This window comes from Ruegeria atlantica (genome assembly GCF_013032005.1).
Classification (GTDB): Bacteria; Pseudomonadota; Alphaproteobacteria; order Rhodobacterales; family Rhodobacteraceae; genus Ruegeria; species Ruegeria atlantica_A.
Window position 1 is genome coordinate 226,399 of sequence record NZ_WQBE01000004.1, and the last position, 55,316, is coordinate 281,714.

At 57.5% G+C, this 55,316-nt stretch carries 60 protein-coding genes and 1 pseudogene (2 of these 61 only partly in view); 29 read left to right on the forward strand and 32 right to left on the reverse strand.

Annotated elements, in window-relative coordinates; genetic code table 11:
* The 3 genes in view from GOX21_RS10285 to GOX21_RS10295 are tightly spaced (at most 10 nt apart) and all read right to left on the reverse strand, a layout consistent with a single transcriptional unit that may run on beyond the window.
* On the reverse strand, positions 1–511 hold the start of the coding sequence (locus tag GOX21_RS10285; RefSeq protein ID WP_170374285.1) for an efflux RND transporter permease subunit. The gene continues 2,531 nt to the left of window position 1, outside the view; the window shows 511 of its 3,042 coding nt (coding positions 1–511); it begins with the start codon at positions 509–511; the stop codon falls past the left edge of the window.
* A 10-nt stretch (positions 512–521) separates the two neighbouring features.
* On the reverse strand, positions 522–1,559 hold the full coding sequence (locus GOX21_RS10290) for an efflux RND transporter periplasmic adaptor subunit (RefSeq protein ID WP_170347867.1): 1,038 nt from the start codon (positions 1,557–1,559) through the stop codon (positions 522–524).
* On the reverse strand, positions 1,556–2,023 hold the full coding sequence (locus tag GOX21_RS10295) for a MarR family winged helix-turn-helix transcriptional regulator (RefSeq protein ID WP_170347866.1): 468 nt from the start codon (positions 2,021–2,023) through the stop codon (positions 1,556–1,558). The genes GOX21_RS10290 and GOX21_RS10295 overlap by 4 nt, the downstream gene beginning before the upstream one ends.
* Positions 2,024–2,188: 165 nt before the next feature.
* Between GOX21_RS10295 and GOX21_RS10300 the strand changes: the two genes are divergently transcribed.
* On the forward strand, positions 2,189–3,313 hold the full coding sequence (locus GOX21_RS10300) for a beta-ketoacyl-ACP synthase III (protein ID WP_170374283.1): 1,125 nt from the start codon (positions 2,189–2,191) through the stop codon (positions 3,311–3,313).
* Positions 3,314–3,405: 92 nt separating this feature from the next.
* On the opposite strand, the gene GOX21_RS10305 is transcribed toward GOX21_RS10300, so the two are convergent.
* Positions 3,406–4,527 carry an aminotransferase class V-fold PLP-dependent enzyme gene (locus GOX21_RS10305; protein WP_170374281.1) on the reverse strand — a complete coding sequence of 374 codons (1,122 nt, stop codon included), beginning with the start codon at positions 4,525–4,527 and terminating at the stop codon, positions 3,406–3,408.
* Between the two features lie 142 nt (positions 4,528–4,669).
* Positions 4,670–5,131: a hypothetical protein gene (locus GOX21_RS10310; protein ID WP_170347863.1), complete on the reverse strand. Its 462-nt coding sequence runs from the start codon at positions 5,129–5,131 to the stop codon at positions 4,670–4,672.
* A gap of 356 nt (positions 5,132–5,487) precedes the next feature.
* Here GOX21_RS10310 and GOX21_RS10315 point away from each other — a divergent pair, with 356 nt between their 5' ends.
* Positions 5,488–6,066 (forward strand): thymidine kinase, encoded by a 579-nt coding sequence (locus GOX21_RS10315; protein WP_170374279.1) that lies wholly within the window; start codon positions 5,488–5,490, stop codon positions 6,064–6,066.
* On the opposite strand, the gene GOX21_RS10320 is transcribed toward GOX21_RS10315, so the two are convergent.
* From GOX21_RS10320 to GOX21_RS10340, 5 genes are all read right to left on the reverse strand, one after another.
* Positions 6,063–7,013, reverse strand: coding sequence for a 2-hydroxyacid dehydrogenase (locus tag GOX21_RS10320; protein ID WP_170374277.1), 951 nt, complete (start codon positions 7,011–7,013; stop codon positions 6,063–6,065). The two genes, GOX21_RS10315 and GOX21_RS10320, sit on opposite strands and share 4 nt — an antisense overlap.
* Positions 7,013–7,351: a tRNA-binding protein gene (locus GOX21_RS10325; RefSeq protein WP_170374275.1), complete on the reverse strand. Its 339-nt coding sequence runs from the start codon at positions 7,349–7,351 to the stop codon at positions 7,013–7,015. The genes GOX21_RS10320 and GOX21_RS10325 overlap by 1 nt, the downstream gene beginning before the upstream one ends.
* On the reverse strand, positions 7,344–8,159 hold the full coding sequence (proC, locus tag GOX21_RS10330; protein WP_170374273.1) for a pyrroline-5-carboxylate reductase: 816 nt from the start codon (positions 8,157–8,159) through the stop codon (positions 7,344–7,346). Before proC ends, GOX21_RS10325 begins: the two co-directional genes overlap by 8 nt.
* Positions 8,160–8,195: 36 nt before the next feature.
* Entirely contained in the window at positions 8,196–8,696 is a 501-nt protein-coding gene (locus GOX21_RS10335) for a YbjN domain-containing protein (protein WP_170347858.1), read from the reverse strand.
* Between the two features lie 314 nt (positions 8,697–9,010).
* Complete coding sequence (locus tag GOX21_RS10340) at positions 9,011–9,259, reverse strand: accessory factor UbiK family protein (RefSeq protein ID WP_037308471.1); 249 nt, start codon at positions 9,257–9,259, stop codon at positions 9,011–9,013.
* 97 nt (positions 9,260–9,356) lie between these two features.
* Between GOX21_RS10340 and lgt the strand changes: the two genes are divergently transcribed.
* From lgt to GOX21_RS10360, 5 genes are all read left to right on the forward strand, one after another.
* On the forward strand, positions 9,357–10,244 hold the full coding sequence (gene lgt / locus GOX21_RS10345; RefSeq protein WP_170374271.1) for a prolipoprotein diacylglyceryl transferase: 888 nt from the start codon (positions 9,357–9,359) through the stop codon (positions 10,242–10,244).
* Positions 10,241–11,308 carry a class I SAM-dependent methyltransferase gene (locus GOX21_RS10350; RefSeq protein WP_170374269.1) on the forward strand — a complete coding sequence of 356 codons (1,068 nt, stop codon included), beginning with the start codon at positions 10,241–10,243 and terminating at the stop codon, positions 11,306–11,308. The genes lgt and GOX21_RS10350 overlap by 4 nt, the downstream gene beginning before the upstream one ends.
* The gene (gene pgeF, locus GOX21_RS10355) at positions 11,305–12,063 is read left to right on the forward strand and encodes a peptidoglycan editing factor PgeF (protein WP_170374267.1); all 759 of its coding nucleotides are present in this window, start codon (positions 11,305–11,307) and stop codon (positions 12,061–12,063) included. The genes GOX21_RS10350 and pgeF overlap by 4 nt, the downstream gene beginning before the upstream one ends.
* Before the next feature lie 270 nt (positions 12,064–12,333).
* Positions 12,334–12,462 carry a hypothetical protein gene (locus tag GOX21_RS21655; RefSeq protein WP_302476795.1) on the forward strand — a complete coding sequence of 43 codons (129 nt, stop codon included), beginning with the start codon at positions 12,334–12,336 and terminating at the stop codon, positions 12,460–12,462.
* 332 nt (positions 12,463–12,794) lie between these two features.
* A complete protein-coding gene (locus GOX21_RS10360; protein WP_170374265.1) occupies positions 12,795–13,577 on the forward strand; it encodes a Hint domain-containing protein in 783 nt (260 codons plus the stop codon).
* Positions 13,578–13,693: 116 nt separating this feature from the next.
* Here GOX21_RS10360 and GOX21_RS10365 read toward each other — a convergent pair whose 3' ends face one another.
* Positions 13,694–14,194 (reverse strand): Lrp/AsnC family transcriptional regulator, encoded by a 501-nt coding sequence (locus GOX21_RS10365; protein ID WP_170374263.1) that lies wholly within the window; start codon positions 14,192–14,194, stop codon positions 13,694–13,696.
* Between the two features lie 226 nt (positions 14,195–14,420).
* Between GOX21_RS10365 and trxB the strand changes: the two genes are divergently transcribed.
* The 5 genes from trxB to GOX21_RS10390 all read left to right on the forward strand — a co-directional run bounded on the left by trxB (position 14,421) and on the right by GOX21_RS10390 (position 20,469).
* Positions 14,421–15,362 carry a thioredoxin-disulfide reductase gene (trxB, locus tag GOX21_RS10370; RefSeq protein WP_170374261.1) on the forward strand — a complete coding sequence of 314 codons (942 nt, stop codon included), beginning with the start codon at positions 14,421–14,423 and terminating at the stop codon, positions 15,360–15,362.
* 4 nt (positions 15,363–15,366) lie between these two features.
* A complete protein-coding gene (locus GOX21_RS10375; RefSeq protein WP_170374259.1) occupies positions 15,367–15,825 on the forward strand; it encodes an RES family NAD+ phosphorylase in 459 nt (152 codons plus the stop codon).
* A gap of 69 nt (positions 15,826–15,894) precedes the next feature.
* Positions 15,895–17,565 carry an adenylate/guanylate cyclase domain-containing protein gene (locus tag GOX21_RS10380; protein ID WP_170374258.1) on the forward strand — a complete coding sequence of 557 codons (1,671 nt, stop codon included), beginning with the start codon at positions 15,895–15,897 and terminating at the stop codon, positions 17,563–17,565.
* Positions 17,566–17,781: 216 nt separating this feature from the next.
* Entirely contained in the window at positions 17,782–19,500 is a 1,719-nt protein-coding gene (locus tag GOX21_RS10385) for a bifunctional sulfate adenylyltransferase/adenylylsulfate kinase (protein WP_170347849.1), read from the forward strand.
* 120 nt (positions 19,501–19,620) lie between these two features.
* Positions 19,621–20,469, forward strand: a complete 849-nt coding sequence (locus tag GOX21_RS10390) for a hypothetical protein (RefSeq protein ID WP_170374256.1) — start codon at positions 19,621–19,623, stop codon at positions 20,467–20,469.
* Here the strand turns inward: GOX21_RS10390 and GOX21_RS10395 are convergent.
* The 4 genes from GOX21_RS10395 to GOX21_RS10410 form a co-directional block, all read right to left on the reverse strand.
* Positions 20,466–21,341 (reverse strand): hypothetical protein, encoded by an 876-nt coding sequence (locus GOX21_RS10395; RefSeq protein ID WP_170374254.1) that lies wholly within the window; start codon positions 21,339–21,341, stop codon positions 20,466–20,468. The genes GOX21_RS10390 and GOX21_RS10395 overlap by 4 nt on opposite strands.
* Entirely contained in the window at positions 21,338–22,225 is an 888-nt protein-coding gene (locus tag GOX21_RS10400; protein ID WP_170374252.1) for a PhzF family phenazine biosynthesis protein, read from the reverse strand. The genes GOX21_RS10395 and GOX21_RS10400 overlap by 4 nt, the downstream gene beginning before the upstream one ends.
* A 109-nt stretch (positions 22,226–22,334) precedes the next feature.
* Positions 22,335–22,559, reverse strand: coding sequence for a DUF1150 family protein (locus tag GOX21_RS10405; RefSeq protein ID WP_170347845.1), 225 nt, complete (start codon positions 22,557–22,559; stop codon positions 22,335–22,337).
* A gap of 5 nt (positions 22,560–22,564) precedes the next feature.
* Positions 22,565–22,978, reverse strand: a complete 414-nt coding sequence (locus GOX21_RS10410; RefSeq protein ID WP_170347844.1) for an Hsp20 family protein — start codon at positions 22,976–22,978, stop codon at positions 22,565–22,567.
* 164 nt (positions 22,979–23,142) lie between these two features.
* Between GOX21_RS10410 and GOX21_RS10415 the strand changes: the two genes are divergently transcribed.
* On the forward strand, positions 23,143–23,367 hold the full coding sequence (locus GOX21_RS10415; RefSeq protein ID WP_058280035.1) for a YdcH family protein: 225 nt from the start codon (positions 23,143–23,145) through the stop codon (positions 23,365–23,367).
* 91 nt (positions 23,368–23,458) lie between these two features.
* On the opposite strand, the gene GOX21_RS10420 is transcribed toward GOX21_RS10415, so the two are convergent.
* Complete coding sequence (locus GOX21_RS10420; protein WP_170374250.1) at positions 23,459–24,844, reverse strand: FAD-binding oxidoreductase; 1,386 nt, start codon at positions 24,842–24,844, stop codon at positions 23,459–23,461.
* A 161-nt stretch (positions 24,845–25,005) separates the two neighbouring features.
* On the opposite strand from GOX21_RS10420, the gene purE reads away from it, so the two are divergent.
* Together purE and GOX21_RS10430 are read left to right on the forward strand one after the other, a co-directional pair.
* Positions 25,006–25,494 carry a 5-(carboxyamino)imidazole ribonucleotide mutase gene (gene purE, locus GOX21_RS10425; RefSeq protein ID WP_170347842.1) on the forward strand — a complete coding sequence of 163 codons (489 nt, stop codon included), beginning with the start codon at positions 25,006–25,008 and terminating at the stop codon, positions 25,492–25,494.
* On the forward strand, positions 25,487–26,554 hold the full coding sequence (locus tag GOX21_RS10430; protein ID WP_170374248.1) for a 5-(carboxyamino)imidazole ribonucleotide synthase: 1,068 nt from the start codon (positions 25,487–25,489) through the stop codon (positions 26,552–26,554). Before purE ends, GOX21_RS10430 begins: the two co-directional genes overlap by 8 nt.
* A 1-nt stretch (position 26,555) precedes the next feature.
* Here the strand turns inward: GOX21_RS10430 and GOX21_RS10435 are convergent, their stop codons facing one another.
* The 6 genes from GOX21_RS10435 to GOX21_RS10460 form a co-directional block, all read right to left on the reverse strand.
* Positions 26,556–27,707, reverse strand: a complete 1,152-nt coding sequence (locus GOX21_RS10435) for an alpha-D-ribose 1-methylphosphonate 5-triphosphate diphosphatase (RefSeq protein ID WP_170374247.1) — start codon at positions 27,705–27,707, stop codon at positions 26,556–26,558.
* Positions 27,704–28,477 carry an alpha/beta fold hydrolase gene (locus GOX21_RS10440; protein ID WP_170374245.1) on the reverse strand — a complete coding sequence of 258 codons (774 nt, stop codon included), beginning with the start codon at positions 28,475–28,477 and terminating at the stop codon, positions 27,704–27,706. The genes GOX21_RS10435 and GOX21_RS10440 overlap by 4 nt, the downstream gene beginning before the upstream one ends.
* Before the next feature lie 38 nt (positions 28,478–28,515).
* Positions 28,516–29,358: a DMT family transporter gene (locus tag GOX21_RS10445; RefSeq protein WP_170374243.1), complete on the reverse strand. Its 843-nt coding sequence runs from the start codon at positions 29,356–29,358 to the stop codon at positions 28,516–28,518.
* Between the two features lie 189 nt (positions 29,359–29,547).
* Positions 29,548–31,191 (reverse strand): chaperonin GroEL, encoded by a 1,644-nt coding sequence (gene groL / locus GOX21_RS10450; protein ID WP_170347837.1) that lies wholly within the window; start codon positions 31,189–31,191, stop codon positions 29,548–29,550.
* A gap of 53 nt (positions 31,192–31,244) precedes the next feature.
* Complete coding sequence (groES, locus tag GOX21_RS10455; RefSeq protein ID WP_170347836.1) at positions 31,245–31,532, reverse strand: co-chaperone GroES; 288 nt, start codon at positions 31,530–31,532, stop codon at positions 31,245–31,247.
* Positions 31,533–31,683: 151 nt separating this feature from the next.
* Complete coding sequence (locus GOX21_RS10460) at positions 31,684–32,358, reverse strand: DUF2161 domain-containing phosphodiesterase (protein WP_170374242.1); 675 nt, start codon at positions 32,356–32,358, stop codon at positions 31,684–31,686.
* Positions 32,359–32,482: 124 nt separating this feature from the next.
* Here GOX21_RS10460 and GOX21_RS10465 point away from each other — a divergent pair, with 124 nt between their 5' ends.
* From GOX21_RS10465 to GOX21_RS10510, 9 genes and pseudogenes are all read left to right on the forward strand, one after another.
* A complete protein-coding gene (locus GOX21_RS10465; RefSeq protein ID WP_170374240.1) occupies positions 32,483–33,463 on the forward strand; it encodes a TraB/GumN family protein in 981 nt (326 codons plus the stop codon).
* Between the two features lie 109 nt (positions 33,464–33,572).
* Positions 33,573–34,493: a manganese-dependent inorganic pyrophosphatase gene (locus GOX21_RS10470; RefSeq protein ID WP_170374238.1), complete on the forward strand. Its 921-nt coding sequence runs from the start codon at positions 33,573–33,575 to the stop codon at positions 34,491–34,493.
* Between the two features lie 127 nt (positions 34,494–34,620).
* Positions 34,621–35,697 (forward strand): DUF389 domain-containing protein, encoded by a 1,077-nt coding sequence (locus GOX21_RS10475; RefSeq protein WP_170347832.1) that lies wholly within the window; start codon positions 34,621–34,623, stop codon positions 35,695–35,697.
* A 106-nt stretch (positions 35,698–35,803) separates the two neighbouring features.
* Positions 35,804–36,679, forward strand: a complete 876-nt coding sequence (locus GOX21_RS10480; protein WP_170374236.1) for an HAD family hydrolase — start codon at positions 35,804–35,806, stop codon at positions 36,677–36,679.
* A gap of 100 nt (positions 36,680–36,779) precedes the next feature.
* Complete coding sequence (locus GOX21_RS10485) at positions 36,780–37,223, forward strand: MaoC family dehydratase (RefSeq protein ID WP_058275996.1); 444 nt, start codon at positions 36,780–36,782, stop codon at positions 37,221–37,223.
* Between the two features lie 128 nt (positions 37,224–37,351).
* Positions 37,352–38,043: pseudogene (locus GOX21_RS21510) on the forward strand (Stf0 family sulfotransferase).
* Positions 38,044–38,094: 51 nt separating this feature from the next.
* Positions 38,095–39,027, forward strand: coding sequence for a bifunctional riboflavin kinase/FAD synthetase (locus tag GOX21_RS10500; protein ID WP_170347829.1), 933 nt, complete (start codon positions 38,095–38,097; stop codon positions 39,025–39,027).
* The gene (locus tag GOX21_RS10505) at positions 39,024–39,497 is read left to right on the forward strand and encodes a YcgN family cysteine cluster protein (protein WP_170374234.1); all 474 of its coding nucleotides are present in this window, start codon (positions 39,024–39,026) and stop codon (positions 39,495–39,497) included. Before GOX21_RS10500 ends, GOX21_RS10505 begins: the two co-directional genes overlap by 4 nt.
* Positions 39,497–40,531 (forward strand): threonine aldolase family protein, encoded by a 1,035-nt coding sequence (locus tag GOX21_RS10510; RefSeq protein WP_170374233.1) that lies wholly within the window; start codon positions 39,497–39,499, stop codon positions 40,529–40,531. The genes GOX21_RS10505 and GOX21_RS10510 overlap by 1 nt, the downstream gene beginning before the upstream one ends.
* Positions 40,532–40,543: 12 nt before the next feature.
* On the opposite strand, the gene GOX21_RS10515 is transcribed toward GOX21_RS10510, so the two are convergent.
* Positions 40,544–41,146 (reverse strand): 2-hydroxychromene-2-carboxylate isomerase, encoded by a 603-nt coding sequence (locus GOX21_RS10515; protein WP_170374231.1) that lies wholly within the window; start codon positions 41,144–41,146, stop codon positions 40,544–40,546.
* 108 nt (positions 41,147–41,254) lie between these two features.
* Between GOX21_RS10515 and GOX21_RS10520 the strand changes: the two genes are divergently transcribed.
* The 3 genes from GOX21_RS10520 to GOX21_RS10530 all read left to right on the forward strand — a co-directional run bounded on the left by GOX21_RS10520 (position 41,255) and on the right by GOX21_RS10530 (position 43,812).
* Positions 41,255–42,274, forward strand: coding sequence for a ribose-phosphate pyrophosphokinase (locus tag GOX21_RS10520; protein ID WP_170347825.1), 1,020 nt, complete (start codon positions 41,255–41,257; stop codon positions 42,272–42,274).
* Between the two features lie 103 nt (positions 42,275–42,377).
* Complete coding sequence (rpiB, locus tag GOX21_RS10525) at positions 42,378–42,827, forward strand: ribose 5-phosphate isomerase B (protein ID WP_170374229.1); 450 nt, start codon at positions 42,378–42,380, stop codon at positions 42,825–42,827.
* Between the two features lie 301 nt (positions 42,828–43,128).
* Positions 43,129–43,812, forward strand: coding sequence for a hypothetical protein (locus GOX21_RS10530; protein WP_170347823.1), 684 nt, complete (start codon positions 43,129–43,131; stop codon positions 43,810–43,812).
* 61 nt (positions 43,813–43,873) lie between these two features.
* Here GOX21_RS10530 and GOX21_RS10535 read toward each other — a convergent pair whose 3' ends face one another.
* The 7 genes from GOX21_RS10535 to GOX21_RS10565 all read right to left on the reverse strand — a co-directional run bounded on the left by GOX21_RS10535 (position 43,874) and on the right by GOX21_RS10565 (position 50,244).
* Positions 43,874–44,224 (reverse strand): H-type lectin domain-containing protein, encoded by a 351-nt coding sequence (locus GOX21_RS10535; RefSeq protein ID WP_170374227.1) that lies wholly within the window; start codon positions 44,222–44,224, stop codon positions 43,874–43,876.
* Positions 44,225–44,340: 116 nt separating this feature from the next.
* Positions 44,341–44,751, reverse strand: a complete 411-nt coding sequence (locus tag GOX21_RS10540; protein WP_170374225.1) for a F0F1 ATP synthase subunit epsilon — start codon at positions 44,749–44,751, stop codon at positions 44,341–44,343.
* A gap of 12 nt (positions 44,752–44,763) precedes the next feature.
* On the reverse strand, positions 44,764–46,188 hold the full coding sequence (gene atpD, locus GOX21_RS10545) for a F0F1 ATP synthase subunit beta (protein ID WP_170347820.1): 1,425 nt from the start codon (positions 46,186–46,188) through the stop codon (positions 44,764–44,766).
* 19 nt (positions 46,189–46,207) lie between these two features.
* The gene (locus GOX21_RS10550) at positions 46,208–47,083 is read right to left on the reverse strand and encodes a F0F1 ATP synthase subunit gamma (protein ID WP_058280013.1); all 876 of its coding nucleotides are present in this window, start codon (positions 47,081–47,083) and stop codon (positions 46,208–46,210) included.
* 15 nt (positions 47,084–47,098) lie between these two features.
* A complete protein-coding gene (gene atpA / locus GOX21_RS10555; protein ID WP_170347819.1) occupies positions 47,099–48,637 on the reverse strand; it encodes a F0F1 ATP synthase subunit alpha in 1,539 nt (512 codons plus the stop codon).
* Positions 48,638–49,198: a F0F1 ATP synthase subunit delta gene (locus GOX21_RS10560; protein ID WP_170347818.1), complete on the reverse strand. Its 561-nt coding sequence runs from the start codon at positions 49,196–49,198 to the stop codon at positions 48,638–48,640.
* A 311-nt stretch (positions 49,199–49,509) separates the two neighbouring features.
* Positions 49,510–50,244, reverse strand: coding sequence for a class I SAM-dependent methyltransferase (locus tag GOX21_RS10565; RefSeq protein ID WP_170347817.1), 735 nt, complete (start codon positions 50,242–50,244; stop codon positions 49,510–49,512).
* Between the two features lie 61 nt (positions 50,245–50,305).
* On the opposite strand from GOX21_RS10565, the gene gloB reads away from it, so the two are divergent.
* The gene (gene gloB, locus GOX21_RS10570; protein WP_170374223.1) at positions 50,306–51,073 is read left to right on the forward strand and encodes a hydroxyacylglutathione hydrolase; all 768 of its coding nucleotides are present in this window, start codon (positions 50,306–50,308) and stop codon (positions 51,071–51,073) included.
* Positions 51,074–51,239: 166 nt separating this feature from the next.
* Positions 51,240–53,564, forward strand: a complete 2,325-nt coding sequence (gene clpA, locus GOX21_RS10575) for an ATP-dependent Clp protease ATP-binding subunit ClpA (RefSeq protein WP_170347815.1) — start codon at positions 51,240–51,242, stop codon at positions 53,562–53,564.
* A gap of 52 nt (positions 53,565–53,616) precedes the next feature.
* Here the strand turns inward: clpA and GOX21_RS10580 are convergent, their stop codons facing one another.
* A complete protein-coding gene (locus GOX21_RS10580; RefSeq protein ID WP_170374221.1) occupies positions 53,617–54,258 on the reverse strand; it encodes a phosphotransferase in 642 nt (213 codons plus the stop codon).
* A gap of 119 nt (positions 54,259–54,377) precedes the next feature.
* Positions 54,378–55,316 carry the 3' portion of a peptidoglycan -binding protein gene (locus tag GOX21_RS10585; RefSeq protein ID WP_170374219.1) on the reverse strand. Its footprint extends 699 nt past the window's final position, so 939 of the gene's 1,638 nt are visible here — the last part of the coding sequence; its start codon lies beyond the right edge, outside the window — the gene reads right to left on this strand; it ends in the stop codon at positions 54,378–54,380.

Genomic DNA, 55,316 nt, shown 5'->3' on the forward strand with positions numbered 1-55,316 from the left:
CGGGAACGGTCAGCAATTCGCGCCGCAAAAAAGTGGATAACTCATGCTTTTCAGCGTCCGAAAACCCTTCGGCCGTGACAGCGTAAAACAGGCCGAACACATCACCGAACCCGTCATTCACCATTGGTTGACTTACGCCCGATGGCAATGCACGCGATGCGTCGCGCACCTTGGCGCGCAGCTTGGTCCAAATTTCAGGCAGTTCTGTACCGTCATAAGTCGATTTGATCTCGACCTCGATCAGCGAAAATCCCGGTTGGTTGACCGAGGTGATCGTATCAACCTCGCCCATCTGTTGGATGGCAGATTCCAATGGTTCCGAGACCTCGAGCGCCACTTCTTCGGCTGTGGCGCCTGGGTATTGCGTTGCTATGACGGCATTCTTGATGGTGAAGGCCGGGTCTTCCAGACGACCCAGCGACAGGAAGCCCCAAATGCCCCCAAACAGGGCAATCAGGATGATCAGCCACGTATAAATCGGCCGGTCGATCGAGGCGCGCGCGATGTTCATCTGTTTGCCCTCAGTTCGCAAAGCCAGCAAAGCGGCGTACGGCCTGACCGTCGGTCAGCGCACTGCCGCCAGCGACAACGATTTCGTCACCGTCCGACAGACCGGTCAGCACTCGGACCTCGCCGGTCTGGGTGGGTTCGATGGTGACAGGTACGTATTGAACGGCGCCTTCGTCGGCGCCAACTGGCGAAAACACCATGACGCCCAGCGCTCCATCAGCGCCTGCAACGATGGCCGCGGCCGGAATGACGATACCGGTCCGGCCATCCTCTACCTGAACAGTCACGGTCACGGACGAGCCCGGCAGGATTTGCAAACCCTCCGGCGGGGTCAGGCCGAACTGAATGCGGAAGGTCTGCCCCACGGTTGAGCTTTCGGCATCAAACTCACGAATCTGAAGGGGGAATACCTCGTCACTGGTCGGGAATTTCGCAGTGATCGTATAGCTTTCTTCCTGACCCGAACGCTGAAACAGAATCTCGGGCACATCGACTTCGATCCGCAATTCCGACATGTCGTGAATGCGCACGATGGGGGCGCCAGCTGACACGGTGGTAAAGGCTTCAACCGCCCGGCTGGACACTAGCGCGTCGAATGGCGCGGTCAGAGTCGCATGTTCAAGATCGTATTCCGCATCCCGCACGGCGATATCAGCCAGTTGCGCCTCTGTCTCCGCATCGTCCACGGCCACTTGGCTGGCGGTGGTACCCCGCAATCGAGACAAGCGAGCCACGGTTCGGTCCGCCTGATCCTTTTGCAGGACCGCGCGGTCGTACCGGCGCTGGAAAGGTGCTTGATCCAGCTGCGCGATCAACTCACCCTTGGGGATCACAAATCCTTCGGTCACCGGCATCTCAACAATCTGACCCGAGACCTGAAAGGCCAGATCAACGGTTTGTCGGGCGGCCACGCGCCCAAAGAACTGGCGTGAAAAGCCCGGTGCGGTTTCGCGCACCTGCATCAGCTTGACCGGCTTGGCGGTTTCTTGAGCCAGAACCGGTGTCGTCAGCGCGATCAGGGTCGCACTCAGAACAGAGAGGAGTTTCATTTCGTCAATCCCTCGGGAATTCCTGTTTTCAGGATGTTGTCTCGGATTTTGCGCGCCAATCGCGCGAATTCGGCAGTTTCTTTTGCATCCAATCCGGATGCGCGGTGGAAAAGGTCACCGGCTTCGGACACCAGCATATTCCGGGCCTCTTCGCCCTGCTCAGTCAGAACCAGCAACCAGGCACGGCGGTCTTCGGGGTCACGTTCACGCGTCAGATAGCCAGCTTTTTCCAAACCGTCCGCCGTGGCGGTTATGGTCGAAGGGACACTCAGCATGTCGGCCGCCAGAACGCCCATACGCTTGGGTTGATCCAGTTTGATCAACATGTGGCATTCCGGATGGCTAAGTTCCGTTTCAATGCAATCGAACGCCTCTTCCAGCTTCCAGTACAGGGCATACACACCCATGATTGACTGGATTTCAGGGCTTAGGCGGCCAAGCCTGTCGCTTATGTTGTCTGGCATTGGGAGCTCCGTAAGTCCGTGGCGTCATATACTTCAGATTATGAACCATTCAAGTTGTGAAGCAGTAATTTGACTGGTTTCGCTGCATTCCCTTGGGTCACCTTCTCTTGATCAAAACCCGCAGCGACTGCATTTTAAGCGGATTCGAAACATTCAGGACCCGCCATGTATACGCCCGCAATCACAGGCACCGGTGTTTTCACGCCCGAGAACGTCATCACCAACGCCGAGCTTGTCGCCGCCTTCAACGCCTATGCCGACACGCAAAACGCCAAGAATGCCGACGCGATTGCAGCGGGTGAGATTGAACCGATACAGCATTCGTCCGTAGAATTCATCCTCAAGGCATCGGGTATCGAGAACCGATATGTGATGGATAAATCCGGTGTGCTGGACCCAAACGTGATGCATCCCCTGCTTCGCCAACGCGGCGATGACGAACCCGGCATCATGACCGAGATGGCCGTGGATGCCTGCAATAAAGCGCTGGCTCAGGCGGGTCGCAGTGCCGAAGATGTCGATCTGGTGATCTGCGCCGCGTCAAACCATGAACGCGCCTATCCTGCGATCGCGATCGAGATTCAGCAGGCGTTGGGCATTGACGGCTTTGGCTTCGACATGAACGTCGCCTGCTCCTCGGCCACGTTCGGTATTCAGGCAGCGGCGGATATGATCCGTTCGGGTTCGGTCCGGTCAGCGCTGGTGGTCAACCCCGAGATCTGTTCGGGTCACCTGGAATGGCGTGATCGCGATTGCCACTTTATCTTCGGCGATGTGGCCACGGCCACCTTGGTCGAGCGGATCGAAAACGCGACGGGCCCGCATTTCGAAATCCTCTCGACCCGCTGCGCCACATCCTTCTCGAACAACATCCGCAATAATAATGGCTTCCTGCGCCGCTCGCGCCCTGATGGGGTGATCGACCGGCGAGACATGCAATTCATGCAAAACGGCCGGAAAGTGTTCAAGGAAGTGCTGCCGATGGTCAGCAAACACATCTCGGATCACATGGAATCCGAAGGGGTTGGCAGCAGCGACCTGAAACGCCTGTGGCTGCATCAGGCCAACAAGACGATGAATGATTTCATTGGCAAAAAGGTACTGGGACGCGAACCCGAAGCGGGTGAACAGCCCAATATTCTGCAGGACTATGCCAACACATCCTCAGCCGGGTCGATCATCGCGTTTTCCAAGTATTCCGATGATCTGTCGGATGGAGATGTTGGTCTTATTTGTTCGTTCGGCGCTGGGTATTCGGTGGGATCGGTGATCGTGAAGCGGCACGGTTAACGGCCTGTATACAGAAGTCACATAAAAAAGAGTTCGCCTGTCCGCTTTGAACCCAATTTGACCAATGCCGCAGGTTGCGTAAATGTCAGCTTTTAGGATTTTTGATATTGGGACACTACTTCTCTTATTCGATCCAGAACTGTGTCGATTTCTTCTTGCGTAAGTTGGACTAGCTCCAACACTATCTCCGACTGGTGGGTTAAATGGTCCATGATCCAGATCGAAGGTTCACCGGCTTTCAAAGCTGCTGCCATTTGTGCCGCATCAGGAAATTCTGACGATTTGGCAATGCAGAGATGCACTCGATCAAATGGCAGATTTGTAGGATCAGGATTCGCTTTGGCCGTGATACCTTCAATCGTGTTCGCTACTGAGACAAATCGGGCAACCTTTTCCTTTTGATCTGACGACCAAGCCTCTTTGTTAAGCTGTTGGCGAAGCTTTAAAGCAGTAAGGACACCGAGGAGAACTTCCTTTGATGCCTTCATGCCGCGCCCTATTCCTTTTTCCTGTGCTCTGACCGCTGAAACCAGATCGGGCTTTCCAAGAACCAAACCTGATGTTGGGCCAGCTAAGTATTTTTGGCCGCTAATGAGAACCACGTCAGCTCCGGTATCCAGCAAGTCTTCAATTCGAAAATCCTGGGCCGCGCCATCAATCACCACTGGCAGATCATGTTCATGGGCCGCAGAGACTGCTTTTCGAAAATCCAGCATTTCGCCTCCAGTAAGTCTGGAGGAAACAAGCACTAAACAACACGCATCCAGTTTTGAACAAGCGTGAGCAAGGTCCTCAATGCCGCAAGCCGAATTGTCGCCCACAAGCTCCGGTTTCGCACCTGCAAGTCGGATAGCTTGCTCAATGGGATGACCGTAATTTACTGCGTGGTTTGCAGGCAAAATGACTCGGCTCTTGAGACCGCTTGCATCGGGAAGCTGTTTAATCGCGCCTGGGGAACTACCGGTCATAGAGGCCGCTACAGCCAATGTAATCGCAGCCGCACTGCAATGTACGACAGTGGCCGCGCTCGCATTGGTCATTTCGGCAATTTCTCGACCCACTGCATCATGTAGATCATCCATAATGAAGTGACGCCCTAAAGCATCGGAAACAGCTTCACAGACTTCTTTGGAGGATCGAGAAACACCAAGAGGTGTAAAAACACCTCTAGCATTGATCACTTCTGAGAGCGTGTTTTGCGTTCCAATCAGCATATGGCAATTCTAGACTAAGTATCTGCCAATGCATAGGAAGCTGACCTTCAAATCGCCGGCAGTAAAGTCCAGATTGTCCGCAAAGCCGACCTTTGAAGCCCGACTCTGCAGGTATTATTCGCGGGAAGGTTAACGACAAGCCCTAGCTCACGCTTTCCTCTTCCAGATGCAGCTTCATCTCGATCAGCACCTGTTGCAGCAGGCTTGTTTCCTTCAGCAGGCGTTTGGCCTCGTTCACGGTGATGATGCCGTCTTCGATAGCGGCCTGATATTCAGTCATCAGCATGGCGAACCGCTGGCTCAACGCGATCACGTCCGAATTCACCCCACCGGTGCGCGGGCTTTCGGTGTTGCGACCGTCATACGACAGCGTGATGTTTTTCAGATCAGCCAGCGCCGAGGTCACATGCGGGTAGTTTGACACAGCCTCAAGCCGGGCCACGGCGTCCACGGGCATGAACCGGTCGGCGTGTTCGGCATTGTCTGAATAATACCGCCCCAGAGTCGCCTTGGATTTTCCGGTGATCTCACACGCGGATTCAATGCCGACGTCTTTGACCAACGCCTCTGTGTGCTTTTTCAGGTAGGCCCCGATATCTGCCATGTTTGTACCTTTGCTGCCTGTGCCCTCCACAACATCTGCCACTGTGGGGGAAAGGGACAGGAAATTTCCCATATTCGATTCATAGTTGAAATGTCATAAATTGGCTATCCCTCAGATATGCAGGGGTTTTGTGAGTGAGTGGCGGCCGTTCCGGCCGGTAAAGAGTGATTACGGGGCGCAATTTAAGCCTCGTTTGGTATAGGCCGCATGTTGGCCGACGGCGTCGCTGTTGTAGGCGCGGGGGATCCATCCCCTTTGAGCGTACGCTCTGTCCCTGCAATGACAACGGCGACGTCGCTTCCTTAACGGGTTTTGATGCCTTGCCCAGGCAGGTCTTGCCAATTAGACCCGGGTGCATGGCAAAGCTCTACTTCAATTATTCCACCATGAACGCGGGTAAATCGACCGTGTTGCTGCAAGCCTCGCATAACTATCGTGAGCGGGGCATGGACACCTATTTGATGACCGCTGCCCTGGATGGGCGCGCTGGTGTCGGGAGAATTGCGTCGCGGATCGGGATTTCCGCAGACGCCGATACGTTCACAACCGAAGATGATGTCTTTGGCATGATCCGAGCGCGGCTGGTTCAGGGTAATATCGCCTGCGTTTTTATAGATGAGGCGCAATTCCTGACGGAAGATCAGGTCTGGCAACTGGCCCGTGCGGTAGATGACCTAAACGTGCCGGTATTGGCTTATGGGTTGCGAGTGGATTTTCAGGGGCGTCTATTTCCGGGCTCAGCAGCGCTGTTAGCTCTGGCTGATGAAATGCGTGAGGTGCGCACCATCTGCAAATGCGGGCGCAAGGCGACAATGGTGATTCGTCAGGATGAGAACGGCAACACCATCACCGAAGGCGCACAGGTGCAGATCGGCGGGAACGAGACCTATGTCTCGCTTTGCCGCAAACACTGGCGCGAGGCGGTCGGATCTTAGACCGGATTTGGCAGCGGCCGTCCCTCGACAAAGGCCGCCACGTTGTCCAGTGCCATATGGCCCATGTCGCTGCGCACTTCCTCGGTGGCTGTGCCAAGATGTGGTAACAGGGTCACGTTATCCATATCACGCAGCGCCTGCGGAACGGCGGGTTCGAATTCGTACACGTCCAGCCCGGCGCCCGCGATCTGGCCGGACTGTAGGGCGGCGATCAGGGCGGTCTCGTCAATGACCTCACCGCGGGCGATGTTAATCAGAATGCCTGATGGGTTCATTGCCTCTAACACCTGAGCGTTGATCAGGTGACGGGTTTCAGCCCCGCCAGATACGGCAGTCACGAGGAAATCGACCGACGCCGCCAAAGACGACAGGTCCGGGATATATTCAGCAGGAAACTCTACCTCCTTCGGGCTGCGTGACTGATAGGCCACCTGCATCGCGAACCCGAAATAACAGCGCCGGGCAATGGCCTGACCGATCCGGCCCATACCAACGATTCCGACGCGCTTGCCGGTAACGTGGTGGCCCAGCATCTGCGTTGGATGCCATCCTTGCCAGTTGCCCGCGCGGACCAGCCGTTCGCCCTCGCCCGCGCGACGGGCCGTAGACAGCAAGAGGGTCATGGCGATATCGGCCGTCGCATCGGTGACAGCACCGGGCGTGTTGGTGACCGCGACACCAACGGTGCGCGCGGCGTCGACGTCGATATGGTTGTAACCGACACCAAAATTGGCCAGGAGTTTGCACCGAGGGTTGGGGGCATCCGCGAAAATCTGGGCCGAAAACTGGTCACCCAATGTGGGCACGACCACATCGAAGTCCCTTAGTGCGCGTAGCATTTCCTCGGACGTCATGGGCAAGGTGTTGCTACGAATTTCCACATCGAACGCGCGGCGAGCGCGGGCCTCGACGGCGGCGGTCATTGGGCGGGTGATCAGCAATTTCATCAGTGCATCCGCCCGCCGATAGGAACTTCGCCATCCGGGCCGATCAAGACCACTTCACCGTTTTCATCGGGCAAGCCTAGTACCAGAACTTCAGACATGAACCGACCGATCTGGCGCGGGGGGAAGTTCACTACGGCCATCACCTGCTTGCCCACCAGCGTCGAAGGATCGTAATGCGCGGTGACCTGGGCCGAGGTTTTCCGCTTACCAATCTCATCCCCAAAATCGATCCACATCTTGATCGCGGGCTTACGGGCCTCTGGGTAAGGTTCGGCCCGGATCACCTCGCCCACGCGGATGTCGACCTTGAGAAAATCGTCGAATGTAATCTCACTCACGGGACAGCTCCTTGGATCGATCTGTCGCAGCTTTGACTGCACGGTGCAGCAGGTCGGGGAAACCTTCTTCCTCGTGCATCAGCACCTCAAGCGCGGCTTGGGTTGTGCCGTTAGGCGATGTGACATTGACGCGCAGTTGCGAGGGGTCTTCTTCGGCCGCCATGGCCAATGCCCCTGCCCCGGCCACAGTGGATTTGGCCAGCTTCATCGCCAGCTCATGTGGCAAGCCCTGTGCCTGACCAGCGGCGGCGAGCGTTTCAATCAGGTGAAAGACATAGGCCGGGCCTGACCCGCTGAGCCCGGTGACGGCGTCCATCTGCGCCTCATCTTCCAGCCGAACGGTCTCGCCGATGGCAGACAGCAGGTTTTCAGCCAATGCCACATCGGCGTCCGAAGCCTTCGCATTGCCGATAAGCGCCGTGATTCCCTGCCGGATTGCGGCTGGCGTGTTCGGCATGGCGCGCACGATCGGGGTGTCTTTGCCCAGAACGGCCTCGAACGTGGCAATCGATGTCCCCGCTGCGATCGAGACAAACAGGCTGTTACCTCCGCCCAACGCTTTGATCGCAGGCAGCGCCTCGCCCATCATCTGCGGCTTGACGGCCACTAGTACCACGGCGGGGGCCTCGGGCAGCGGGGTGTTGATGTTGACGCCCTGCGCCTTAAGCCAGTCCGAGGGGTTAGGATCAATTACCCAGACCGCTGACGCAGGAAGGCCATGCTCTAACCATCCGGCGAGCATGGCCGATCCCATCTTGCCGCACCCCAGAAGAACCAGCCCCTGTTCGGCAACGCGTGACATGTCCATGATTGCCCCTCTCCTCATTCGGTTCGGGGCAAAGCTTTACGCGCGGCCGTAGGCCTCTGCAATGGCGACTTGTATCGCTTCTTCGGGGGTCCGATTGCCCCATGTGACCAACTGGATCGCCGGATAGTAGCGCTCGGCGCTCAGCACCGCGGCGCTGATCATCGTGTCGATCTGATCCGGGCTGGCCATCTGACCACCGGCCAGAACCAGACCATAGCGATAAACCATCAGCTTTTGATTGGCCCAGTACGTAAACGCCCCGGCCCAGCACTGATCATTCATCTTGTTCAGCAGTTCATACAGCTTGGCTTCGCGATCCGTTGGTGGCTCCATCTCGAACGAGCACACCATGCGCAGGGTTTCGTCATAGTTCGACCAGGCCAACGTGATCGAGTATGTGCGCCACTGCCCTTCGACGGCCATGGCAATCTGATCATCCCCGATCCGGTCAAAGTCCCAGTCGTGATGTTCAGCAATATGTTCAACAATATCGATCGGATGAAGGTCTTCTTCGAGAAACTGCTCGGAAAGGGCCATAATGCCACCTCACTAATCTCTAGCCTTTTAGGGGCTGGCAGCGCCCCAATGCTAGTTGCTTACTCTACAAGCCGGGGCCAACCCCGTCTGCCTGTACTAAATATGGTGCGATGCGAGATGGTTTCTGGCAACCCTATTTATTGGGGATAACAGCAATAAGTTGTGGACAGTCGGCAACGGCGATCAAAATATTGGCACGAATTGTAGCTTTGTCTTGATTAATCTCAGCAGGGCGGCATGATGCACAACACCGCACAACCCAAGTTCGGATTGCGCGGCGGATAGCTTTAGCCAAAAATCAGATTGTTGGGGTGTTACTTGTCCAGCTTTGCCTCAAGCGCGGCTATGCGGGACTCCAACGCTGCGTTTTCTTCACGCGCTTTTTGGGCCATCGCGCGAACGGCGTCGAATTCTTCGCGTGTGACGAAATCGCGGTCGGCCAGCCAGCGGTCGATCATCGACTTCATCGCATTCTCAGCCTCTTCCCGTGCGCCCTGGGCCACGCCCATGGCGTTGGTCATCAGTTGGGAAACGTCATCAAGGATCTTGTTGCGGGTTTGCATGGCTCTACTCCGAAATCGCGGTTGGTCTCTATATGGGGAATGATTACTCCGGGCTCAAGGTTGACTTGCCCTGCAAACCCCGGGCAATGAGACGCACATGCAGGCTGTTCTGAATTTCCCCGATCTGTCGCCCGAGTTGTTCTCGATCTCATTGTTTGGGATGGAGTTCGCCCTGCGGTGGTACGCGCTGGCTTATATCGTTGGCATTCTTATTGCTTGGCGGATGGGCATTGCGGCGCTGCGGCGCCCGGCTCTGTGGCCCGACAAGACGCCCCCGATGAAGCCCGAACAGCTTGAAGATCTGATTACCTGGATCATCCTCGGTGTGATTCTAGGCGGGCGCCTGGGATTCGTGCTGTTCTACCAGCCCTCCTATTACCTTTCGAACCCGCTGGAGATTCTCAAGGTCTGGCAGGGTGGCATGGCGTTCCATGGCGGGCTGTTGGGGGTAGTAATCGCCTCTTATCTTTATGCGCGACGCCACCAAATTCCGGTTCTGTCCATGGCCGACCTAATCGCCCATACAGTGCCGCCAGGGCTATTGCTCGGGCGGTTGGCGAATTTCACCAACGCCGAGTTGTGGGGACGCCCCAGCGAATTGCCTTGGGCGGTGATCTTCCCCGGAGCGGCGGCGCAGGATTGCACCGATGTTGTGGCCGGGATGTGTGCGCGACACCCATCACAGCTGTATGAAGCCGTGTTAGAGGGTCTGTTTCTCGGGCTTGCACTGCTGTGGCTCGCTTATCGACGCGGCGCGTTTCACAAGCCGGGCCTGATCATGGGCGTCTTTCTGGCAGGCTACGGTGCTTCGCGTTTCATTGTCGAATTCTTCCGGCAGCCCGACGCGCAGTTTATTTCGGCCGGGAATCCGCTGGGTCTGGCTTGGCACGTGGGCGGCTATGGTCTGACGATGGGCCAATTGCTGTCACTACCAATGATTGCCCTTGGCTTGTGGTTCGCCCTGCGTGCAAGATCGAAGGCATGAGCCTGCAAGATCATCTGCTGGCGCGTATTGCGCAGGACGGCCCGATGAGTGTGGCCGACTACATGACCGAATGCCTCCTGCACCCGACGCATGGCTATTACACCATCCGTGACCCTCTTGGCACGCAGGGCGATTTCATCACTGCCCCCGAGATCAGCCAGATGTTCGGAGAATTGATTGGCCTGTCCCTGGCTCAAAGCTGGATGGATCAGGGCCACCCCGAGCATTTTGTGCTGGCCGAGCTTGGACCAGGGCGTGGCACGTTGATGGCCGACATGCTGCGCGCCACGTCACGCGTGCCCGGCTTCAATGAGGCCGCCAAGGTCGTTCTGCTTGAAGCCTCGCCTGCTCTACGTAACGTACAAGCGCAGACTTTGAAGGATCATAACCCGCGCTGGATCGACTCGGTCGCCGACCTGCCCGAAGCGCCGTTGTTTCTGGTCGCGAACGAGTTCTTCGACGCCCTGCCAATACGACAGTTCCTGCGCGACCGCGATGGCTGGCGCGAGCGGTTGATTGGCCGCGATGGCACCGCGTTAGCTTGGGGATTGGGTCCACATGCAGATCAGATCGCCCTTAAGGATCGACTGAACGACACTGCTGATGGTGACCTGGTCGAACTGTGCGCCGCTGCCATTCCCATCATTACCGTTATTGCTGGGCGGATTGGCACCCATGGCGGCGCAGGGTTGATTGTGGATTATGGCGACTGGCATTCGCTTGGCGACACCTTTCAGGCACTGCAGGCACATGAACGCGCTGATCCTTTGGCCCAACCCGGTCAGGCTGATCTTACGGCACATGTGGATTTCGAACCACTGGCACTGGCGACCCGCGCCGCTGGATGCGCCCATTCGCGCCTGACACCACAGGGTGTATTTCTGGAGCGCTTGGGAATTGCCACCCGCGCACAAGCCCTTGCCGCGCCCCTCGGCGGGTCTGAGCTTGAAGCGTTAATTGCCGCACATCGCCGGTTGACGCACCCCGATGAAATGGGAAACCTGTTCAAAGTGCTGGGCCTCTACCCCACCCCTTCCGCACCACCTCCGGGATTGGAGCCATGACCTTGGAAATTCTGACCTCTGATTTATTGGCCCCTGTGCGCCACGGTTTTTTCAGCCGACGCGGCGGTGCATCATCGGGTATTTTTTCGGGCCTCAACTGCGGCTATGGCTCCTCCGATCAGACCGAAGCGGTCACGGTAAATCGCAAGCGCGTGGCGCAGGCGATGGACGTCACACCCGAAGCCCTGGTGGGCATTCATCAGGTCCACTCTCCCACCGTTCTGACTGTCGACGCCCCGATCAACGGTGACAAACCAAAAGCCGACGCGGTGGTCACGGCAACCCCTGATCTGGCCCTGACGATTCTCACCGCCGACTGCCAGCCGGTCCTATTTGCCGATTCTGACGCGAACGTGATCGGAGCTGCGCATGCCGGATGGCGCGGCGCTTTGGATGGGGTGCTTGAGGCAACGTTGGACGCAATGGAGGCGCTTGGCGCCAAGCGGGAAAACATCGTGGCGGTAATCGGCCCCTCGATCTCACAGGCGGCATATGAGGTCGGGCCGGAATTTCTGGATGAATTCGTCGCGGATTCTCCGAAAAACCTGCGGTTTTTTGCGAATGGAACCGGCGACCGACTGCAGTTCGACTTGCCTGCTTTTGGCCTGCACAGGCTGCGTCAGGCGGGGGTCGGACAGGCCGAATGGACACGCCATTGCACCTATTCTGACCCCGACAGATTCTACTCGTACCGCCGGTCAACCCACGCGAAAGAGGCAGATTACGGTCGCCTCATTTCCGCCATAAAACTTTAAGACTGGGCCCGAATTGCGGCGAAATCGCCGCTTTTTCGCCACAATTTTCCTATCTATTCGTGTCTCGACAATTTGATAATTATTGTCCGCTCTCAAGTGTTTATCTGCCGATTCTCCAGTGGAGCGCGACGCGATCAGAAAAGAGGAAATGCAAAACTTCATTTGTCCTGAATTCAATCCGGATCAGCCTTATCGCCGCCGTAATAAGCGGGCAGACTTAGGTGTCAGAGGAAAACGGGGCGTCAGTTCCCAAGCGAGCAGGACACAAAAATGAAGACGAGATCACGCTTTCTAAGCGCCGTACTTGTGGCCACCAGAGAGCAAAAACTGGAGATGCCGTGGAAACGGGTTTCCAGCAATTCGGTCAGAGTTGCGCGCCGCCTGGCGGCCCGACGCTGATGATGACTTACCCGCGAACCAAGCTGCCGGTTCCGGGGAATAAGACGCACAACGGAGGGGTGCTCCGATCCGGTGTGCGGCCTGCCGCCAATATTTGCGCGGCTCAATACCGGGGCGTGTGTGCGCTGGCAATTTCGCCTGCGTTTGTATGAGTTTGTCTGGGGGGTCATTGTGCTGACCAAAAATGTAGGAATCTCCTTCGCAAAAAGCGATCTGCGTTTCTGTCGCCTTGCGTGTCGCCGCTTTCTTCCAAGACATGGAAATAACCGATCAGGCTGGCCTGTACGGGGGTCTTGCCTGCCTGCGCGGTTTTCAGAGGGGACGGAATTGTAATGGCTATTCCAAATTCTTTATCACGCGCCGCCAGAAATGCTGTTGAAACCTCAGCATTGCTGCGCGAGGCGCCAAGACCGACCACACAACACAAGGCGCAGCTGCGGCGCTATGAGGTCAGTACGCTGATGAAAAACGGCGATGTGGTCCAGACCCGCCATATCGCACCTGCCCTGCCGATGTTCGAGGACGCGTTCTGCGCTTTTACCCGTGGGGCATTGGTTGAAACAGAACTTGGCCCGATGGCGATCGAAGACTTGCTGCCTGGCGATACGGTCCTGACACAAGATGGAGTGTCGGAAACGGTGCTGTGGAAAGGGTCGGTCACCCTTATTCCTGGCCGCGTGGATTCGCGGGGCCGGACGCGCCCGTTAACGCGGATCATGGCCGACACATTCGGAATGCAAAAACCGATGTCCGGTGTAATCGCTGGCCCTGCTGCGCGAATCGTGGGCACGCCCGCGCATTTGCGTCATCTGCACGGAGACGAACAGGTGCTAACGCCGGTCCACGAATTTCAGGATGGAATGGGTGTCATTGAAACCATGCCACCAACGCCGGTCGAACTGTTTCACATTTGCCTGAAACGGCACTCGGTCATTCGGGTCGATGGTCTGCAATTCGAATCTTATCACCCTGGCACCAATGCAATTCGCCGGGTCAGCCGGTCGCTAAGATCGGTCTATCTGAACCTGTTCTCGCATGTCGAATCACTCAATGATTTCGGCCCGCTGGTCATGCCGCGCGCGGGGGATGGCGAGGTGGACGCAATTTCCGCCTAGTTTAAAACGAGTTCTGCAATGTGGGGGCATTATGCAGTTATTAGTCAGTTGGATGGTCTCTATGTCGGTGGCAGCCTTCCTGCCACAGATGAAACCGCATCCGAAACATCGGGAGTTCAGGCCGTTCGGTTCATGCGTTCCTCGAGAACGTCGAATGGAACGCCTGGTTCGTCTTTTGCGCCGCGAATAACAAGCGATGTCTTGACGCTGGCCACATTCGGCGTGGTCAGCAGCTTGCCGGTCAGGAACTGCTGAAAACTACTTAGGTCAGGCGCCACGCATTTCAGAATGAAATCCACTTCGCCGTTCAGCATGTGGCATTCCCGAACCAAAGGCCATTCGCGGCAGCGTTCCTCGAATGCGGTCAACTCGGCTTCGGCCTGACTTTCCAGACCGACCATGGCAAAGACTTGAACCTCGAACCCCAGCTCGCGTGAATTTACATCGGCATGGTAGCCGCGGATCAGACCTGATTCTTCAAGGGTGCGTACGCGCCGCAGGCAAGGCGGGGCAGAAATTCCCACACGTTTTGCCAATTCGACATTGGTCATGCGACCGTCTGCCTGCAATTCCGCCAGAATCTTGCGGTCAATCTCGTCCAGCCGTATCGCGACCATCAAATACTCCTGAATTTTTCGGTTGTTATATCAGCACCCGGCAGATGCGCAATAATCTTTCGTGAATGCGCAATATTGTTTATTTTCAATGTTCTTATTCAACCGTCATTTACCTAGCGTCTGACAGGCGTAAATCAGGAAGGGGCTTTAAGCGCGGCACAGGGGTCGCTATATCCATCCGCCAGGGGCCACGCGCCCAAATCAGGCAGATCGAGTTGGGGGTACCATGAGCGAGACACGTCACACCAAGGTTCTGATCATCGGATCGGGACCGGCCGGTTACACTGCGGGCGTATACGCAAGCCGCGCGATGCTTGAACCGATTCTGGTTCAGGGAATCGAGCCCGGCGGTCAGTTGACAACAACCACCGACGTCGAAAATTACCCCGGTTTCACCGAAGTTCAGGGGCCTGACTTGATGATCAAGATGCAAGAACATGCCCAAGCGATGGGTTGTGAGGTCATCGGCGATATCATCAGTGATCTGGACATCAGCAACCGTCCCTTCACAGCAAAAGGCGATAGCGGAACTATCTACACAGCAGACGCGGTCATTCTGGCCACCGGTGCGCGCGCCAAATGGCTGGGCCTGCCGTCGGAAGACAAGTTCAAGGGTTTTGGTGTTTCGGCCTGTGCGACTTGCGACGGCTTTTTCTATCGTGGACAGGAAATCGTGGTCATCGGTGGCGGCAACACCGCCGTGGAAGAAGCGCTGTTCCTGACCAATTTCGCCAGCAAGGTTACTCTGATTCACCGACGCGACGAACTGCGGGCCGAGAAAATTCTGCAGGATCGTTTGCTGAAACACGAAAAGATCGAACCGATGTGGTTCCACGAGTTGGAAGAAGTGATCGGCACCGATTCCCCACTGGGCGTCGAAGGTGTGCGCGTCAAGAACGTCAAAACCGGTGAGATCACCGAGGTTCCCTGTAAAGGCGTCTTTGTCGCCATTGGTCACGCGCCAGCGAACGAATTGGTCAAGGGCTCGCTGGAAACCCATATGGGTGGGTATGTGGTGACCAAGCCGGGCTCGACCGAAACCTCGGTGCCGGGTGTGTTCGCGGCAGGCGATCTGACCGACCACATCTATCGTCAGGCCGTCACGAGCGCCGGTATGGGCTGTATGGCCGCGCTGGATGCCGAGCGGTTCCTGGCGGAACAGGACTAGGCTAATGCTGGAGTTCTCCGGCCCGGTCTGGAGAATTCTGTTTCTCTCCCAAAGTGACGCCCCTTTGGCCCCTGCCCGGGCGCCCGAAGGGCGTTTTCATCATTCAGGGCAGATTGCTCTCTATGCCTCTCTCAGCGCCGAAGGCGCAGGGGTCGCCATTCAGCGGTATGTCTCGCCTGACGATCCGCCGCGGATATTGCAAAGAGGCCAAGTTACTGGTGCAAGACTGGTCGATCTTCGGGGCCAGTCCGATGCGTCGATTATCTGGCAGGATATCCACGAAGAACGGGGCGTTTCGCCGACATGGCGCTTCTCTGATCACGCCCGCGATATGGGTGCTGACGGGTTAATCTACAGCTCTCGGTCCCGACCGGAGCTAAGCCATATTGTGCTGTTCACTCTTGCGCCAACAATTATTTTCGCTGAAACCCAAGCAACTCCGTGGACACCGCCATTTACGTAACCATAACTTGACCCACTCGCGTCGCCGTACCAGACTCGGGAACACGCGCGGCGAATACAGGTGGCTTGATTGAAAAGCGTTTTATGGCAAGGCGGGTGGACAACCCGGCTTAGGATCATCAGCGGTCTTACCCTGTTCGCCTTTGCCTTCTTTCATTTCATCAATATCGGGTTGGGGCTGTTCCATACCGATTACCTGCACGGCATGCAGGATGGGCGCCACGCAGTTACCCGGCACAGTCTGGGCAGCGTGATCTTGTATCTGGCACTGTTCGTCCACCTTGGCCTTGCGCTTTATTCCATTAGCCAACGCCGAACGCTACGCATGCCCTTCAGCACAGCCTTGCAGGTCATTCTGGGGCTGTTGATCCCGCTGCAACTGATCTCGCATATCGTGCAGACGCGCTATGCCCACGAAATCTATAACGTCAATGACGAGATGGGGTACATCATCATTCTGATGTGGCCCAACTCGGCGATCTGGATGCAAAGCCTGCTGTTGCTGGTGGTTTGGGTCCACAGTTGCATTGGGCTGCACATGTGGCTGCGACTGACCCGCTGGTGGTCCAGATGGGTGCCTTACCTGATCGGTCTGGCGGTATTTGTGCCCAGCTTTGCGCTGGCTGGGTTGCTTACCGAAGGGCGCCGCATCTGGGCGGATTTTGCCGATCCGTTCCTGCGCGATCAATATATCGAACATTACAACTGGCCCACGCCCGAGGCCTTTCAGGTCATGTTCAGTGTCAAAGACAATGCGTTAATGGCCTTCTGGATCGCCTTGGGGGCCTCGCTGGCGGTATATGCTATCCGCAAACTGTGGCGCCGCAGGCACTCGGTCCGGGTCAAGTATGTCGATGGCCCCGAGGTCGTGGCCGAAAAGGGCATGACCCTGCTTGAGATTTCGCAGGCCAATGGCATTCCACACACGGCCCTTTGCGGGGGCAAGGGGCGTTGCACCACCTGTCGCGTGATCATTGAGGATGGCGCGGATCAACTGCCCACCCCGGATGAGGTTGAAACCCGCAGCCTTGCCGCCGTCAGCGCCCCGATTGGCGCAAGGCTGGCCTGTCAGATACGGCCAACCGCCCCCCTCACTGCGTTTCGGATGTTCCGCTCTGATGGCAAGCGCGGACGAGCCCATGCCAGCCAAGGGCAGGAACGCAAGCTGGCGGTTCTGTTTCTCGATATGCGCGGGTTCACATCGCGGACCACGGGCCAGTTGCCCTATGACATCGTATTCCTGCTGAACCGTTTCTTTGATGCCATCGTCCCGGCAATCACGGCGGATGGCGGGGTGGTCGACAAATACATGGGCGACGGCTTGCTGGCCGTGTTCGAAACCCCGAATGCCAAAGACTCGGCCCGTGCCGGGCTGAAGGCCGCTGCCGATGTCAGCCGCGCGCTTGAGTATTTCAATCAACAGCTTCAAACCGAAGGCAGCCCTCGGATACGCATCGGAATGGGTCTGCATCTGGGCGATCTGGTACTAGGTGAAATCGGCGCTGCAGGCAGTTCTGCGCGCACCATCATCGGCGACGCGGTTAATGTGGCCAGTCGTCTTGAAGGCCAGACCAAGGCGCTTGGGGCGGAACTACTGGTCTCGGCCGAATTACTGCAGGCGGCTGGGTATGACGGCGATCTGTCCGGACTGCAATCGTTTGAGCTGCGCGGCGTGACACAACCGGTTTCCGCGCTGCCGGTGACGCGTGCTGCGGACCTTATGACGGACAAGGCCGCCTAGGAACGGATGTACTGAATTCACACGACAGGCGCGTGTCAGCGGGATACAAGTCGGGAAAAGCTGCGTCAGGCGAAAAATCCTTCCATTCCGGACAAAAACCGCGCATATCGTCCTTAATTTCGTGAATGTATATGGACTTCGCCCAGCAGCCGGGGCACATGCCCCATAAACACCCCTGAATCACCGATAAAACCGCACTGCGACAAGAGTATTCCTATGACGATGTTAAGCAATCTGGCTCCGATCTCTGAACTGTACGTTTCGTACGAGTCGGCGCAGAAATTGAAAGTGGAAGCTGCCGACCTGACCAGCTGGGACCTGAGCCCGCGTCAGATCTGCGATCTGGAACTGCTGATGAACGGCGGGTTCAACCCTCTCAAAGGATTCCTGAGCGAAGCTGACTACGACAACGTCGTCGAAAACATGCGTCTGGCCGACGGCACCCTTTGGCCGATGCCCATCACGCTGGACGTTAGCGAAGATTTTGCTGAGACCATCGAATTGGGTCAGGACATTGCCCTGCGCGATCAGGAAGGTGTCATTCTCGGCACCATGACCGTGACCGACCGCTGGACCCCGAACAAAGCGCGCGAGGCCGAAAAGGTCTTTGGCGCCGATGACGATGCGCACCCGGCGGTGAACTACCTGCACAACGTGGCTGGCAAGGTCTATCTGGGTGGCCCCGTAGTCGGCATTCAACAGCCGGTTCACTATGATTTCCGTGGCCGCCGGGACACGCCGAACGAGTTGCGCGCCTATTTCCGCAAGCTGGGCTGGCGCCGCATCGTTGCGTTCCAAACCCGCAACCCCCTGCACCGCGCGCACCAGGAACTGACCTTCCGCGCTGCGAAAGAGGCGCAGGCCAACCTGTTGATCCACCCTGTCGTTGGCATGACCAAACCGGGCGACGTCGATCACTTCACCCGCGTCCGCTGCTATGAGGCGGTTCTGGACAAGTACCCGGCATCGACCACCTCGATGTCGCTGCTGAACCTGGCGATGCGCATGGCTGGCCCGCGCGAGGCGGTCTGGCACGGCCTGATCCGCGCCAACCATGGCTGCACACATTTCATCGTTGGCCGAGACCACGCCGGTCCGGGCAAGAACTCGGCGGGTGAAGATTTCTACGGCCCCTATGACGCGCAGGACCTGTTCCGCCAGTTCCAGGATGAAATCGGCGTCGAAATGGTTGACTTCAAACACATGGTCTATGTGCAGGAACGCGCCCAGTACGAACCGAATGACGAGATCGCAGACAAGGACAACGTCACGATCCTGAACATCTCGGGCACCGAGCTGCGCCGCCGTTTGCGCGAAGGGCTGGAAATCCCCGAATGGTTCAGCTTCCCTGAGGTTGTCACCGAACTGCGCCGCACGTCACCGCCCCGCTCGGAACAAGGCTTTACCGTGTTCTTCACCGGTTTCTCGGGCTCGGGCAAATCTACCATCGCCAACGCGCTTATGGTCAAACTGATGGAAATGGGTGGCCGTCCGGTCACATTGCTGGATGGTGATATCGTTCGTAAGAATCTGTCGTCTGAACTGGGTTTCTCGAAAGAGCACCGCGACCTGAACATCCGTCGTATTGGTTACGTGGCTAGTGAGATCACCAAGAATGGCGGCATCGCCATTTGTGCGCCAATCGCGCCCTATGCCACCACCCGCCGTGCCGTACGGGAAGACATCGAACAGTTCGGTGCTTTCTGCGAGGTTCACGTTGCGACCAGCATCGAAGAATGCGAACGCCGTGACCGCAAGGGCCTGTACAAGCTGGCACGCGAAGGCAAGATCAAGGAATTCACCGGTATTTCCGACCCTTACGATGTACCGGCCAACCCCGAACTGAGCGTCGAGACCGAAAATGTCGATGTCGACAACTGCGCCCATCAGGTGCTGCTCAAGCTGGAAAGCATGGGTTTGATCGCCGCGTCTTAAGCGCAGGCAATTCCATTCAGGCGGCCTCCGACTTTCGGGGGCCGTTTTTTTGTAGGCACGATTGACAAGGCGCTGGCCAATTGGTGCATTTACCTGACCTGATTTGGACGCAACACGCCTATGCCCTCTGACCTGCCCACCATAGCCAGTTTCTGGTTCGGATCAGATATAAGCTGGCTAGAGGCACTGTGCATCCAATCCTATCTGGACCGAGGGCACCGGTTTATTCTTTTTGCCGGGCACGAGATCGAAGGCGTTCCCGCACGGGCCGAGTTGCGGCCCGCCAGTGACATCCTCTGGCCTGCACCATTTGATATGTTTGCCGCTGACCGGCGACGCGTCGCGGTTTTTTCCGACATTTTTCGTCTTCAGCTGATGCAAAAAACCGATTTTATCTGGGTGGATCTGGACGCCTATTGTGTCAGGCCCTTTGCCTTTCCATCAGCGTATATCTTTGGACAGTCCCATACCGGAAATTTCCTGACCGGAGTGTTGCGCCTGCCAGCAGACTCGCAAACGCTGGCGCACATGCTGGACTTTGTGACTGCAGCCAACCCGACCCAGCCCTGGCGGGGCGGTCCGCTGCACCGGCGCAACCGTCAACGCATCCAGGACGGAGAGACCTGGGGGATCGAGAGCCTGCCCTGGGGCAGTTCCGGCCCCAAAGCCTTTGCACATTTCCTGCGCAAGACCGATGAGGACAGCCATGCCATGCAAGCGGAGGCGTTTTACCCTCTATCCAAGCATGATCTGTGGAAATTGCACAACCCGTTCACCCCGACCGCACAGATTGAAGGCGACATGGTTCATTCCGTCCACGTCTATGGTCATCAGAAACGGCTGATGGCGCAGAACATGGGCGGTTTACCGGTGCGTGGATCGTATCTGCAGCGGCTATGCGATCGGCACGGGATTGACCCCGAGGCCCGTCCAATTCTGCAAGAAGGCTGGTTGGCACCCGCTGGTTAGTTCGGGCCCGCGTCTAGTTCAGCGCGCAGACGGCGCACGGCTCTGCCCTCAAAATCCCCATATTCTGCTGCGTGTTGCTGGATCGCCTGCAGATGCGGCAGGCGCGCGGCGAAATCCTCGATTGATGCGGATTGGATCGCGCGCTGAATATCCTCCATGGTCTCGCACAGGATCATACCAGAGGTATCGAAGAAATCGCCGATATTCGGGCAACCCCAATAGATCGGGACCGAGGAGCACAAGATCGCATCCGTCAGCTTTTCCGAAAAGTAATTCTTCTCACGCACGTTCTCGATCACCACAGAATAGCGATACGGTGCTAACCCGTCGGATTTGAGATCAAACGGAGTGTACCCCCGGCCCATGATATCAACATCTGCACCAGTTTCACGCACCCAGTCGATCACCGAATGGCGCAACTGATGCCCTACAAGATCGCGCTTGGCCGAAGCAATCAGCGAACAGGATTTGGTTTTCTCAACCTTCAGGTCCTGCCAGTCGGGCACCATCGTCACGCCATACGGCAGGAACACTGCATTCGGGATGTTGTGTAGCAGCACGTCATGAAAGGTCAGCACCCGGAAGAACCGCCGCCATGTATGTCGCAGCATCCGGTCGTGTTTGGCGTGAATGGCCGAAGGCTCGCCCATCATCAATGAAATCCGCGCGCGGGTGCCGCGTCGCAAGCGCAGATGCACGGTCGAGTTCGGGTACATGATCAGGTGATCGGTGCGCTCCAGATCACCCACCGTCTTGCCGGTCAGGCGATCCGGGCACCCTTCGGGCCAGATCAGTTCGGTTAGCGGGACCGAGGCCAGTTTTGGCCCCAACCGATGCCCATATGGCAGGATGGCAATGGCCGGACGTGTCATTGTGTTGTCTCGGGCAGATCAACCTGCCCCCGCATCAGCACATGCCCGCGCCCTGCGACTTTGATGCCGGTCATCGCATCGGGTGGGCCAACGCGTGTGACAACAGCCTGACCGGGGCGGCCCATGTCATGGCCTTGTTCTGCGATGAAACTGTCTTTGGGCATTAACCCGTATTTCCACAGATAGGCCGCCATGGAACCGGTGGCCGATCCGGTGAACGGGTCTTCGGGCGGGCTGGGTGGCGCCATCAACAGGCGTGAGAACGTGTCGCCCGCATTTGTCGCGCCCTTCATCGTCACAAGGAACGGTTCCGCCATATCGGTGCCAGAAAATCCGGCCTTCGCGGCCACTTTGCGCAGTGCCTCAAGATCCAACTGTGCGGCGCGCAAGGCCTCGTGATCACGCAGAACCGTAATGCAGAACGGCAACCCGGTGGACACAAATTGCGGCGGTGAGATTATCGCATCCTCGGGCAGGCTAATAGCGGCCGCAACCAGATCGACGGGAACAGGATTGCCGAATTTCGGCGCGACCTGTGTCATTTCGATCTCGTCCCCGTTCAAACGAATCGAAACGATCCCCGCGCCTGTTTCCAACGTCAGTGCATCGCCTTCAACCAAACCACGGGACCGCATCGCCGCTACAGTTGCAATTGTGGGGTGTCCGGCAAAAGGGATTTCCTTGCTGGCCAGAAAATAGCGCACCCGGATTTCGGCCACATCAGATGGTCCCGTGAACGTGCATTCAACCAGAGAGGTTTCGCGCACATAAGCAGTGCACACATCTTCGGGCAATTCAGCCCCGCCGTGAACCACGGCGCAGCCGTTGCCGCCAAAGGCGCGATCACTGAAGGCGTCTACCCAATCGAAATCGAACCAGCTCATCCGCAAAATCCCCTGATGCAGAGTAAATTAGCCGGGCATGTCATGCCGGTTCGTATGTGTCGCGCTTGTTGTTGGGATTGTCACGCCGAAAAATAACCGGCGGGGCCGTTCAGTGAACGGCCACCGGTGACAGATCGTGTTCACGGGCCAGGAAAAAGGCCATCTTACGATCTGTCACAAGCGCAAGCTGCTGGCCATCGGAATCGTGAACCGCGTACAACTGATCCAGATCGCCTGCCTTATCCCGGACATCGCGCGGCAGATCGGCAACATCGACGGTTTTCACATAAACGATGCGGTCGCCCTCGGCGTTATATTCAATCGGTGTATTCATAGCTCTTACCCCTTTTTTATGTTGATCGTTTGCACCACGGTCTCAGGCACGGCGCGGGTCAGGTCTACATGCAGCAGACCGTTCTCCATGATCGCCTCGCCCACCTCGACACCATCGGCCAGCACGAACATGCGCTGGAACTGGCGCGCGGCGATGCCGCGATGCAGAAAAATGCGCCCCTCGCTGTCGTCGCGTTGACGCCCCCGGATCACAAGCTGGCGATCCTCGATTGTGATCGACAAATCTTGTTCCGCGAACCCAGCCACAGCCAGGGTGATGCGGTATGAAAAGTCCGAGGTCTGCTCAATATTATAAGGCGGGTAGCCTTCGTTACCGGCCTTTGCAGACCGTTCCAGAAGACGTTCCAACTGCTCGAACCCCAAAAGATGCGGGTATGAGCCAAGAGTAAGTTTTGACACGTATTTTCGTCCTTTATTGCCAAAGCGACGTGTGATGCGGCCCCGTTCCGGCAACCGCGTATAATAGAATATGGGATTATGCCGTGATGTCCACAAGGTCTGGCCGGATAAACCCTGACACACTATCTTGTGTTACAAGCACCACAAAAGGCACTGAGTCGCTCATGAATGCGCCAACAGATCTTTCGATGAAAACAGATGAGGTTTTGCGGGTTGAACTGGAGGTTTTTCGCCGCCAACACCGTGATCTGGACGAAGCGATCGAGGCGCTACAGTCCACCGGCACAGCCGATCAGTTGACGATTAAGCGACTGAAAAAGCAAAAACTTCGCCTGAAGGACATCATTCGTTTGATCGAGGACCGCTTGACGCCGGACATCATTGCCTGAAAACTCCACCACTCGGCTCACTCGCACATTCAAGGCGCTTATGAACCGAGTTTTGCAGTGTTACGTCATATTCAAATGGATGACATCTGTTTCAAGGTGAAACATTTGCGTTTGCGCTAAAGAAATTGGTCGGATCGTATTTCCGCTTTACCTCTTTCATTTGATCAAGATTTTCACCGAATGCCGTCTCTATCGCACTGTCTTCATCGGCGCCCAGATAGTTCAGATAAGTTCCGCCCGTGGAATAGGGCGCAATTGCATCATGCATGGACCGCGCCCAGGCAATCTGATCCGCGTCATCCGCAGGATCAGTCCACAGCGGTAGTATCGCAATCAGATAGTCATGACCGCGTTGCGCAAAGGCGTTGTCCCCATTTGATTTGGACTTTGCTGCGCCAGCGCAATGTTCGATCAGAATGCCCGAACCGGGTATTGTCATCCCTTCGGATTGTGCAACGATCGTATCAATGGCCTCATCCGTCAGCGCGTTGAGATATGCAGATTTCCAGTAGTTCCGGCTGCCTGGACCATAGGCCCCATCAAGCATGCTTTGTTTGGCGGGGAACGGCATCTCGTGCAGGTCGACGACCAAAGGTTCTCCGATCTCCGTCAGGGGTTGGATTGCCTGACGCCCAGCTTCCTTATCGTCTCCAATCCAACACGGCACCATAGCTGTTAGCGGCGTTCCATCCGGTCCCCACAACAACCCCGCATAGACCGTCAGTTCATCAGGTGCCCGTGAAACGATATCCCGAAAACCTCGCAGCACTTCGGCGGCGTCGGCTCGGGGATATGCAATCATGCCCCCCAACACCGTAGACAGAGGATACGCCCTGTAAAGGAATGACGTCACGATGCCGAAATTTCCGCTGCCGCCGCAGATGCCCCAATAAAGGTCTGGATTCCTGTTCGCATTCGCAGTTCTGATCGAACCGTCCGCCGTTACGACTTCGGCCTCGATAACGTTGTCGCAGGTTGGCCCGTATTTTCGTGCCATCCAGCCGAATCCGCCACCCGTCGTCAATCCGCCAATACCTGTCTGCGATACGACGCCCAATGGCACAGCAAGTCCGTGAAGATGTGTTTCGCAGTCTACATCCCCCAACGTGGCCCCGCCCTGAGCGCGTACGGTTTGGGTTTCTGCATCAACATGGACCGCGCGCATGCAGGACAGGTCAATTACGAGGCCATCATCGCAGACGGCGCGCCCACCCACGTTGTGACCGCCACCTCTTACCGATACCAGTATGTTGTTTTCAAACGCGAACCTGGCGGCCGCCGCGACATCGGCGGTGCCGTGGCACCGCAGTATTGCACCGGGATACTTGTCAACCAACGCGTTCCAGATACTGCGCGCACAGTCATACTCGGGGTCACCGGGCAAAATCAGTGCCCCGCGAATTTGCGATTTGAATGCCTCAATACTGTCCTGCGGCACGGCTTGGCCGTCCCGGGTTTTCAAAACTGTATCTGTCATGGGTACCTCCTCGGGAACCACTGTCCCGCGATCAAGTATACACTAATTCGAATGTATTTTCAGCAGGACGTCAGACGAGCCATACGGTCGCCAAACCACATTGCCTCTGGGACCGATTTAGCTATAGTGCGCGCTCTTTCAGACGGCAGGGAAACAAGCGGATGAGTGATGTGAAAGTGGGGATCATCATGGGCAGCCAGTCGGACTGGCCCACGATGAAGGAAGCCGCGAACATTCTTGATGAGTTAGGCATCGCGTACGAAAAGCGCATTGTCTCGGCGCACCGCACACCGGACCGCTTGTGGGACTATGGCAAGACCGCCGCATCACGCGGGCTGCATGTGATCATTGCCGGGGCCGGTGGGGCCGCGCATCTGCCTGGCATGATGGCGTCGAAAACACGGGTGCCGGTGATTGGCGTTCCGGTACAGACGCGGGCCCTGTCGGGCGTCGACTCTCTGTATTCCATCGTGCAGATGCCCAAAGGGTTCCCTGTTGCCACTATGGCCATCGGCGCCGCCGGTGGTGCCAACGCGGGCCTGATGGCGGCCGGGATTCTGGCCTTGCAGGATGACGCTTTGGCGCAACGACTGGACGCATGGCGCGATGCACTGTCGGCGTCGATCCCCGAGGAGCCCGTCGATGAGTGACGCATTGCAAACGGGTGCCAGGATCGGAGTTCTGGGCGGCGGTCAATTGGGCCGGATGCTGTCCGTGGCAGCGTCTCGTCTGGGGTTTGTGACCCATATCTACGAACCCGGTGCCAACCCTCCTGCCGGCCAAGTGGCCGATCGCGTGACCACCGCCGCCTATGACGATATCGACGCGCTAAAGGCGTTTGCCGGGTCGGTAGATGTCATCACATATGAGTTCGAGAACATCCCGACCGAAGCGCTGGACCTGCTTGAAGCGCACTGCCCGATCCGTCCGGGGCGTGAAGCGCTGCGCGTCAGCCAGGACCGGTTGACCGAGAAGAATTTCCTGCAGGGGCTTGGCCTGCAAACCGCGCCTTTCGCGGATATCACCGATTTGAACAGCCTGAATGCGGCGATCAAGCAGATCGGTACGCCCGCAATCCTGAAAACGCGCCGGTTTGGCTATGACGGTAAGGGGCAGGCCCGTCTGCGCGCACCCGAGGATGCCGAAGCCGCGCTGGCCGATATGGCCGGGGCACCCGCGATCCTTGAGGGGTTTGTGGAGTTTAGCCACGAGGTATCGATCATTGCGGCCCGCGGGTTGGACGGTCAGGTTGCCTGTTTCGATCCCGGTGAAAACATACACCGCGATGGTATCCTGCACACCACAACAGTCCCTGCCCGTCTGCGCCCGGCGCAACGGACAGATGCCGTTCTGTTGGCCGCCAACATCCTAAACGCGCTGGATTATGTCGGCGTCATGGGCGTCGAACTGTTCGTGACGCCCGGCGGTCTGATCGTGAATGAGATCGCGCCACGCGTGCATAACTCGGGCCACTGGACGCAGAATGGCTGCGCCGTGGATCAGTTCGAACAGCATATTCGGGCCGTCGCAGGATGGCCTTTGGGAGATGGTCAGCGGCATTCGGACGTGGTCATGGAAAACCTGATCGGAGCGGACATGGACCGCGTGCCCGAACTAGCGCAGGAACGCGACGTGGCGCTGCATCTCTATGGCAAGGCCGAGGTTAAGGCAGGCCGCAAAATGGGACATTTCAACCGCATTGCACGGTGAATCAGCCAACAAACCGCACCGCAATATCACCTGACATATAGCTAACCCGCCCGCCAGCCAGCGTGGCGGCTACGCGGCGGGTTTCGGCATCCAATATCACCAGATCGGCGCGCTGGCCGGGGGCTAGCTTGCCCCGATCCTGCAAACCAAGGACACGGGCGGGGCCGGATGACACCAGCGCCCAGGCCCCGGCGAAATCCACCAAGCCAGACTTCGCCACCATCAGCGCCGCGCGGCGCGGGCTGGGATAGTGATAATCCGAGGCCAACGCATCGCAATATCCCATCGTGATCAGGTCAAGCGCGCTGACATTACCCTTGTGCGATCCACCACGCACCACGTTGGGCGACCCCAAAATGATGTAATCCCCGGCTGCACGCGCGGCCTCAGCGGCTTCGAGCGTTTCAGGAAATTCCGAGATCTGCGCCCCCCGCGCCCGCCAGTCGGCCCGTATTTGTGCAGTCGCGTCGTCATGGCTGCCCATGCGCACGAACTGTGAGTCCAAAGCCGCACATAGCGTGTCCAGCGCCGCTGGCACTTCGTCACGACGGGCGTGCATAGACAACAGCATTTCAAAATGCGTGTCCGGGTTTCGCCCGGCTTTCAATGCTTGGCCGGTCAAACGCGGCGGCTTGCGCCCCTCGGCCAGACGGTCATGCGGCAGGTGGTCGTTGAACACGACATAGGGCACCTGCCAGTCCGCGATACGGCCGGGCAGGTCCGCATAGTCATCCAGCATGTGTGTCTCGAACCGCAACTGAGGCATCAGGTCGGTCACGACGCGATCCTTGACCGAGGTTATGGCGCGAAACACCTGATCCGCGAATTCCGGGCCACGCACCCCACCCTCCCAACTGTGAAACTGGGCCAGAACGGCGGTAGTGATACCATTCGCAGCCAATTCAGCCTCGACCGAGAGAATGCCTTCGTCCATCTGCTTCATCGCCCCGCGGCGTGGCGCGATATGGCGTTCGAACCCATCCCCGTGCAGGTCGACAATGCCGGGCAGAACAAGATAGCCGGACAGGTCGATCTGTCGCCCGACCCGATCCGTTTGAATAATGCCATCCGCCAGAGACAGATCGGCGGGCACGAGGCCATGCTCCGGCAACAGCACCTCTGCACCGGTCAGGGTCAGGTTCAATGCGGTCATTGCGTGGGCTCCGACTCGGGTTCCGAGCAATCCTGCCCGATACAGATTTCGTTGATGATATCCATGACGCCATCCAGCCAGGTGATCTGCGGATCGAATTGCCCGAATTCGATAAAATGCAGCGCCTGCGCCATGACGCGGGGATTGTTCATCATAAAAGTGTGCGTCACCGGAAGAACGATGTGATCCGTCATGCCGTCCACTTTTGTCGTTTCAATCGAGACCTTGCCGTCATCCTTGCCGTCGATCAGCGAGGAAAACAGCGGGTTCAGCGAGTTCTCACCCGCGATCACGCCCACCTCAAACTCAACGGATGGCAGGTTGCGCGGTATGCCCTCGGGGCCCGTGCCCAAGGCCAGCCCGGCGGGGCCATGCAGCATACCGAAGACCTCATATGCGCCCAGTTCATCCACAAGCTGACTGCCCTGATTGGGCGGACCGAGCATGACCACACGGCCCAGATTTTCCGGGTGATGGTCCTGCAACCAATAGCGCAGCAGGATGCCACCCATTGAATGCGCCACCACGTTCACAGTCTCATCACCACAGGCCGCGAAGGCGTCCGGCAATGTCTGGTTCGCCAGTTCAGGTATCGGCAAATCGGTCGATGGATAGCCGGGTCGGACAACGGTGTACCCATGCGCCTGAAACAGTTGTTCCATCACTGTGAAGGACGCCTCGGTCCGCGCCAGCCCGTGTAAAAGCACCACGCATTTGGCCTGGGCCACGGCGGGAACAAGGAAAAGAAACAGGGCAAGCAGATATCTCATAGCCGCCAGATAAGCGTTATCCGATTGCGTTGAAACCCCTAGCGCGGCTTCAGGCGCAGGACAGCCAGCGCGATGCCGCCCAGAACCAGCGCAGCGCCAAAGATCAGGCGCAAACTGGCGTCTTCTCCCAACAACAAAACGCCAGCGAGGATGGCGATGATTGGTACGCTCAATTGCACTACCGCCGCCGTGCTTGGCGCCAGTTGCGGCAAAACCCGATACCATACGGCATAGCCCATCCCCGAGGTCACACCTCCGGAAAGGGCAGCCAGCAGGTAGCCAGCGCCACTCATCTGCCAATCCCCAACGGTTAGCATTAACGGCAGGGCAGTGACCGGAAGGGCTATAACGAAATTGGCCGCCGTTCCAGCAAGGGCGTCAGGCTCAAACCGCCCAACCAGCGAATAGACTGCCCATCCGACCCCGGCAGCTGTCATCAGAGCTGCGCCAATCGGGTCGACCTGTACTGCTCCGGACGGCCACAGGACATAGGCCAGCCCCATAAGGGCAATTGCCGCGCCCCCCATCTGTCGCGCAGTCGGAGCATTGCCGGTTAACGACGTCACTGCGAACATTGTGATCTGCACAACGCCAAACAGGATCAGCGCCCCAAGGCCCGCATCCAACGTCAGATAGGCGATGGAAAACCCAATCATATAGAGTGACAGCGATCCTGCCCCCGCCAACCTGCGCCGGTTGCACAATGGCAGACGACCTGACTTGAGCCAAACCAGACCGGTCAGCACCATTGCCCCGGACAACACGCGAATTATGGCAAACCCGGCGGGGTCGCTGGCACCGCTGTCTATGGCCAGACGATTCAGGATCGAATTCGCCGCAAAGGCGCACATGGTCAGAGTGGTGAGCAGAAACAAACGCATATCAACCGCATAGCGGTATCGCGAGCGTTTGCACACTCACTTTCCAGCGCGGCGTAGTGGTAAAAAGAAACGGGGCCGCCCAAAGGCGACCCCGTCAGTAAGTTCTATTGCGGTCCCTCTAAGCAATCTGGCCATAGGGCCAAGCGCTTGTCGGGATCGTCGGAATTCGCCGGGGCGAATTCGACGTGCTTACATCATGCCGCCCATGCCGCCCATGTCAGGCATGCCGCCTGCAGGTGCTGCGCCTTCTTTGGCAGGCTTGTCTGCAACCATTGCTTCGGTGGTGACCAGCAGGCCAGCAACCGATGCCGCATCTTCCAGAGCGGTACGGACAACCTTGGCCGGATCGATCACGCCGAACGAGAACATGTCACCATATTCTTCGGTCTGTGCGTTGAAGCCGAATGCTGCGTCAGCAGATTCACGGACTTTGCCCGCAACAACCGCACCGTCAACACCTGCGTTCTCGGCGATCTGGCGCAGCGGCGCTTCGATGGCTTTGCGAACGATGTTGATGCCAGCGTTCTGGTCAGCGTTTGCACCTTCCAGAGTTTCCAGTGCTTTACCGGCCTGAACCAGAGCAACACCACCACCGACAACAACGCCTTCCTGAACAGCAGCGCGTGTTGCGTTCAGAGCATCGTCCACACGGTCCTTACGCTCTTTCACTTCAACTTCGGTCATGCCGCCGACGCGGATAACGGCAACACCGCCTGCCAGTTTGGCAACGCGCTCTTGCAGCTTTTCACGGTCGTAGTCGCTGGTGGTTTCTTCGATCTGAGTGCGGATCTGAGCAACACGTGCTTCGATCTCGGCTTTCTCGCCAGCACCGTCGACGATGGTTGTTTCGTCTTTGGTGATCTCGATTTTCTTGGCGGTGCCCAGCATGTCCATGGTGACGGACTCGAGCTTCATACCCAGATCTTCCGAGATAACCTGACCGCCGGTCAGGATCGCGATGTCCTGCAGCATGGCTTTGCGGCGATCGCCGAAGCCCGGTGCTTTGACAGCAGCAATTTTCAGGCCGCCGCGCAGTTTGTTGACAACCAGAGTTGCCAGCGCTTCGCCTTCAACGTCCTCAGCAATGATCAGCAGCGGCTTTTGCGACTGGATCACCTGCTCGAGCAGCGGAACCATCGGCTGCAGCGAGGACAGTTTCTTTTCGTGCAGCAGGATCATGCAGTCGTCGAGTTCTGCGATCATCTTGTCTGCGTTGGTGACGAAGTAAGGCGACAGGTAGCCACGGTCGAACTGCATACCTTCGACAACATCGGTCTCGGTTTCCAGACCTTTGTTTTCTTCGACGGTGATAACGCCTTCGTTGCCAACTTTCTGCATCGCGTCGGCGATCTGCTGGCCGATTTCGGCTTCGCCGTTGGCCGAGATGGTGCCAACCTGAGCAACTTCGGCCGAGTCTTTGACTTCGCGCGAGGCGTCTTTGATGCCTTCAACAACCTTGGCGGTTGCCAGGTCGATACCGCGCTTCAGGTCCATCGGGTTCAGGCCCGCTGCAACCTGCTTCAGGCCTTCGCGAACGATGGCTTGGGCCAGAACGGTTGCAGTGGTGGTGCCGTCGCCGGCTTCGTCATTGGTGCGGCTGGCGACTTCTTTCACCATCTGCGCGCCCATGTTTTCGAACTTGTCTTCCAGTTCGATTTCCTTGGCAACCGAAACACCGTCTTTGGTGATGCGCGGTGCGCCAAAGGACTTGTCCAGAACCACGTTGCGGCCTTTTGGGCCCAGGGTCACTTTGACAGCATCGGCCAGGATGTTCACACCTGACAGCATGCGGTTGCGGGCATCGGTGTCGAACTTGACGTCCTTAGCAGCCATATTGTCTCTCCTTGAGAAATAAGTTGGAAATGAAGATCAGAGAAGCGCGCGGCTTACTCGATGATCCCCATGATGTCGCTTTCTTTCATCATCAGCAGCTCTTCGCCGTTGACCTGAACCTCGGTGCCCGACCATTTGCCGAACAGGATCTTGTCACCGGATTTTACAGCCATTGCGATCAGTTCGCCGCTGTCCTTGCGTGCGCCTTCGCCGGTTGCAACGACTTCGCCTTCGCTGGGCTTTTCTTTAGCGCTGTCAGGAATGATCAGACCACCAGCGGTTTTTTCTTCGCTTTCGGTACGGCGAACCAACACGCGGTCATGAAGCGGTTTCAATGCCATCTTTGCAGCTCCTTGGGCTCAAAGTTTATTTATCCTCCCCTCGCCGGATGGCGAGGCGTTAGCACTCGGGTGATGAGAGTGATAACGACGCATAGCTAGGGGGTCGCAAACCCCGAGTCAACAAGCTGTGATGGATTTTTTGCAACCGGGCTCAGTCAGGCTGTTCCCAGCTGTAAGCCCAGTGTTTCAGACCGTCCTGCCCGGCGGCGGTCAGGTCGTAGACGCCCTTTTCCACCTTACCGAACCAACCGTAGTGATTGTCGCGCATCAGGCGAGTGGCCTCAGGAACGCCGGTTGCCTTTGCGACTTCGGACCCTTTGGTTGCCCCACATTCCGCCAGATGTGCCGCGCATTTCAGGGCGTCCTGACGATAGGCCGTGACGATCCCGTGTCGCGTAGCGCCGCCTGCATTGGGATCGCCCTCAAGCCGGTCGAACTCACGCAACAAGCGCGAAGTCTTAGCCTTGGACTTGCGCGGTGCGTACGGGCCGGGATCACATTGCACCTCGACCTTGCCATCGGTCCGCACGGTGATCAGCCCCAACCCCAGCCGGCGACACAGCGCCAGATTGTCCTTCAGCGCCCGACGCGCGCTGCGGCCTTTGGGCTTGCACACCCCGATGTAAACCTGATCCGTCACTTTCAGCCGTGTGATCGCTTGATGGAACAATGCCAGCGAAAACCGCAGCTTAAGCTCGACGATGACCGGTTCTTCGCCATCCCGCACGGCCACGATATCAGCCGCGCCAACCTCGCCTTTGACGGAATAGCCCTGACGCTCTAAGAGCGCCTTGATGGGGGGATAGAGATCCTGCTCGCGGTTCATGTTTGCATGCTATGCGATTTGCGGCGGAATGCCAGACGCCAGGCGCAGCTTTCCAATCGGCCTTGCACCTATTCACCTGCCGAGGCAGTGTTTCAGCAACTCTGATTTCAAAGGAAATTTCCACATGCGCATAATTCTGCTGGTGATCTGCCTGTTGCTGCCCGTCACGGTTCACGCAGCTTGCGAGGGGCGCGATCTAACGGGCGAATTGTCACCTGCAGCCCACGCCGAGCTGAAAGAAACCCTGACCAACGTCCCATTTGCAGAAGGCAACCACTGGATCGCAACAAAGGGCACAACGGTGCTGCACCTGATAGGCACGATGCACCTGAACGATCCGCGCATGGATGCGATTGTCGCAAACCTGACGCCAACACTCAGCCAAGCCGATGCATTTTATTTCGAAGTAACCCAAGACAAGATGAAGGCCTGGGAAAAGGAACTGGCTCTGGACCCGAGCCCGATCTTGATTACGTCCGGCCCCACCTTGATTGACCTGCTACCCGAAGAGGCTTGGACAACCCTGTCTTCCGCCCTGGCCGAACGCGGCATACCCAGTTGGATGGGAGCGAAAATGCGCCCCTGGTTTCTGGGCATGACTCTGGCCATGCCTACATGCCTACTTCAGGACCCGAACGCCAATCATGGGCTGGATGCGCGTCTGACCGTTTTAGCCGAAGATCAAGGCATCCCTCAATTTTCGCTGGAGAGCATTGAGGAACTGATGACCATGTTTGAAATCCACTCGATTGAGGAACAGGCGGAATCGCTAGCGCGGTGGGTCAATTCGTACGAAACCAGCGACGATCAGCTGGCCACCATGACAAACTCATATTTCGAGGAAAATCACGCACAATCCATCGAACTAGGCCGTATTTTGGCGCGAGAGCATTCTGGCATGTCGCCCAAAGTGTTTGACGAAGAATGGCAGGCTTTCGAACAGCACTTACTGGTCGGGCGAAACAACAATTGGATGCCGAGGATTCTGGACATTCAAGATCAGACCGCAGTGATCGCAGTGGGTGCTGGACATCTAGGCGGCGCGCATGGATTGCTGAACCAATTGCAGCAGGCTGGATATATCTTGACCCGCGCGCCATTCTGATCGTGCTCGGCGAAAGACAGACCAACCGTCGCAGCAAGGATTCTGCCGGGTGACAACCCCGGCGGACCGCCCTATAAGGCGCGCAAATTATCATCCTCAGGACGCTGACATGACAACCCTTGTATTTGGCCACAAATCTCCCGACACCGACTCCACAGGCTCACCGATCCTGTGGTCGTGGTACCTGAACGAAGTCAAAGGCGAACAGGCCGAACCCGTTCTGCTGGGCGAGCCCAACACCGAAGCCGCGTTCATGCTGCAGCGCTGGGACCTGCCCAAGCCGCGTATCATCCACGACGTCGAAGCCGACGCGCCGGTTGTCATCGTTGACACCAACAACCCGGCCGAACTGCCCGCCAGCATCAACAGTGCCGATATCCAAGCCATCATCGACCACCACAAGCTGGTCGGCGGCCTGGAAACCAAAGGCCCGATCGACATCACCGTGCGCCCGCTGGCCTGCACCGCCACCATCATGGTCGACCTGATGGGCGACGACGCAGCCAAGATGCCCGACGCCATCAAAGGCGCGGCGCTGACTTGCATCCTGTCGGATACGTTGGAGTTCCGCTCGCCCACCACCACTGCGCATGATCGCGAAGTGGCCGAGAAACTGGCTGCTGAACTGGGCCTGGACGTATCGGCTTATGCCGCCGACATGTTCGCAGCAAAATCGGATGTATCGTCCTTCTCGGACGCCGAACTGATCCGCATGGACAGCAAAGAATACGAGGTCGACGGCACCAAGTTCCGCGTCTCGGTTCTGGAAACCACCGCACCGGGCGTCGTGCTGGACCGCAAGGCCAGCCTGGCGAACTCGATGGCCAGTGTGGCCAGCGAGGACGGCGTCGATCAGGTGCTGCTGTTCGTGGTCGACATTCTGAACGAAGAGGCCACTCTGCTGGTGCCGAACGATCTAGTCAAAGGCGTGGCCGAGAAAAGCTTTGGCGCATCGGTCAACGGCGACGCCGTGGTCCTGCCGGGCATCATGAGCCGCAAAAAACAAATCATTCCGAACCTCAAGGTCTGATCTTTAGATCTTTCCAAAGAAAAGGCGCCCAAGTGGGGCGCCTTTTTTTGTTGAGGCATAGGATTTGCGCGATCCGCTTCCATTGCTACTCTGGTCAGGAGAGCAAGTAGCGGATCAGTTCCGACATATGAGTACACGCAAGTTCAGCACCACCCGAGACATCTTGCGGTTTGAAGGCAAGGACAGAGCAGCCTATTGGCGGCGCTTTGCGATGCTGCTGACCCTATCGGTTGTGATCGCTACGATGGGCATGCTTCGCGATTCAGGCGCGGTGGTGATTGCCGCAATGCTGGTGGCGCCGCTGATGGCCCCCATATTGGGCGTGGCGGCGGCTATGGTCATGGGGTGGCTGGGGCGTGCGTTCTATCTGGCTCTGATTGTCTGCGGTGCGGCCATTCTTTGCGTATTGCTCGCGTGGCTCTTGGTCTATGTCGCAGATGTCCCGCGCGGCATCCTGATCCCTGATCAAGTCTTGGCCCGGACCGACCCCGGAACCGAGGACCTGATTGTCGCACTGGCCGCAGGCGTCGCCGGTGCTTACGTACAAATCAACCGTTCCGAAGCCAGCTTGCTGCCCGGCGCGGCCATCGGCGTGTCACTGGTGCCGCCCCTGTCCGCCTCGGGCGTTCTGCTGTATTTCGGCGAACCGGGCGAGGCGTATGAGGCCGGGTTGTTGTTCGCCACCAACCTTGGCGCGATCATCCTGTCCGCCTGCGCGGTTTATATCGTGTACGCAGCCCGCTCGATGGTCTTCAGCAAAGGTCGCCGGAAACTGAACTTTACCGCCAGCGTGACTGTGACATTGGCCTTTCTGGCTCTTGTCGTTTTGCAGTTGGGCAAATCCACCTATAATCGCTATCTCGAAACCCGAACCGAAGCTCAGGTCGCACAAGCCATCCGCGATTGGGCAGACCCGGTGTCGGTCGAGGTCATCCGCATTGACGTAAACGCCAAACGCAAGCAGGCAGATATCTGGCTGATCGTCGACCTGCCGATTGAAGCGGCTTACAAAGTCTCCTCGGTCGCTGGATTGCTGCCGGAAAGCCTGCGCGAGACACCTTTGGTCGAAATCCTTCAAGATCAACTGGGTCCAGGCTATCTGGTGGTGGTGCGGTTCCAAAACAGGATTGGCGCGCAAGTTATACTGGGCACCGACGCCGTCCAGCAGGCGCCGGATGTCGACGAGATCAGCGAAGAAAACTGACCGACACAGCCATTTAACGGCGGCAATTGGCATTGCGGGATGGTCAAAGCCCGTCAGCTTTGCAATAGCTGACGCAACCTTGCATTCAACTCGCCCGAGGTCCTCAATGACTCAGATCGTCCACTCCCTGTCCGACATATCCGACCGCTACAAAGCACTGTTCGTTGACCTTTGGGGCTGTGTTCACAACGGCATCACCGCCTTCCCCGAGGCCGTCGCTGCCCTCAAAGCCTATCGTGCGAAAGGCGGGATTGTCGTGCTGGTGACGAACTCTCCGAAACCCCGCGCGGGCGTTGCCCAACAATTGGTGCAATTCAACGTCCCCGAAGATGCCTATGACACCATCGCCACCAGCGGCGATTCTGCGCGGTCGGCGATGTTCCGGGGCGCCGTCGGAGAAAAGGTCTATTTCATGGGCGAATGGCAGCGCGATGCGGGGTTCTTTGAGCCGCTGAAAATACTGCACCACCCGATCCACATCGAACGGGTCCCGCTGGATGAGGGCGAAGGGATCGTCTGTTGCGGTCCGTTTGATCCGATGGCGGACCCGTCCGTCAACCGCGCGGATTTCCTCTATGCCAAGCAAAAGGGCATGAAGCTGCTGTGCGCCAATCCCGATATTGTGGTCGACCGGGGCGAGGTGCGCGAATGGTGTGCCGGAGCGCTGGCCAAACTGTATACCGAGATGGGCGGCGAAAGCCTGTACTTCGGCAAACCCCACCCGCCGATCTATGATCTGGCCCGCCGTAGGCTGCAAGAACTGAGCCACGACATCCCCGATGGCGACATTTTGGTGATCGGTGATGGCCCCCATACCGACATTCTGGGCGGCATGGGTGAGGGGATTGATTCTCTGTTTATCTCGGGTGGATTGGCTGCTGCAGAAACAAAAACTGAGCATCATCCGCACTACGAATCGCTAACTGACTACATTGCAAGGGAAAATATAAATCCCACCTATACAATCGGTCGCCTGAGATAAGCAGAAAAGGCTTGATTTTCTGCGCTTGCGAAGTAATAAAGTTGCCGAACACGGGCAACATTGATCCTTTTGTTGCTCAACGGATTCTAGTGAGGGCGACATGTTGGATAATCTTCCGCGCGGCACGATCTGTATTGAAGACATCGAAATGGGCATGACCCGTCACCTGCGCAAAGTGGTGACTGACGAAGATATCGAGATGTTTGCGCAGGTTTCGACCGACCGGAATCCGGTGCATCTGGATGATGACTATGCCCGCGACACGATCTTTGAGGGGCGCATCGCCCATGGGATGCTGACGGCGGGCCTGATCTCGGCCGTCATCGGCGAACAACTGCCCGGCCACGGCACCGTGTATATGGGTCAGTCGCTTAAATTCCTGGCCCCCGTGCGCCCCGGTGACATGGTCTATGCCGAGGTCAAAGTGATCGACATCGACTTTGCCAAGCGTCGGGTGAAACTGGATTGCCACTGCGCCGTAGATGGCAAAAAGGTTCTGGTCGGCGAAGCAATGGTTCTGGCCCCGTCGCGCAAGTTCGACTGATCCAAAGCACAGCTTTACCAGCCTTGTTTCGTTCACCGGCCCGGTCTAGACCCGGTTCGGTAAACAATTTTGACAGCTACTTAATTTGCACGACCCCGCGCAGCTGCAGCACTTTGCTGTGCTAGCTACTGGCCGCCACGGGTTGCGCAGAAAAGCCGGATTCGTACTTTCATGCCCCGACCCTAGAAGAATGGATGGCGTATTACGATCTGGATCGCACCGCTTTTCCGGGTACAAAAAGCACCCTGCGCGCAATCTTTGCCGAGGCCATTCACCAGGGGAAAGCCGGTACAGACATCTTCGGATTGCGCCTGCAAGGCAAAAGTCGGGCATTCTTTCTTCAGCAATTGCGCACTCTATACCCGACCGCCGGGGATAACCTAGCCCGGCTGAAGCCACCTTTGGTGAGGTCTGCTTCATTTACCTTAATCGCCGCAACAAGCTGGAACAGGCTATTTCGATTGTGAAAGCCGAACAGACCGGATTGTGGCACCGCAACGCAGATGGGACCGAGTTGGAGCATCTCACCCCACCTGCCGACCCGGTTTACGATCCGATCGCCATCGCCCGATACATGGCTGAGCTTGAAGAAGGGGATACGGCCTGGCGTGACTGTTTCGCCGCGCAGCAGATCACGCCACATATCATCCATAACGAACAACTTGAAAACGATCCAATTGGCGTTTTGACCGATGTACTATACCTGCTGGGGATCGATCCCGCGCGGGGTGCCGAGATCGCGCCCGCCACAGACAAGCTGGCAGACTCGACAAACCGGGAATGGGCCAGACGTTCTTGGGCCGATCATCCCACACACTGACAATGCAATCAGATGCTTGAACCCGACCCACAGTCCCGTTAGGCAGATGCTATGCGCATCATCCGTGATTTTCAGTTCATCGAGCCTCAGGACCGCGGCGCCAGCGTGGCGATCGGGAATTTTGACGGCGTCCACATCGGCCACCAGTCTGTGATCGAACTGGCCCGCAATGCCGCGCCGGATGCGCCCTTGGGGGTGATGACCTTTGAGCCGCACCCACGCGAGTATTTCGCACCCGCAGCCCCGCCTTTTCGCCTGATGCGCTGCAATGCCCGTGCGCACCGGCTGGAAAAGTTGGGTGTCAAGAAATTGTATGAACTGCCCTTCAATTCCGCCCTTGCCGGGCTGACTCCGGAAGAATTCGCGTCGAACGTGATTTGCGATGGGTTGGGCCTGTCGCATGTGGTTGTCGGTGCCGATTTCTGTTTCGGCAAGGGGCGCAGCGGTACGGCGGATGATCTGGTTCGGTTCGGTCAACAAATGGGCTTTGGCGTCACCATCGCACCTTTGATGGAGCGGTCCGAGAATATCGTGTCGTCCACCGCGATCCGTACAGCGCTGACCGAAGGCCGCCCTCGCGATGCGGCAACCATGCTGGGCCATTGGCATCGGATCGAGGGTCCGGTGATCGGCGGCGAACAACGTGGCCGCGAGTTGGGCTTCCCGACCGCCAACATGTCCATCGAAGGTTTGCACCCGCCAAAATTCGGCGTCTACGCGGTGCTGGTCGATGTGTTGGACGGCCCGCATCGAGGCAGCTATCAAGGCGCGGCCTCGGTCGGGACGCGGCCAATGTTTAAGGGCGAAGTGCCGAATATCGAAACCTTCCTGCTCGACTTTTCAGGCGACCTTTATGGTGCGACCCTATCGATTGGTCTGGTTGAATATCTACGACCTGAATTGACCTTCGACGGGCTGGACGGGTTGATTGCACAAATGAACTCTGATTGTGACAAGGCCCGAACACTGCTGGCGAAGCTATGACCGCCGATCCTATTGATCGCACTGGCCTGAGCCCCCGGTTCTGGGAACGCAAACCCCTAACCAAGATGAACGAGCAAGAGTGGGAAGCGCTTTGCGACGGCTGCGGTAAGTGTTGTCTGAACAAGCTTGAAGACGAAGACACAGGCGAGGTGGCCCTGACCTGCGTCGCCTGCCGTCTGCTGGATGATGAGACCTGCCGCTGCACCCAATACGATATCCGCCACCAGTTCGTGCCGGAATGTATCGTGATGAAGCCCGACAATATCGACGATCACGCCTATTGGCTGCCGCAAACGTGCGCTTACAGGCTGTTGTGGGAAGGGAAACCTCTTTACGACTGGCACCCATTAATATCAGGTACGCCGGACAGTGTTCACGCTGCCGGAATCTCGGTTCAGGGGCGCACGGTGTCCGAGTTCGAAACACCCATCGAAGAATGGGAAGACTATATCATCGAGGAGTCCAGCTGATGTATTTTGCCTCTGACAATTCCGGGCCGGTTCATCCGCAGGTCATGACCGCTTTGAACGAAGCAAATCAGGGCTATCAGATGGCCTATGGGGCAGACACACTGATGAATGAGGTGCGCGATCGAATTCGCGGCATCTTTGAAGCGCCCGGTGCTGCGGTGTATCTGGTAGCCACCGGAACGGCGGCAAACTCGCTGGCTCTGGCTACGTTGGCACAGCCATGGGAGACGGTGTTCTGTTCGCCCGTCGCCCATATCCACGAGGATGAATGCAACGCGCCGGAATTCTACAGCGGCACCAAGCTGACGTTGGTACCCGGCGGCGATAAGATGGATCCCGAAGCGCTGCGCCGTTCCATTCTGGCCGAAGAAACCCGCGGTGTGCATGGTCCGCAACGCGGACCGGTTTCGATCACCCAGGTGACCGAGCGCGGCTCGGTCTATTCGCTGGAGGAGTTGCAGGCATTGTGCGGCGTAGTAAAGGAGTTTGACCTGCCCGTCCATCTGGATGGAGCTCGGTTCACAAACGCTTTGGTCGCGCTGAACTGTTCTCCGGCTGAAATGACGTGGAAAGCGGGCGTCGATGCGGTCAGCTTTGGCGGCACCAAGAACGGTTTGATGGGGGTCGAGGCAGTTGTCTTCTTTGACGAATCCAAAGCCTGGGAGTTTGAACTGCGGCGCAAGCGCGGTGCGCATCTGTTTTCAAAACATCGCTATCTGTCCGCACAGATGGCAGCCTATTTGCAGGATGACCTGTGGTTGACTATGGCACGTAAGGCCAACGCCAATTGTGCCCACCTGGCCGACGGCCTGCGCGCCAAGGGCGCGACTTTCCTGCACGAGCCGCAGGCCAACATGGTGTTCGCCCAGTTTTCCCGCGCCCGGCACAAGCAACTGCATGAGGCCGGGGCGATCTACCACCTTTGGGGGGCCGAACTTGACGGGGCAAGTGACGAAGAGACGCTCGCCTGCCGTCTGGTCTGTGACTGGTCGATCAGCAGCGACGATATCGACCGTTTCCTCGACCTGCTTTGACTGGCATGCCGGTCAACCCTTGGCCTCGGTCAGGTGCCGGTCCAGATCATCCAAACGGTCCTGCCCCCAGAACCGCTGGCCATCCTCAGTAATGTAGAACGGCGCGCCAAAGACGCCGCGTTCAACGGCCTCTTCCAGATTGGCGGCATAGGTTTCGGCACCGACCAGCAGGCCACTGTCTGCCAGATTTGGGTCAAAGCCCGCCTGCGTCAGGCAATCGCGGATCACATCATCCTGTGCGATGTCTTTTTCCTCGGCCCAACAGGCCCGCAGCAAGGACTGGACCAACTTACCTACATCCCCTGCCCCATCCTTCATCGCTGCAATCACCGCATAGGACGACGGCGCCATATTGGTCGGCCAATGCGCCGGTTGCAGATTGAATTCTATTCCCAGGTTCTTAGATTGGCGCAGCAGTTCCTGCGCCCTGTATTCATTGCGCGACGGGTGGCGATCTTTTGGCGGCGTTCCCCCCGTACGACCAAACAGCGCCATGATATCCAGCGGTTTGTAATTGATCGTCGCGCCATGCTTGGCCGCGACCTCCTCCAGCCGCTCACCTGCCAAATAGGTGAATGGCGAAATTGTCGCAAAATAGTAGTCAATCCGGGCCATGTGCACTTTCTCCGCTGCGTTACCTTTGCTGGACGGTAAGGCCATGCTAAGCGGTGTCAACATCACGAATCTGTCACATTTGCCATTGCTGCCCGGGGACCTCAGCCGATGCCGACACTCAACGAACCCAAGCTTATCGCTGGGAACGCAAATCTTCCGCTTGCCGAATCCATAGCTCGCCGCATGAGCCTGTATCGCGGCGTCGATCAGGGTCTGGTCGATGCGAGAGTTGAACGGTTCAATGACGGCGAGATTTTCGTCGAAGTGTTCGAAAACGTGCGTGGCGAGGACATGTTCATCGTCCAGCCAACCTCGAACCCCGCCAATGACAATCTGATGGAGCTGCTGATCATTGCCGACGCGTTGCGCCGGTCATCGGCCCAACGGATCACCGCTGTTATCCCCTACTTCGGTTATGCTCGACAGGACCGCCGCACTAAGGCCCGCACGCCGATCAGCGCCAAGCTGGTGGCCAACATGCTGACCGGTGCAGGAATCGAGCGGATCCTTACCATGGACCTGCACGCAGCGCAGATTCAGGGGTTCTTCGATATGCCGGTCGACAACCTCTATGCCTCGCCAATCTTTGCACTGGATGTAAAACACCAGTTCAAGAACAACCTGGATGAACTTATGGTTGTCTCGCCCGACGTGGGCGGTGTGGCCCGTGCACGTGAACTTGCCAAACGCATCAGCGCTCCCTTGTCGATCGTTGACAAACGACGCGAAAAGGCTGGTGAAGTGGCAGAAATGACCGTGATCGGCGATGTCAAAGACAAGATTTGCCTGATCGTGGACGACATGTGCGACACTGCCGGCACGTTGTGCAAAGCGGCTCAGGTACTGATGGATAATGGTGCGAAAGAGGTGCACTCTTACATCACACACGGCGTCATGAGCGGCCCGGCAGTCGAACGCGTAACCAATTCGGTAATGAAGTCGTTGGTGCTAACCGACACGATCCAGCCAACCCCAGAGATCGCAAAAGCCAAGAACATCCGCATCGTACCAACGTCTCCGATCTTCACGCAGGCGATCCTGAATATCTGGAACGGTACCAGCGTTTCGTCGCTATTCGAAGACAAGACCTTGATCCCGATCTACGAGTCTATGTACCACATGGACTAAGTTTGGATCGGGCGGTCCTTTTGGGCCGCCCTTCCCTTTGCAGGCCTCCGCGCCCGCGACCAACCTGCCACGAAAATCAGCGTGGTTATCTGTGGAAAGTCCCATGACAGTCAACAAACGCATCGTTCTCTCCAGTGACCACGCAGCCATTGATTTGCGTCAGGCTGTTGCCGCCCATGTTGCGGCAAATGGCTGGGAAGTGGTGGACATCGGCCCTACCACTCCTGAAAGCACCCACTACCCCCTGCACGGCAAAGCTGCTGCACAGGCTGTGGCTTCGGGCGATTGCCAATTGGGAATCGTTCTGTGCGGCACCGGTCAAGGCATCATGATGGCCGCCAACAAAGTCCCCGGCATCCGTTGTGGTGTTTGTTCCGACGCGTTTTCGGCCCGGATGATCCGCCAGCACAATGACGCAAACATGCTCTCCATCGGTGCGCGCGTTGTGGGTGAAGGTCAGGCGTTGGATATCGTCGATGCCTTTCTGACCGCCGAGTTTGAAGGCGGCCGTCACGCGACCCGTGTGGACATGATTGAGGGAAATGAGGCCTAGAGCAGCATTTCACGCCACTTCAGACCACCGCAATCCTGGCAACGCCCGCTTGCAGAGCTTTGTTGGACCGTGTCTGGAACACGTCAATGCATGTCGGCGAAACAACTTTATGAGCGACCTGTGCCTTAGCGCTACGAATGTTGTCAAACGTAGAAAAGTTCAGACGTCTCACACCCAATTGTGTTGCGGCTCCTTTCTTGGCCTCGGCGCATCAATTGCGCTGACGTCAGACCAATTTTCAACACATTGCCCTGGCAAAAAACCTACAAGCACTAACTGATAGAGTTTCAGACCTCGACCCATGTCCAACACAAGCTTTCAAGACCGCATTCAACGCATCAACGCCAATAACCCTCAAGCAACCTCTGACCTTTCGCAAAAAGTAACAAAAGCTCCATCACTCCGACCAAATCACTGGAAGGTCCTTGTCGGCATACTGTTTTTGAGTGTCGGGCAACAAGCAGTAAAACAGGCGAACGAAAGTTACGAGGTTATAAAGCAAAGCTATGGGATCGGTGCCGCAGCCGGGCTGGGTGTTGCGGGGGTGTTCGCGTTAGTGGCTGGCTGTATCCTTATGTACCGCGGCATTTTGGCTGGTGACAAACAGCGGAACAAGGCGATCTCGGACGCCTCCGAAACGGGAGGGCGTCGAAAGCGTATTACGTCAAACAGGGCTCGGACCATATGTTCCATAGTAGGCTTCAGCTTTGGCGCCATTGCCACATTTTACCTTATTACAGGCAAAATCGCCCACTCGATGGATACCGAGAGTGCCCGAGAGTACGCCCTCGGGGCCAGCGTGATTATGATTGGTCTCCCTATGCTTTCTCTGCTCATAGGATTTATCGGACTTTTCGTGCGTGGTTTTGCCTTGGGTCGTGTTCCCGTCTTTTGCGTGCTTGGAGCCGTCATAACGATTTGCGCCATAATTCTGAGCGGTGCTAATCCTTACGAGTGGAACTGGTTGTTTTCCAGACTACACTGATTATCCCGAAAAGCGCGTAGCATGTTTTTCAAACCACTTCCTGGCTCAGGCGTTGAATCAATCACGAGATATCCCAGTCATCCTCATGTGCGACCTCACCAATGGCCGTCCATGTCACCCGTATCCGGGCAATTCGCGTATCCGACCAGGTTCGGAATACGGTAACAAAGCCCTCAGGTGTAATGTCCGCAGTCGTCACCTCGGCACGTAGCGCCGAGGACGTGTCCACATCCCATAAAGACACCCCAATTTGAACCACCGGTGCGGTTCGAAATGACTGACTGAAGAGGATCGCAGACCGCCGTTCGCGTGGCCCCTCGCCTGTCCACATGTCGCCGCCATCAGCGAAATCGGAAAACAGCACTGCTTCGCCTTGGTCAATACCAATAGGGTGGGTTCGAAAAGTCTTCATTTTGATATCTTTGTTTAATTATTCCTTACACCTATCCTGCAGCCTCAGCAAAATCACGACAAAAAAACGGCCCCGCGCAGGCAGGGCCGTTCTAAATCACAAGAATTGCCAGAGCCTTACAGGCTCATATGCGTTCCAAGGGCTTCCATGTCGGCCAGCAGTTTGGCGGCGTCGTCGACGATTGTCTGATCATCGCCTTCCTTCGCTGCCTCGTGCGACGCGCGTGCCTCGGCGATCAGATCGTCCAGGTGTGAGCGTGTCACTTCGGCAACCGGGATCGCCTTTTCGGCCAGAACCGACAGGCCATCGCCATTGATCTGAGCAAACCCACCGGTGACCAGGTATTCGCTGGACCCTTCAGGTGCTTCGACCTTCAGGATGCCCGGGCGCAGCGTGGTGATGGTGGGGGCATGGTCGGGCATTGCCGTCATGTCCCCGTCCGCGCCGGGAATCTGGACCGCCGTCGCGCTGAGCGAAGCAAGGCTCCGCTCGGGGCTGACGAGGTCGAATTGCATCGTGTTTGCCATCAGGGATACTCCTTAGGCGGCTTCTGCGGCCATCTTTTCCGCTTTGGCGATCACTTCGTCGATGCCGCCAACCATCAGGAAGGCCGCTTCGGGCAGGTGATCGTATTCGCCGGCCACAACGGCCTTGAACGACGCGATGGTGACATCCAGAGGAACCTGAACGCCAGGGCTACCGGTGAAGACCTGCGCCACGTCGAACGGCTGCGACATGAAGCGTTCGATCTTACGGGCACGGGCCACGGTCAGTTTGTCCTCTTCCGACAGCTCGTCCATGCCAAGGATGGCGATGATGTCCTGCAGCGACTTGTAGCGCTGTAAGATCTGCTGAACATCGGTCGCAACCTGATAATGCTCTTCGCCAACGATGGCCGGGTCGAGCAGACGCGAAGTCGAGTCGAGCGGGTCAACCGCGGGGTAGATACCCTTTTCCGAGATCGCACGGTTAAGAACGGTAGTCGCATCCAAGTGAGCGAACGAGGTTGCCGGCGCAGGGTCGGTAAGGTCGTCCGCAGGCACGTAGATCGCCTGCACCGAGGTGATCGAGCCCGACTTGGTCGAGGTGATGCGTTCCTGCAGGGCACCCATGTCAGTGGCCAGTGTCGGCTGGTAGCCCACGGCCGAAGGAATACGACCCAGCAGAGCCGAAACCTCGGAACCCGCCTGCGTAAAGCGGAAAATGTTGTCGACGAAGAACAGAACGTCGGTACCGGACTGGTCGCGGAACTGCTCGGCCAGGGTCAGGCCGGTCAGAGCAACACGCGCACGCGCTCCGGGAGGTTCGTTCATCTGACCGTAAACCAGGGCCACCTGCGATTCTGACAGGTTGTCCGGCTTGATAACATTCGATTCGATCATCTCGTGGTACAGGTCGTTCCCTTCACGGGTCCGTTCACCAACACCCGCGAACACCGAGAAGCCCGAGTGCACTTTTGCGATGTTGTTGATCAGTTCCATGATCAGAACGGTTTTACCAACGCCGGCGCCGCCGAACAGGCCGATCTTACCGCCTTTGGCGTAAGGGGCCAGCAGGTCCACAACCTTGATGCCGGTGACCAGAACTTCCGACTCGGTCGACTGTTCTGCGAAGGTCGGTGCAGGCTGGTGGATGGCGCGGGATTCGGTTGCCTCAACAGGGCCCTTCTCGTCGATGGGATCGCCAACGACGTTCAGGATGCGGCCCAGGGTGGCGTTACCAACCGGAACCGAGATCGGCGCGCCCATGTCGGTGACTTCCGCGCCACGAACCAGACCTTCGGTCGCGTCCATCGCGATGGTGCGGACAGTGTTTTCACCCAGGTGCTGGGCAACTTCCAGTACCAGACGCTTGCCGTTGTTTTCGGTTTCCAGCGCGTTCAGAATTTCAGGCAGCTGATCTTCGAAGTGCACGTCGACGACGGCCCCGATGATCTGTGTGACTTTGCCTTTTGCATTCGCCATATTGTTGTCTCCGGTTTTCTTACAGCGCTTCGGCGCCGGAAATAATTTCAATCAGCTCGTTGGTGATCACGGCCTGACGCGAGCGGTTGAACTGGATCGTCAGCTTGTCGATCATTTCACCCGCGTTGCGTGTCGCGTTGTCCATTGCGGACATCCGTGCACCCTGTTCAGACGCTCCGTTTTCGAGCAGGGCCGAGAAGATCGCGGTTGCAACCCCCTTGGGCAGCAGGTCGGCCAAGATGGCCTCTTCGCTGGGCTCGTAGTCGAAAACAGCACCGCTATCGTCACCCTCGGTTTCCTCGAACGAGGCGGGGATGACCTGCTGTGCCGTCGGGATTTGGGTCACAACGTTGACGAACTTCGAATAGAAGATCGTGGCAACGTCGAACTCACCCCCGTCAAAGCGCGACAGGACGTCCTTCGCGATGTCTTGCGCGTTGGTGTAACCCAGACGCTTGACCTCGCTCAGGTCGATATGTCCAACGAACAGATCGCCAAAATCACGCTTCAGCGCGTCGCGGCCTTTTTTGCCGACGGTCAGAACTTTGATCGTCTTGCCTTTGGCGCGCAGCTCGTCCGCTTTTTGACGGGCCAGCTTGGCGATGTTCGAGTTGAAGCCGCCGCACAGGCCGCGTTCAGCTGTCATGACAACCAGCAGATGGACATCATCACTGCCCGTACCACGGAGCAGCTTAGGGGCGCTGTCGCTGCCCCCGACCGACGCCGCCAGCCCCGCCATCACGGCATTGAACCGTTCGGCATAGGGGCGCGAGGCTTCGGCAGATTCCTGGGCGCGGCGCAGTTTTGCAGCCGCGACCATCTGCATGGCCTTGGTGATCTTGCGGGTCGATTTGACCGACTCGATCCTGTTTTTAAGGTCCTTAAGATTTGGCATATGCCCGCCTCTCCCTTAAGCGAAGGTTGCGGCGTATTCGTCCAGCGCAGCCTTGATCTTATCGGAAGCGTCACCCTTGATCTTGGGATCTTCGTCCGTGATCCACTGAAGCAGATCCGCGTGCTTGCCACGCAGGTGCGCCAGCAGGCCAGCTTCGTAACGGCCAACATCGGACACGTCGATCTTGTCGAGGTAACCGTTGGTACCGGCGAAGATGACGCAGACGATTTCAGCATTGGTCAGCGGCGAGTACTGCGGCTGTTTCATAAGCTCGGTCAGACGCGCACCACGGTTCAGCAGCTGCTGGGTCGCGGCGTCCAGGTCGGAACCAAACTGAGCAAACGCAGCCATTTCACGGTACTGAGCCAGTTCCAGTTTAACCGGACCGGCAACCGACTTCATCGAGTTGGTCTGAGCCGAAGAGCCCACACGCGAAACCGACAGACCGGTGTTCACAGCAGGACGGATGCCCTGGTAGAACAGTTCGGTTTCCAGGAAGATCTGGCCGTCGGTGATCGAAATCACGTTGGTCGGAATAAACGCCGAAACGTCACCACCCTGAGTTTCGATGACCGGCAGAGCAGTCAGCGAGCCCGCACCGAAATCCTCGTTCAGCTTCGCCGAACGCTCCAGCAGGCGCGAGTGGAGGTAGAAAACGTCGCCAGGATAGGCTTCACGTCCGGGCGGGCGGCGCAGCAGCAGCGACATCTGACGATAGGACACAGCCTGCTTAGACAAGTCATCATAGATGATCAGCGCGTGACGGCCATTGTCTCGGAAGTATTCGGCCATCGCGGTTGCAGCGTAGGGTGCCAGGAACTGCATCGGTGCCGGGTCGGACGCGGTTGCGGCCACAACGATCGAGTATTCAATCGCACCGGATTCTTCCAGCTTCTTCACCAGCTGCGCAACGGTCGAACGCTTTTGACCGATGGCAACGTAAACGCAGTACAGTTTCTTCGACTCGTCGTCGCCTGCTGCGTCATTGTACACTTTCTGGTTCAGGATCGCGTCCAGAGCAACGGCAGTTTTACCGGTCTGACGGTCACCAATGATCAGCTCACGCTGGCCACGGCCAATCGGGATCATCGCGTCAACCGATTTCAGGCCGGTTGCCATCGGCTCGTGAACCGACTTACGCGGGATGATGCCTGGTGCCTTAACGTCTGCAACGCCACGCTTGGTTGCGTTGATCGGACCTTTGCCGTCCAGCGGGTTGCCTAGACCGTCAACAACACGGCCCAGCAGCTCGTCACCGATCGGAACGTCCACGATCGAGTTGGTGCGCTTGACGGTGTCACCTTCTTTAATGTCACGGTCGGAACCGAAGATAACGACACCGACGTTGTCGCTTTCCAGGTTCAGCGCCATGCCCATGATGCCACCGGGGAATTCGACCATCTCACCGGCTTGTACGTTGTCCAGGCCGTATACACGGGCAATCCCGTCACCGACGCTCAGCACGCGGCCAATCTCGGCCACTTCGGCTTCCTGACCAAAATTCTTGATCTGGTCCTTCAGGATTGCAGAAATCTCTGCAGCTTGGATTCCCATTTATCCGACCTCTTTCATTGCATTCTGTAGGGAGTTCAGCTTCGAACGGATCGAGCTATCGATCATTTTCGAGCCCACTTTAACGACAAGACCGCCGATGAGGCTTTCATCAACGGTCGCATTGATTGTCACGGTCTTGCCCACACGCTCGGACAGCGTCTTGGACAGTTTATCCAGTTGCGTCTTGGTCAACGCCTTGGCCGAGGCGACATCGGCGGTCACTTCGCCGCGTTCGTCTGCCAGCATGTCGCGCAGTACCTGCACCAGTTGCGGAATAACAAACAGGCGGCGCTTTTCGGCCATCAGACCCAGCGTGTTGCGCAGGATGGTATGCAGACCCATCTTGTCGGCAATCGCGGTAATCGCTGCTTCCTGTTCGGCGCGGGATACCAGCGGCGATGCAATCAGGTCGCGCAAGTCGGCGCTTTCGCCCAAAGCTGCTGCCAAATCGTTGATGCCGGTTTCCAGACCTGCAAGGTCATTATTCTCTTTGGCGATCTCAAAGATCGCGGTGGCATAGCGTTCAGCAATGCCAGTGGAAATCGAAGCTGGTTCGGACACGTCCACCCTTCCGATATTTGAGGCCCCGATTTTGAGTAGCGGCCGCTACCACGGGGGCGTGAGGAAACCCCGCCCAGACGGCCGGGGATCAAAATCACCGGGGATGTAGCAGAGCCGAACCAAGCTAGCAATATATTATCACGGCAAGCACTTTATCCACAAAATGTTTTGTTTCAATTACTTACGAAGGGTGCGACCCTTTTATCCGGCTGGAAGGCAGGAAAAATGTTACGAAAGTGTAGGTTTTTGCGATTCCTGTGACCTATTTCCCGCAAATTCGGGCTTTGAAACGTCCCAAATCGACACAAGAATTATGCTGGCTTCAACAGTCCATCTAGCGCCTTGATCGGGCGACGTTCGGTATCTTTTGTGACGGTGCCGCTGGGGGGACGGATGTGCTTGGTGACCTCTACCATCAGCACTCCCCCGGCCATCACCGTTGGCATGCGCTGACCGGTTTTTTCGATCAGACTGCCCGATTTCAACCAGAACCGGCGAAACGAAGGCGGCATATACAGGGCCGAGCAGTGGCCTTCGGGAATGAAGTGATGCGCCTTGAGCTGGCTTTCCAACTGCGACGCCGAATACGGGCGCCCGAATCCAAAGGGCGTTCGATCTGATCGCGACCACAGCCCGGCCCGGTTCGGCACAATGAAAATCGCGCGCCCTCCTGGTCCGAGAACCCGCCAGCATTCGTTCAGCAATTCGCTGGGCTGACCTGAGGTCTCCAACCCGTGCATCACGACCAATTTGTCCACGTGCCCGGTTTCAATGGGCCAGAGTGTTTCTTCGGTCAGCACAGAGACATTGGGCATCCCGGCAGGCCAGGGCATGACCCCCTGCGGCCCTGGCATCAAGCCGATGACACGACGCGCTTCTGCCAGATATGGCCGCAAAAGTGGCACCGCGAAACCAAAGCCTACTACGGTCTGACCTTTGGCCTCGGGCCACAGCTGCGTCAGCCGTCCACGAATAGCGGCCTGCGCGGCACGGCCCAATGTGCTGCGGTAGTAGAAATTCCTCAAATCCTGCACATCAAGATGCATTGCGGACACCCGGTCAATCGGCTTAGCTGGGCGCAGTCTAGCAACGAAAGGGCAAAAGGCCATGCCTCTTGAGATCGTAACCATCCCCTGTCTCAGCGATAATTATGCTTTTCTGGCGCATGACGCCACCAGTGGCCAGACCGCCCTGATTGACGCCCCCGAAGCCGGACCGATTCTGGCAGAACTGGACGCCCGCGGCTGGACACTAAGTCACGTGTTGCTGACCCATCATCATTGGGATCACATCGACGGGCTGACCGGTATTCTGGAAAAACACTCCCCTACGGTCTTCGGTGCCGCTGCCGACGTCCACCGCCTGCCCCCGCTGAACCAACAAGTGGCCGAGGGCGACTCGTTCGAGATTGGCGGCGAACCGGTGCAGGTTTTGGATGTGTCGGGCCATACAGTCGGCCACGTTGCATTTTACATGCCGCAAAGCTCTGCTGTTTTCACCGCTGACAGCCTAATGGCCCTGGGCTGCGGTCGCCTTTTCGAGGGGACCGCGCCGCAGATGTGGGAGTCTCTTTCCAAACTGGCCGCATTGCCTGACGAAACAATCGTGTACTCGGGTCACGAATATACGCAATCCAACGCCAATTTCGCCACTACGGTCGATCCGGACAATGCCGCACTGCAGCAACGCATGACAGATATCGACGCCGCCCGCGCCGCCGGAAAACCCACGGTCCCTTCCAGCCTCGCGCTGGAAAAGGCCACAAACCCGTTCCTGCGCGCCACAGATCCGGCGATTCAAGGCCATTTGGGCATGGAAAACGCCGAACCGGCTGCAGTATTTGCCGAAATCAGGGCTAGAAAAGACCGCTTCTAATGCCTATTTCGCCCTCTTCACGGCCACGGTCACAGGAAATGTGACTGTCAAGTGAAAGAAAACCCTTGAAGCCGGGCCACGATCAACCAAACTCTATTAGTATGAGGACATGGTTGAACCGGGGCCACATCCTGCCCCTTTCGACCCAAGACAGAGGAGCACCCGCGTGCCTTCATTCTCGAGCACTTTAGAACAAGCCATCCACGCGGCCCTTGCGGCTGCGAATGAACGGCGACACGAATTTGCAACGCTGGAACATCTGCTGCTGGCGCTGCTGGAAGAACCCGATGCCATCCGCGTCATGAAAGCCTGCAGCGTCGATCTGGAAGAATTGCGCAGCACTTTGGTCGAATTCATCGACGAAGACCTGTCCAATCTGGTCACCGACATTGATGGGTCCGAGGCCGTACCAACCGCCGCTTTCCAGCGCGTGATTCAGCGCGCCGCGATCCACGTGCAAAGTTCGGGCCGCACCGAAGTGACCGGAGCCAACGTACTAGTCGCCATCTTTGCTGAACGCGAAAGCAACGCGGCCTATTTCCTGCAAGAACAGGACATGACGCGCTATGACGCGGTGAATTTTATCGCACACGGTGTGGCCAAAGATCCGGCATATGGCGAAAACCGCTCGGTTTCCGGCGCGGATCAGGTCGAGGAAGAGGCTCAATCCAGCACCACTGATGGTGATCAGAAAGAAAGCGCGCTGGGGAAATATTGCATAGATCTGAACGCCAAGTCGCGTGCAGGCGATGTCGACCCCCTGATCGGTCGCGCCGATGAGGTGGAACGCTGCATTCAGGTGCTATGCCGTCGCCGCAAGAACAACCCGCTGCTGGTGGGTGACCCGGGCGTGGGCAAAACCGCCATTGCCGAGGGTCTGGCCCACAAGATCGTGGGCGGCGAAGCCCCTGATGTGCTGTCGAACACCACCATTTATTCGCTGGATATGGGCGCGCTGCTTGCGGGCACCCGCTATCGCGGTGATTTCGAGGAACGGCTGAAAGCAGTCGTGACGGAATTGGAAGATCACCCCGACGCTGTGCTGTTTATTGACGAGATTCACACCGTGATCGGTGCCGGTGCGACTTCGGGTGGCGCGATGGATGCGTCGAACCTACTGAAACCTGCCCTGCAGGGCGGCAAGCTGCGCACCATGGGCTCGACCACTTATAAAGAGTTCCGTCAACATTTCGAAAAAGACCGCGCGCTCAGCCGCCGGTTCCAGAAGATCGACGTGAATGAACCTTCGGTTGAAGACAGCGTAAAAATCCTGCGCGGTCTGAAACCCTATTTCGAGAAGCATCACGAGATCAAGTACACTGCGGATGCGATCAAAACCGCCGTAGAACTGTCGGCGCGCTATATCAATGACCGCAAACTGCCAGATAAGGCCATCGACGTGATCGATGAGGCCGGTGCCGCACAGCATCTGGTCGCAGAAAGCAAACGCCGCAAGACCATCGGTGTGAAAGAGATCGAGGCCGTCGTTGCCAAGATCGCGCGCATTCCGCCCAAAAACGTCACCAAGGACGATGCGGAGGTTCTGAAAGATCTGGAAACTTCGTTGAAACGGGTGGTGTTTGGTCAGGACGAAGCTATCGAGGCGCTTGCCAGCGCAATCAAGTTGGCCCGTGCTGGTCTGCGCGAACCAGAAAAACCCATCGGCAACTATCTGTTCGCTGGTCCAACCGGTGTGGGTAAGACCGAAGTGGCCAAACAGTTGGCAGATACGCTGGGCGTGGAACTGCTGCGCTTTGACATGTCGGAATATATGGAGAAACACGCGGTCTCCCGTCTGATCGGTGCCCCTCCGGGTTATGTCGGGTTCGATCAGGGTGGTCTGCTGACCGACGGCGTGGATCAGCATCCGCATTGCGTGCTGCTACTGGATGAGATCGAAAAGGCCCACCCGGACGTGTTCAACATCCTGTTGCAGGTGATGGACCACGGTGAACTGACCGATCACAACGGCCGCACGGTGAATTTCCGCAACGTGGTTCTGATCATGACGTCGAACGCGGGTGCGCAGGAACAGGCCAAGGCCGCCATTGGCTTTGCCCGTGACCGCCGCGAGGGCGAGGATACCGCTGCGATCGAACGCATGTTCACGCCGGAATTCCGCAACCGTCTGGACGCCGTGATCTCGTTCGCACCTCTGCCGAAAGAGGTCATCCTGCAAGTGGTTGAGAAATTCGTCCTGCAGCTTGAGGCGCAATTGCTGGATCGAAACGTGACCATCGACCTGACGCCCAAAGCCGCCGAATGGCTGGCCGACAAGGGCTATGACGACAAGATGGGCGCGCGTCCTCTGGGCCGGGTGATCCAGGAACACATCAAGAAACCTCTGGCCGAAGAACTGCTGTTCGGCAAGCTGGCCAAGGGTGGTGTGGTCCGTGTCTCGGTCAAGAAGGGCGAGTTGAACCTGGAAATCTTTGGCCCCGATCAGCCGCGCATTCCGGGGGACAAGCCACCGCTGCTGACCGCGGATTGATTGCATCGTAATTCAGAAAGAAACCCGCCCTCATTGGCGGGTTTTTTTATGTTTATTTGGTGCGCTGTGGATGCGGGCTGTGAAAATACTCTGATCGACGGCGCCGTAAAGCGCGATAGGCCGACAGAAAGACATGAGCATAACGCAGCCCGTCGAAACTCTGAGACAAAGCGGACACCAACGCGATTCCAACGTCCCTGGCTTTGCGAATGCGCCCGGCCCTTGATTGCACGAAATATTCGAAATCAATGAAACGAATTCGCTGCCCGTCCCAGCACATATCCCGAAAAGCCGGGCGCCCGTGGGCTAGGTCGATTGAATGCAAGCGTGCCAACGCTTGTCCCGCCGCATGACATGCCTTTTCTTTATCCTCGGCGGTCAAAGAGTTAGACTTGCAGATGTCAGTCAGACTGGCGCCAGCATCTTCAAGCACAAAGTAGCCCGTACCTTCGGTCACAATTGCCGGGACTGGCACACCGCTGTGCCACAGGAAATGATGTGAACACCGGTCCCGGTCGAACGCCATATTCGGAGTTCCCTTTACCAGCCAAAGCAGAGGCGCAGACCGCTCAATGCGCTTCATCCAAAACGGGGTTCCTTTAAAGGTCTCAAACCGGGCCACACGCCGATAAGGTGCTTGCAGGGCCTCATCAACCGCGCTTTGCAATTCAACTGCCAATTTGTTCAAATCCATACCTGCTCAACCTATGGTGCAGATATAGGGGCGTCACACTCGCCTTTCACCCAGCGCGAGTTAAATTTGCGGCGGATCGAAGCCACTTTCGTCTGCCTGAAAAAGCCCATTGTAGCGATTTAACGCTCAGTTAATTTCAACTCGATCCTGCGGTTCTGGGCGCGGGCTTCGGGGGTATCGGCGGGATTGACAGGCTGGAACTCACCAAACCCGTTGGCGGCCAGCCGGTTCGGCGGGATACCCAGCGCTTCGACCATGTATCGCACCACCGAAAGCGCCCGGCCCTGGCTGAGTTCCCAATTGTCGCGATACCGGCCCGTCCCGGCCAGAGGTACGTTGTCCGTGTGGCCATCGACACGAATGACCCAGTTCAGACCCTCGGGAATTTCTGCCGCTACACTGCGCAGGATATTGGCCACCTTGGCGACCTCTTGCCGCCCGATCGGCGACAGCGTAGCTGATCCTGTGTCGAACAGCACCTCGGATGAGAAAACGAACCTGTCTCCTTCGATCCGCACGCCTTCTTCATCGCCCAGGACATCGCGCAAACGACCGAAGAATTCAGAACGGTAACGCTGCAGGTCCTCGGCCTGTGCTGCCAGTTCTTCGGCCTCGGCCTCTAGGCGAACGCGCTCGGCCTCTTCCAGCAGTCGGCGGCGACGTTCTTCCGACGCGGCCCGCGCCAACGCTGCATTCAGGTCCTGACCCAGCGTCTGGATACGGATATCAGCGGCCGCATTGCGCTCCTGATAATCGTCCAGCAACGCCTGCAACCCACCCAATTGTTCGCGCAGTGCCGCCATTTGCTGATTGAGCAATGCCGTTTCGCGCTGCGCTTTTTCCGAAATCGCCTGCTCATTCGACAGCGTATCACGCGCAACGGCCAGCAAGGCCGCGCGTTCGTCGGCCAATGTGCGTTGTTCCTGCGCTTCAGCCTGAGCCTCGGTCCGGGCTGCCAAGGCTGCCTCAAGCCGAGCTTGCAGATCTTCTGCGTTCAAGGCCCCAAACTGCCGTTCCAATTCGGCTTTTGCAGCCTGTGCAGCGGCCAACAGTGTCAA

Excerpts from the sequence above, each read along its gene's own strand:
- GOX21_RS10290 (WP_170347867.1), bottom strand. The coding sequence starts at position 1,559 with ATGAAACTCCTCTCTGTTCTGAGTGCGACCCTGATCGCGCTGACGACA.
- GOX21_RS10295 (WP_170347866.1), bottom strand. The coding sequence starts at position 2,023 with ATGCCAGACAACATAAGCGACAGGCTTGGCCGCCTAAGCCCTGAAATC.
- GOX21_RS10300 (WP_170374283.1), top strand. The coding sequence starts at position 2,189 with ATGTATACGCCCGCAATCACAGGCACCGGTGTTTTCACGCCCGAGAAC.
- GOX21_RS10305 (WP_170374281.1), bottom strand. The coding sequence starts at position 4,527 with ATGCTGATTGGAACGCAAAACACGCTCTCAGAAGTGATCAATGCTAGA.
- GOX21_RS10310 (WP_170347863.1), bottom strand. The coding sequence starts at position 5,131 with ATGGCAGATATCGGGGCCTACCTGAAAAAGCACACAGAGGCGTTGGTC.
- GOX21_RS10315 (WP_170374279.1), top strand. The coding sequence starts at position 5,488 with ATGGCAAAGCTCTACTTCAATTATTCCACCATGAACGCGGGTAAATCG.
- GOX21_RS10320 (WP_170374277.1), bottom strand. The coding sequence starts at position 7,013 with ATGAAATTGCTGATCACCCGCCCAATGACCGCCGCCGTCGAGGCCCGC.
- proC (WP_170374273.1), bottom strand. The coding sequence starts at position 8,159 with ATGGACATGTCACGCGTTGCCGAACAGGGGCTGGTTCTTCTGGGGTGC.
- GOX21_RS10335 (WP_170347858.1), bottom strand. The coding sequence starts at position 8,696 with ATGGCCCTTTCCGAGCAGTTTCTCGAAGAAGACCTTCATCCGATCGAT.
- GOX21_RS10340 (WP_037308471.1), bottom strand. The coding sequence starts at position 9,259 with ATGCAAACCCGCAACAAGATCCTTGATGACGTTTCCCAACTGATGACC.
- lgt (WP_170374271.1), top strand. The coding sequence starts at position 9,357 with ATGCAGGCTGTTCTGAATTTCCCCGATCTGTCGCCCGAGTTGTTCTCG.
- GOX21_RS10350 (WP_170374269.1), top strand. The coding sequence starts at position 10,241 with ATGAGCCTGCAAGATCATCTGCTGGCGCGTATTGCGCAGGACGGCCCG.
- pgeF (WP_170374267.1), top strand. The coding sequence starts at position 11,305 with ATGACCTTGGAAATTCTGACCTCTGATTTATTGGCCCCTGTGCGCCAC.
- GOX21_RS21655 (WP_302476795.1), top strand. The coding sequence starts at position 12,334 with ATGAAGACGAGATCACGCTTTCTAAGCGCCGTACTTGTGGCCACCAGA.
- GOX21_RS10360 (WP_170374265.1), top strand. The coding sequence starts at position 12,795 with ATGGCTATTCCAAATTCTTTATCACGCGCCGCCAGAAATGCTGTTGAA.
- GOX21_RS10365 (WP_170374263.1), bottom strand. The coding sequence starts at position 14,194 with ATGGTCGCGATACGGCTGGACGAGATTGACCGCAAGATTCTGGCGGAA.
- trxB (WP_170374261.1), top strand. The coding sequence starts at position 14,421 with ATGAGCGAGACACGTCACACCAAGGTTCTGATCATCGGATCGGGACCG.
- GOX21_RS10375 (WP_170374259.1), top strand. The coding sequence starts at position 15,367 with ATGCTGGAGTTCTCCGGCCCGGTCTGGAGAATTCTGTTTCTCTCCCAA.
- GOX21_RS10385 (WP_170347849.1), top strand. The coding sequence starts at position 17,782 with ATGACGATGTTAAGCAATCTGGCTCCGATCTCTGAACTGTACGTTTCG.
- GOX21_RS10390 (WP_170374256.1), top strand. The coding sequence starts at position 19,621 with ATGCCCTCTGACCTGCCCACCATAGCCAGTTTCTGGTTCGGATCAGAT.
- GOX21_RS10395 (WP_170374254.1), bottom strand. The coding sequence starts at position 21,341 with ATGACACGTCCGGCCATTGCCATCCTGCCATATGGGCATCGGTTGGGG.
- GOX21_RS10400 (WP_170374252.1), bottom strand. The coding sequence starts at position 22,225 with ATGAGCTGGTTCGATTTCGATTGGGTAGACGCCTTCAGTGATCGCGCC.
- GOX21_RS10405 (WP_170347845.1), bottom strand. The coding sequence starts at position 22,559 with ATGAATACACCGATTGAATATAACGCCGAGGGCGACCGCATCGTTTAT.
- GOX21_RS10415 (WP_058280035.1), top strand. The coding sequence starts at position 23,143 with ATGAATGCGCCAACAGATCTTTCGATGAAAACAGATGAGGTTTTGCGG.
- GOX21_RS10420 (WP_170374250.1), bottom strand. The coding sequence starts at position 24,844 with ATGACAGATACAGTTTTGAAAACCCGGGACGGCCAAGCCGTGCCGCAG.
- purE (WP_170347842.1), top strand. The coding sequence starts at position 25,006 with ATGAGTGATGTGAAAGTGGGGATCATCATGGGCAGCCAGTCGGACTGG.
- GOX21_RS10430 (WP_170374248.1), top strand. The coding sequence starts at position 25,487 with ATGAGTGACGCATTGCAAACGGGTGCCAGGATCGGAGTTCTGGGCGGC.
- GOX21_RS10435 (WP_170374247.1), bottom strand. The coding sequence starts at position 27,707 with ATGACCGCATTGAACCTGACCCTGACCGGTGCAGAGGTGCTGTTGCCG.
- GOX21_RS10440 (WP_170374245.1), bottom strand. The coding sequence starts at position 28,477 with ATGAGATATCTGCTTGCCCTGTTTCTTTTCCTTGTTCCCGCCGTGGCC.
- GOX21_RS10445 (WP_170374243.1), bottom strand. The coding sequence starts at position 29,358 with ATGCGTTTGTTTCTGCTCACCACTCTGACCATGTGCGCCTTTGCGGCG.
- groL (WP_170347837.1), bottom strand. The coding sequence starts at position 31,191 with ATGGCTGCTAAGGACGTCAAGTTCGACACCGATGCCCGCAACCGCATG.
- groES (WP_170347836.1), bottom strand. The coding sequence starts at position 31,532 with ATGGCATTGAAACCGCTTCATGACCGCGTGTTGGTTCGCCGTACCGAA.
- GOX21_RS10460 (WP_170374242.1), bottom strand. The coding sequence starts at position 32,358 with ATGAACCGCGAGCAGGATCTCTATCCCCCCATCAAGGCGCTCTTAGAG.
- GOX21_RS10465 (WP_170374240.1), top strand. The coding sequence starts at position 32,483 with ATGCGCATAATTCTGCTGGTGATCTGCCTGTTGCTGCCCGTCACGGTT.
- GOX21_RS10470 (WP_170374238.1), top strand. The coding sequence starts at position 33,573 with ATGACAACCCTTGTATTTGGCCACAAATCTCCCGACACCGACTCCACA.
- GOX21_RS10475 (WP_170347832.1), top strand. The coding sequence starts at position 34,621 with ATGAGTACACGCAAGTTCAGCACCACCCGAGACATCTTGCGGTTTGAA.
- GOX21_RS10480 (WP_170374236.1), top strand. The coding sequence starts at position 35,804 with ATGACTCAGATCGTCCACTCCCTGTCCGACATATCCGACCGCTACAAA.
- GOX21_RS10485 (WP_058275996.1), top strand. The coding sequence starts at position 36,780 with ATGTTGGATAATCTTCCGCGCGGCACGATCTGTATTGAAGACATCGAA.
- GOX21_RS10500 (WP_170347829.1), top strand. The coding sequence starts at position 38,095 with ATGCGCATCATCCGTGATTTTCAGTTCATCGAGCCTCAGGACCGCGGC.
- GOX21_RS10505 (WP_170374234.1), top strand. The coding sequence starts at position 39,024 with ATGACCGCCGATCCTATTGATCGCACTGGCCTGAGCCCCCGGTTCTGG.
- GOX21_RS10510 (WP_170374233.1), top strand. The coding sequence starts at position 39,497 with ATGTATTTTGCCTCTGACAATTCCGGGCCGGTTCATCCGCAGGTCATG.
- GOX21_RS10515 (WP_170374231.1), bottom strand. The coding sequence starts at position 41,146 with ATGGCCCGGATTGACTACTATTTTGCGACAATTTCGCCATTCACCTAT.
- GOX21_RS10520 (WP_170347825.1), top strand. The coding sequence starts at position 41,255 with ATGCCGACACTCAACGAACCCAAGCTTATCGCTGGGAACGCAAATCTT.
- rpiB (WP_170374229.1), top strand. The coding sequence starts at position 42,378 with ATGACAGTCAACAAACGCATCGTTCTCTCCAGTGACCACGCAGCCATT.
- GOX21_RS10530 (WP_170347823.1), top strand. The coding sequence starts at position 43,129 with ATGTCCAACACAAGCTTTCAAGACCGCATTCAACGCATCAACGCCAAT.
- GOX21_RS10535 (WP_170374227.1), bottom strand. The coding sequence starts at position 44,224 with ATGAAGACTTTTCGAACCCACCCTATTGGTATTGACCAAGGCGAAGCA.
- GOX21_RS10540 (WP_170374225.1), bottom strand. The coding sequence starts at position 44,751 with ATGGCAAACACGATGCAATTCGACCTCGTCAGCCCCGAGCGGAGCCTT.
- atpD (WP_170347820.1), bottom strand. The coding sequence starts at position 46,188 with ATGGCGAATGCAAAAGGCAAAGTCACACAGATCATCGGGGCCGTCGTC.
- GOX21_RS10550 (WP_058280013.1), bottom strand. The coding sequence starts at position 47,083 with ATGCCAAATCTTAAGGACCTTAAAAACAGGATCGAGTCGGTCAAATCG.
- atpA (WP_170347819.1), bottom strand. The coding sequence starts at position 48,637 with ATGGGAATCCAAGCTGCAGAGATTTCTGCAATCCTGAAGGACCAGATC.
- GOX21_RS10565 (WP_170347817.1), bottom strand. The coding sequence starts at position 50,244 with ATGCATCTTGATGTGCAGGATTTGAGGAATTTCTACTACCGCAGCACA.
- gloB (WP_170374223.1), top strand. The coding sequence starts at position 50,306 with ATGCCTCTTGAGATCGTAACCATCCCCTGTCTCAGCGATAATTATGCT.
- GOX21_RS10580 (WP_170374221.1), bottom strand. The coding sequence starts at position 54,258 with ATGGATTTGAACAAATTGGCAGTTGAATTGCAAAGCGCGGTTGATGAG.